The sequence below is a fragment of the Psychrobacter proteolyticus genome (assembly GCF_038155145.1).
Taxonomy (GTDB): domain Bacteria; phylum Pseudomonadota; class Gammaproteobacteria; order Pseudomonadales; family Moraxellaceae; genus Psychrobacter; species Psychrobacter proteolyticus_B.
Genome location: NZ_JBAKAY010000006.1, coordinates 115,344 through 173,014, shown reverse-complemented (window position 1 = coordinate 173,014; position 57,671 = coordinate 115,344). Strand labels below are relative to the sequence as shown.

Here is a 57,671-nt window from a genome sequence, read left to right as displayed (position 1 = left end):
ATCAACCAGTGAGGCAAGTATGAATAGCGTAGAGAAACGGGCAATCCTCGGAGTCGGTGGCATCTTTGCCTTACGTATGATTGGCTTGTTTATGATTGTGCCGGTATTTTCTGTATACGGTGACAATTATGCACACGCGACGCCGTTTTTGATTGGGTTGGCCGTTGGTATTTATGGCTTAGGGCAGGCCATCTTTCAGATACCGATGAGTTTGGCTGCTGATAAATTTCCGCGTAAGCCTATTATCTTTCTAGGGTTGATACTGTTCGCTGTCGGCGGCATGATTGCAGCAAATGCGACAGATATTTATGAAGTGATCATTGGTCGGGCGCTGGCAGGTAGTGGCGCGGTCTCTGCTGTGCTTATGGCACTATTGGCAGATGTGACTCGTGAGGAAATGCGTACCAAAGCGATGGCCACGATGGGTCTGACGATTGCGACCTCTATTATGCTCGCCTTTGCTTTTGGTCCATTATTAGTCGGCTCGCTCGGTATCTCTGGGCTGTTTTGGCTGACTTCAGGGTTTGCTATATTGGCGATGCTGCTATTGGTAGTTGTACCGACGCCTATGCGCGTGCTCAAGCACAACCTAGATAACAAAACCATCGGTCAGCAGTTGGCTACTGTCCTTAAAATTGGTGATCTTAATCGCTTACACATCGGTATCTTTGCACTACATCTGACCATGACGTCGATATTTGTGATATTGCCGCACCAGCTCAGAGACGTACTTGGCTTGTCAGTACGTCAGCAAGGCATGGTGTATTTGCCGCTATTGTTTATTGGTTTTGCCATCGCGATACCTTTTATTATCATCGCTGAAAAGAAACGCAAAATGCGTCAGGTCTTTTTGGGTGCGATTGCATTGATGACCGCCGCTTTAGCCATACTCGCGCTTGGTAGTCAGGTCGGTGTTGGTATTATATTGGGCTTGCTGCTGTACTTTATGGGCTTTAACCTGCTTGAGGCGACGATTCCCTCATGGATATCTAAGCGTGCACCAGTCGCCAATAAAGCGACCGCGATGGGGCTTAACTCTTCTAGTCAGTTCTTTGGTGCATTTGTAGGTGGGGCAATGGGTGGTCTGTTATTAAGCCAGCCTAATTTGTTGGCGTGGGGCATACTGGCTATTATTATGGGTGCGGCATTGCTTATTATTATTCCCATTTCTCAGCCACCTTACCTATCGAGCACGACGGTTACTATTCCCAAAGACATCAATATTCAAGACTGGTCACGACAAATGCTGGCAGTAGATGGTGTTGATGAGTTGGTCGTAATGGCAAAAGAGCAAGTCGCTTATTTAAAGTTAGATAAGACACAGTTGACGGACGATTCACGTCAGCAGCTATCGAGTTTGGCGCAAAGTCCGCTAGATATATAGCAGCTTTATACTTGTAGTTGTATACGGAAGTGAAGCCAAATAGCAAAAATTGCACAGACAGCAATCTCATAAATCACCAATATCAATCAGTGGAAACTAACTATTTATCTCTATTTAAAAGGAATTAATATGAGTAAATTTAAGATGTTGTCTGCTAGTGTCATCGAGGGTAAAAAGAAGGCGCATCGCTCAATAGCTAAGTTAACAGTAGGTCTTGGTTTATCAGCCATGCTATTAACTTCTGGTTGTGCTACGCAAAATATTCAGGCCTATCAGAACACCACCCCAACACTCGACATGCACGAGTTTTTTTCGGGTCAAATCGATGGTTGGGGTATGTTCCAAGGTCGAAATGGTGAAGTCAAAAAACGCTTTTATGTCGATATTGATGCGACCCACGAAGGAGATGATGTCATTGTCCTAAACGAGAAGTTCTCGTGGGCAGATGGCACGAAATCGCAGCGTATATGGCGTCTGACTGAGCAGACAGATGGCAGCTGGAAAGGTGTGGCAGGTGATGTCATTGGCGAGGCAACAGGGAAAGTGGTTGGCAATACGTTGCACTGGAATTACTTATTAGAGTTACCTGTTGAGGACAAAACCTACAAAGTAACGTTCGATGATTGGATGTATCTTATCAATGAGGATTTCATGCTCAATCGCTCAGTGATGAAAAAGTTTGGCGTAGAGCTGGGTAGCGTGACGTTGAGTATGCATCGTAAGCCTTCCGATGCTAACTAGAAATCTCTAAACCATTTGATAATAAGTAAGGTGCTATGCAATATCGACAAAGGTGAAAGGTGTTCTTCAGCGTCTTAAAATGGCAAAATAGCAGCATATTTATCTATTACCTGTTATTTATTGGACTCTACAATATTGACTAGTATATCAAGATAGAGTATCTAAGCGACATAGACTGACGTGCACCATAGGTAGCCTATAGATATTTCGATAAAAATTGGTTAAAGTAAAATTATACAATTGATAGTGCCAACTGATGCTATCAGATAACGATTAAAACAGTTTATTAAATTATTCATAAGTAAAAGGACGGTATCATGCGCGGAGTCAATAAAGTTATCATCATCGGTAACCTCGGAGCAGATCCTGAGGCACGCCAATTCAGCAATGGCGGTAGCGTAACCAATATCTCGGTTGCGACATCAGAGCAGTGGACAGACAAACAAAGCGGTGAAAAAAGAGAAGCGACAGAGTGGCATCGTATCGCACTTTTTAACCGTCTAGGTGAAATCGCAGCGCAATACCTGCGCAAAGGCAGCAAAGTCTATATCGAAGGTAGTTTGCGTACACGTAAATACCAAGACCAAAGTGGTCAAGACCGTTATATTACTGAGATTCGTGCTGAACAAATGCAGATGCTTGATGGTCAAACTGGCGGTGGTCAAGGTGGAGATAGCTTTGGTGGTCAAAACCAAGGTCAAAGTGGCGGCTATAATAATCAAGGTGGCCAAAACAACCAGAACAACTTTGGTCAGCAAGCAAATAATCAAATGGCACATCAAGGCGGTTACAACCAACCAGCAGCTCAAGGTGGGCAGAATAGCTTTAACAATCAAGCGCCTGCTCAGCAAAACCAGTTCAATCAACCAGCACAGAAACCTGCACAATCTAAGCCTACAGCAATGCCAGATGGCCCTGTAGATGATGATATTCCGTTCTGATGATGATAAGACATAGAATGTAAAGGTGTATTGATATTTATTATCTTATAACTCTTTGATAGCAAGCATTAAAAAAGCCCTGCAACTGCAGGGCTTTTTTAATGCTTGCTATAGTTGATTCAATTTAAAAGAGATACAAGGCAACTGAGTGCAGATGTAACTGTGATATCTCAAGCGAGGTTAACGCTGTAGCTCTTTTATAAAGGATTAACTATATCCAAAAATATAATTAAATTGATGCTTTTTAACATAGCTAAACTAATTTGTTATTAAAAATGTTTTTAATTTATTTAATACGCTCTTAATACCTAAAAGATTAAACTTAAGTTTAATTAGTACTGGTTTAATACTATTAATTATTACATTAGCTAGTATGCTTACTACCTTCTATACTCTATATTGACCGTTTATACCAAAAAATAATTACGATTAGTGACGTTTAGTTTTAAAAATTGCTATACTGAATCTATATGGCGTATAGTTAATATATATTGATCGTTTTTAAATAAAACAAATTATCAATGATAATAGCCAAAGTTTTACTTGTTTCCGGTTAATAAATCGAAAGCTATTTGAATAATAGGTATTTATATGAAACGGTTACCTTCTTCAAAAAGCAGCATAGGAACGACATAGCAAGTTACTGAGCTAATGCAAGATTACCCTTAAGATTAGCAGTATTTGAGAGTATAGTGTATTGACTTACTACTCTATTATTTTAACAGTAGATTTTTGTCGAAATATTATTGTGAAATTCTAGCAGTAGTCAAAGTACTAGATTTTTTTTATTATTAGAAAATGCTTTCAAAGCTATAATAGCAATATATAAAGAATGATGACTTGTGTGTTTAGATTTATCTAAAACTAATTTTATTTAAAATGGATACAATGAGCATCTATCGCTATATATTTTCTATTTATAATGGATTGTTTGGGCTGTTATTAGAAATTAAATACTCTTTAGAATTAATTCTATTTTATACATAGATTTAATGGCTAATGAACGATTTGTTCTCCGCATTTTTTCACGAAAAACAATACCTCAATAGAGGTCACACTCTTATTTTATAGTTGGATTTATTATGAGCAAAAATAACGCAATTGATTTAGAAAATTTGAACGTAGATGAGTTACGTGCTATCACTGAAAACGCTCAACAACTTATCGCTAAAAAACAGCATCAACGTTTGTATGATGCCTATATGCAGTTCGAGCAAATTGCAGAAGATAGCAATGCAACGATCGAAGAGATACTGAAAGCTGGTGAAAAGTTAGAGAAAAAACGCAGTATTAAATATCGCAATACTGATGATCATAGTGAAACTTGGACTGGACGTGGCCGTAAGCCAACGTGGTTGGTTGAAGCGCTAGCAGCAGGTCGTGATATCGAAGATTTTGCTATTTAATTAGCTGTTTTCTTATAAAATGCCTTTCTGTGAGCCAGCTTGAAATTGCTATTGATAATGGTGTATTCACAACCATTTAGCGATAGATAGAGCTGCTTTCGAGAAAATAAAAGCCAGTATCTTTACTGCCAGTATTTTGGCAAAAAGATACTGGCTTTTTTTCTGTCATCTATATGCCATTGTTTGTTATGATAATGACGTTTTTGTCTTATATAAGAGTTGTACGACTGTGGCCCAAGTATCTGAGTTTTCTCATAAACGTCCCCGTAAGCTCTGGTGGCTAGTGGGGTTTGTGTTGTTTGCGCTATTTGCTGTTTTGCAAATGCCAGCAGCATGGTTACTTGAGAAATACGCGCCAGATACGCCTTATGTCCAGCATGTATCTGGCAATGTATGGCAAGGTGCTGCTATTTGGCAGTTGCCTATGTCATCGACGTCGCTCACAGGTATGGCAGAATGGTCATGGCAGCCTTGGCAGTTACTCATAGGTAAGCTAGGTGCGGACGTCAATATTAACTCATCACAGACACGTCTGAATGGGCAAGTTAAACTTGGTCTGAACTCATGGCAAGTTGACGAGATGAGTGGGAAAATTGCACCTGAGACGCTAGCGAGTATAGTCAGCTGGCAGCTGCCAAATACCCCTATTCAGGTAAATAATGTATCGCTAACGCGCCAGTCTGATAAAAGTGAGGCATCTAGTAGTGAGCCTGCTAAAGACGCTGGCGGATTTAGTGCCGCGGATGGTCAATTGACTTGGGTTGGTGGTGAGGTAGGCTATCCTAGTGGTGGCAAAGTTTTTTATATTACGATGCCTGCTCTAAGAGCCGAGCTTAGTACAGAGCAAAAAAACGATAGAGATTTGCTGCATATTAATTTATTAAACAATCAAGATAAGCGTTTGGGAGATCTGTATCTCGACAGCGATAATATGCTCGATGTCAGTTTGACGCAGCGCTTGCTAGAGAACATGCCTGAGTATAAAGGACAAGCTCCTCAAGATACGCCAGTTGTCAGTGTGCGCCAGCCATTGCTAGCTGGTTTGGGGGCGAACTAAATGCTTAATATCGCCGCAAGCCTAAAACCTGTTATCAATACTCTCAATCGCTTTTCAGCTTGGCTATTATTGTTAGCCATTGCTTGGCTATGCTGGACAGCCGCCCGTCTTTTATGGCTACTGCTAGCAGCGCCTTTAGCACCTGCATTGCCTTTAGCAACTCTACAGAATAGTGCTAAGTCCACTAACGATTATAGTGGCTTATTTGCAATCTTTGCAGAGCCTGATCCTATTACCGCCGCCGTGCAACCACCTCCTAACATTGAGCTCAAAGGCGTACTACTAGCCATACCTGAGAGCATGTCTTCCGCCTTATTGAATGTCAATGGCGAAGTCAAAAATTACCGCATCGGTGATGGACTAAAAGACAGCGATTATACGCTCGTGGCTGTTGATTGGAATTCAGTCATTATCGCTGATGCTAACGATAAAGAAACCGTTATTAAAATGCCAGAGGCAATGCCATTAGACCAAAGTGATATGCTAGCAAGCGGAATAAGTAACCAGCGTTTGCCAAACAATAGTATGTTGCCTACAGCGCCCCAGTCAGTACAAAACGCTGTTCCTGAGGCAGAAGGGGCAACTGGCGCAGACACTTCAAGTAATCCACAGTCGGCTATCGAAGAAGCGGTTACGGCCTTGCAAGAAAACCCTGCCAGTTATCTAAGTAGAATGGGAGTGATGGCATCAGGTGAAAGTTACCAAGTTACAGCGGCGATGCCTGCTGGCCTACGTAATCGTTTAGGGTTAGAGCCGGGCGATAAGGTACTGACCGTCAACGGACAGAGCGTAGGCAATAACCCAGCGCAAGATGCTGGTGTACTTCAGCAAGTACAGCAAGCAGGTGAAGCGCAGATAGAGGTTCAACGTGGTGAGCAAGTTATTACGATTCGCCAGCAGTTCTAGCAAGGTAGGTTTTTAGCAAAATTGCTCCTTAAACACTCAGCACATAGTAAGCAATATCACTGTAGGTAATCATCAATATGGTAAGTTTTCAGAATTTTTCAGCCACGCCTTTGTACTGTAGCCTGCAGCGTTTGATGCGCCTGTGTCGTCCACTTTGTCTGGCAGTGCCATTATGGACTGCTGGTGTTGGTCTTGCCAATGCTGAGAGCTGGAAAGTTAATCTACAAGATGCTGATATCAAAGCATTTATCAATGAGGTCGCGACCATCACCGATCAAAACTTTGTGCTTGATCCACGTATCAATGGTAATGTCACAGTCATCTCCAACAAAGCCTTGTCCCGTGATGAGATTTATCAGCTATTTCTGAGCGTGATGCAAGTGAATGGTATCGCTGCGATTGAATCGGGAACGACGACAAAACTGGTACCAGATAATATTGCTAAGCAATCTGGTGTGGCGGTTGATTTACGCGGTGATAGTGTTGGCGAGTCGCTCGCTACTCGAGTTATTTATTTGACCAACACCCAAGCTGCAGAAGTATTAGGTGTTATTCGCCCATTGATGCCGCAGTCGGCTCACGCGGCCGCTGTACCTGGTGTCAATGCGCTGGTTTTGTCCGATCGAGCAGACAGCCTTAACCAACTGACAGCCCTTATCCGTGATTTAGACAGTAATGTAAATGACAGTTTGCAAGTGATACCACTACGTCATGTCGATGCCGAACGTATGATGGAGTTGATTAGCGCCTTAGTCTCAAGTGCAGGTAGTGGGCAAGCACAAGGTGGCAACAATCAGCTAAAGGTGATTGCTGATACGTCAAGCGACAGACTGCTGGTCAAGGGCAGTCCTGAAATGATTGCTAAAGTCCAAGAAATGGTCAATCAACTGGATACTACGCCGACCAGACGTTTAAGTGGTTTACGTGTCTTTCGATTAAAGTATGCTAGTGCTGGTCATATCGCCGATATGTTACGCGGATTACTTGCTAATCAATCTATCAATAGTGCCGGTGCGACCTCGACACTAGAATCAGCGTCACTAAATGATGTAAGTAGCACAGGCGCCGCAATTAATAATACAGCTAGCGATAGCCTAGGTAGTAGTGCAGCTGCTGTGTCGACTAGCAGCACAAGTGGAACAAGCACAGGAGTGGGCGGTCGTCCGTTTAGTATTATCGCTGACGAAACTCAAAATGCCGTTATCGTCAACGCCGCACCTGAGCTAATGTTTGAGATTGAAGATGCGGTCAACCAATTAGACAGTCGTCGCGCACAAGTATTAATTCAAGCTGCTATTGTTGAAGTGTCAGGCGATGATGCCACCCAGCTAGGTGTTCAGTGGGCGCTAGGTAATGCCAACAGTGGCTATGGAGTGGTCAATTTTAACAATGTGGGGGCCAGCGCTACGACACTTGCGGCGGCGGCTTTAGCAGGGACAAATACGGCAGGTATTAGCGCTGCTGCCAGCTCTATCGCAGGTGCATTGATAGGTATTGGAGACAGTCGCAAAGACAGTCAGGGCAATACAGAGTTTTATGGCGCTATTTTACAGGCGCTTGACTCATCTACCAGTGCTAATCTATTGTCCATGCCATCGATTTTGACATTGGATAATGAAAAAGCCAGTATCTTAGTTGGTCAAAACGTACCTTTTGTCACGGGTTCTTTTACCACTAGTGGCAATAATTCAAACAACCCATTTCAGACAATTGATCGTCAAGACATTGGTATTAATCTGAATGTTATTCCTCATATTGGTGACAATGGCACCGTACGTTTAGAAGTGTCGCAAGAAGTCTCTTCAGTCGTACCAGGCAGTACGGGTAATGCCAGTGGGCTAATTACCAATAAAAGCCTTATTAATACGACCATTCTAGCGGATGATCAGCAGACGATTGCCTTGGGCGGCCTGATGCGTGACAACACCACTACACGTCAACAGAAAGTTCCTGGGTTGGGCAATGTGCCTGTTATCGGTAGACTCTTTCGTTCTGACAACGATAGCACCCAAAAGAGCAATTTGATTATCTTTTTACAGCCGACTATTTTACGTGATGGTGGCTCGGTAGCGAGTGTGACTGAACGCAAATTCAATCAAATGCGAGTGTTGCAGTTGGTCATTGATAAAAACGGTACGATCAAGCAATTACCATTGAGCGGCACTGAAGGTTGGAATGGTAATGTCAGTGCAGATTATGAGCTAATGCCGCTCAATCCCCTTATCCCTAAACGTGATCAAGCGCCAAAATCTACTTCGCAAGGTTTTACGAGAGTAGATAGTCCGAATAATGGTATGACGACCTATCCTCTTAATCGTTAAAATATTGGCCGTATATATAACGGTTAATATGATTCAACTGACATAAATTAATGTACGATGTGATAGATACTAGTTACATCGTACATTAGCTTGCGTATTCATAACACAGATAAACATAGACGCTTTTATATTTGGGTATATTAGTTACTAATAAAATAATGAGTTACGTATTATGTTTTCCGCTACAGTAAATCAGAAACTAAGATGACAGATTATAAAAATACGAAAAAATGGTTTTTGCTAAGTGTGGCTGCAACTGCGCTATTACTCATCCCTAGGCGCAGTAGTCGAAAGGACAATACGGAGACAGTAAATAATCATAATACCGTATCTGAGGGTAGTGATATTGACGATGCTCACGAGAATGTAATTAGTAAATAGAAGCTAGTAATTAAAAAATAGAAGCTCAATAATGCGTCTATAGCAATATTCTTATATAAAAATACTTGTATAGTAAAAATTGCTTAGTGTTTATTACTCAATTCTATGTTCTGAAAAGTCAGTTTTGGAGTTTATTAATGTGTGGCAACAAATCAGTGACCATGGCTGAGAGAACAGATGCTAGAGAAGTTTTAAAAAATGTCTATTCTCTTATAGATACGCATACACATTTTGATGCTCCAGTGTTCGACAATGATCGCAAACAACAGGTAGAGCAGGCTTATAGTCAAGGTATTCGTCACTTAGTGCTAGTAGGTTATTTATATCAGTATTTTGATCGAATGTATGATACTCAAGATTTCATTAATAAAATGTCGCAGTCGTCTGTGACAAAGGTGAATAGTAAAGATAAGTGCGATGTTGCAGCCCATATCGCGCTAGGTTTACATCCTTTTTATATTAAGCAGCATACCGACGACCATTTAACACAACTTGAGCAAATGGTGATAGAGCGTCGTCCATTAGCTATTGGTGAGATTGGATTAGACACCTTTACCGATGCAATGAAGCAGCCTGATGTATTTGTTAAACAAAAAAGGTTCTTTGCGGCGCAGTTGGATATAGCAGTGGCCCATCGACTTCCGGTAATGCTGCATATTCGTAAAGCGCATGCTGAAGCACTCGCAATATTAAAAGCGCATAAATACGATGCGCATAAATTAGGTGGTATTGCCCATAGCTTTAGTGGTGGCGAACAAGAGGCGAAGGCTTTTGTAAAATTAGGGTTTAAGCTCGGTGTTACTGGTCAGATAACCAATCCGAATGCCAAAAAACTGCGCCGTGCTATTCAAGTAGCAGTTGAGAGTCATGGCATCGAATGCTTGGTCATTGAGACGGATTGTCCAGATATGACACCTGTTATGTGTCAGACAACGGATGATCCTAATTCACAGAATAGGAATGTACCAGCCAATTTGCCGTGGGTATTAGCAAGCTTGAGTGAGCTATTAGAAATACCACATGATAAACTTGCTAAGCAATTGTGGCAAAATAGCTGTGATGCTCTGAAAGTAGACTGGGCTTGTTCAATGTAACTATACTATTTATAAGAAAAGCATAGCTGTAATTAGAAATTAAAAAGTATGAGCCGTATAAATGACAACCAAAACATTTGAAAAGAGAATTTGATCTGTTATGAGTGACACGCGACAATTTGAACAACCAAAATCCGTCGAAGACAGTCTTGCACAAGACGAATCGCGCCAACAAGATGAGCAGTACGATCGTCGTTTTCAAGGTACACGGACACTATATGGTACCTCTGCGGTTGATACTTTTTCGGCAGCTCATGTCTACATTATTGGTGTAGGAGGGGTTGGCTCTTGGGCAGCAGAGGCGTTGGCTCGGACAGCGGTGGGAACGATTACGTTGATTGATTTGGATGTATTGGTTGCGTCTAATGTCAATCGCCAACTGCCTGCATTGGATAGTACATTTGGTCAAAGTAAGATTGACGCAATGGCAGTCCGTATTAGAGAAATTAATCCCACAGTAACGTTAAATTTAGTCGATGACTTTTTGACAGTAGATAATGTCGCCACACTCTTACCAAGTCGTGAAGCAGTCAAATCTGCCAATACTCAGGGTAAACCGATTGTTATTTTAGACTGTGTAGACGATATGAATGCTAAATTAGCAATCGCTTTACACTGTCGTTTTAATAAACTAAAGTTGATCTGTGCGGGCGGTGCAGGTGGTAAGATAGATCCAAGTCAGATTAGAGTAAGTGATTTGCGTGACTGTTATCAAGATCCACTACTTGCCAAGTTACGCAGCAAGTTACGCCACGAGAAAGGCATTAACAGTGCTCTAAAAGAAAAATTTGGTATCAAATGTGTCTATTCGATAGAGCCGCCAATTGTAGATAAGAGCTGTCAGACAGGTGGTCTACAGTGCGGTGGTTATGGCTCAGCAGTAGTCGTTACGTCAGTAGTGGCGATGATTATGGTGAGTGAAGCATTACAATTATTAATAAGACAGACGAGTCGTAACTAATGCGTCTGATATTATTTAATGGAGTTTACCTTGTCTATGTCTAACTCGCCAAAGCAGAGCTACCCTGTCGCGGTAGATGAATCAGAGCGTATTAACAAGCTAAAAAAGTATCAGGTACTCAATGAAGATGATGAGCCTGCATTCGATCGGCTAGTCGCGCTGGCAAAGCTGTTCTTTGATGTACCAGTAGTTACGATTACCTTTATGGATGAGGAAACCCAATATCTAAAACCAGCTTGCACATTTGACAATGAACCTGACAGTATATGCACGACATCACGTGATATTGCTTTTTGCAACTATACAATATTGTCTGATGACGTGTTTATAGTGCCAGACACGTTGAAGGATAGTCGTTTTAGCCAAAACCCTATGGTCACAGGCTCTCCTTATTTAAGATTTTATGTTGGTGCACCTATTATCTTATATGAAGACAATAGAAGTTATCGTCTAGGTACTTTATGTCTCATGGATACGAAACCTAATCATAGTTTTAATGATCAACAATCAGAAATCTTAGCGGAATTTGCGAAAATGGCAGCTGACGCTTTACAGTTGCAGGATAAGCAACGTGATGCAAAGCATGCTAATGAAATGAAATCGAGCTTTTTGGCTAATATGAGTCATGAGATTCGTACACCGATGAATGGAATTATCGGTATGGTAGATATGTTAGGTGATACCGATCTTAGCGATGAACAGCGAGAATACGTTGATAATATTAAGGTTTCTAACGAGCATTTGATGGTCATCATTAATGGTATTTTGGACTTATCGAAAGTCGAGTCTGGAAAAATGACGATTAACTCTATTCCATTAAATTTATCTAGCTTATGTAATGAAGTCGTCAGTTTGTTTGCTATAAAGGCACGCCAAAGAGGCTTGACTTTAGATTATCATTATACTGAAACATTATCGCCCTACGTTAAAGGAGATTCTGTACGCCTCAAACAGATTATAGCCAACCTTGTTAATAACGCGATTAAGTTTACGCGTGAAGGTGGTCGAGTAAGTATCGATGTCAAACATATGGACAACTGCTACTGCCCAGATAACATTGACGAAGATGTTATCAGCACTGGTCTAAAAGACAAAGCAAGTAAAATAGAAGGCGATAAAACTGGCCAAAATATGACTTTGTGTATAGAAGTTAAAGATACAGGGGTCGGCATTAAACCAGAATCGTTAGAGGCTATATTTGATGCTTATGATCAAGCAAACAAATTTACCCATCGTCTTTATGGTGGTACTGGACTTGGACTTTCTGTTTGCAAATCTCTAGTCGACTTAATGGGTGGTCACATTCATGTGAGCAGTGAGGTAGGAGTTGGTACCACTTTTAGCGTATTGTTGCCGCTACCTACTATTGCAGAAGACAAATATGAGGTATGGCAAGACTCTAACGATATGACGATGATCGAACCTAGTCACGAGCGAGCTGGTCATATATTGTTGGTTGAAGATGATACTGTTAATGCGATTATTGCCAAAAAAGCACTAACCAACAGTGGTCATACCGTGACTCATGTTACTGATGGTCAGCAAGCAATTGAGGCTTTTGCTCTATTTCCTGAACGTTATGACGTGATATTAATGGATCATCACATGCCGATTTTGGATGGGGTACAAGCTACCATTAAGCTGCATGAATTATATGACCCTCAAGTATTGCCGCCCATTATTGCTCTAACTGCCAATGCAATGGACGGCGAGCGTGAGAAATATCTGAAAGTTGGTATGCAGGACTATTGCACCAAACCTTTTAAGCAAGAGCAGCTAAATGCCTTGGTACAGTATTGGCTGATACAGAAGCAATCATTGGAGGAAGAGTAACTTACTAGTTATTAGTATTAGCGCCCTTGATTAGCATCTTGATATAACCATGATGGATAAATATAAAAAAAAGCTTAACCGCCTATATGGTGGTTAAGCTTTTTTATTGATGATAAAAATATAGATAAATATCAACTACCAATCATGTTCGGAGCGATATTAGTTCACGCGAGTTTGGTAGTCGCCAGTACGCGTATCAACACGTACCACTTCACCTTGTTGCACAAATAATGGTACACGTACAACGGCACCTGTCTCTAATTTAGCAGGTTTGCCACCACCGCCTGAAGTATCGCCGCGTACGCCAGGATCTGTTTCTGTGATTTCTAACTCAACGAAGTTAGGCGGCGTGACTGAAAGAGGAGCACCATTAAATAACGTAATGGTACATAGAGCATTGCTGTTTTCTTTTAACCACTTGATTGAGTCACTCATTGCGTTTTTGTCCGCTTGAATCTGCTCAAAGCTCTCAGGATGCATAAAATGCCAAAACTCGCCATCGTTGTATAGATAGTTCATTTCAGTGTCCATCACATCAGCAGCTTCTAAGCTGTCACCTGATTTGAAAGTTTGTTCCAGTACTTTGCCACTACGAAGATTGCGCAACTTAACACGGTTAAAGGCTTGACCTTTACCAGGTTTGACAAACTCGTTTTCAAGAATGGCACAAGGGTTGCCATCAAGCATCACTTTTAGACCAGCTTTAAATTCATTAGTAGAAAAACTTGCCACAAGAAACTCCTAGGGGTTGTAAATATAATAGTAAGACATAGGGCTGACTGTACCAAAATTTTCTGTTATGCCAAGTATTTACGGATTAACGAGGATACTTTGATAGGCTAGACACTAAGGGCGTATAATATCGGATTTTGGGCACAGGTAATAGGCTGTCATGATAAACCATTTAATCACACAAAAAAACTGGCAAACGCAATTATCGGAAGCTATTACATCTGTTGATGAGCTATTGAGTATCCTACAGCTTGAATCAATGCGTGCAGAAGTTTACGTACCTAAGCATTTTGAACTGCGTGTGCCGCGTGGCTTTGTGGCAAAAATGGCTATTGGCGACCGTAATGATCCCCTGCTTAAACAAGTGTTGCCAGACCAGAAAGAGCAAATCAATGTCACAGGCTACGTAGCAGATCCGCTAAGCGAAAACACTCAAAACCCTGTGAAAGGCTTGCTCCATAAATATCAGTCGAGAGTATTGTTAACGATTACAGGCGCGTGCGCTATTCACTGCCGTTACTGCTTTCGTCAGCATTTTGACTATAGTGCTAATATGCCTACTGCTGATGCAAAAGAAAATATCATCAATTATATTAATGCAAATCCTGAGGTCAATGAGGTAATTTTAAGTGGTGGTGACCCACTAAATGTGACCAATCGACGTTTGTTTTCATGGTTAGATACTTTGGAATCTCTTCCGCAGATTACTACCATTCGACTGCATACGCGTTTGCCATTGGTGATACCCGCACGCTTGGACGCTGCATTGTTAGAGAGGTTATCTCAAAGTCGCTGTCATATTGTCATGGTCATTCACTGTAATCATGCCAATGAGCTAGATGCACCAACCGCTGAGTATTTGCAACGTGCTAGAGCAGCTGGAGTTACGCTATTAAACCAAGCCGTGTTGTTAAAAGGTGTCAACGATACTCTTGACGGGCAAGTGAAGCTTAGTCAGCGTTTGTTTGCTTCTGGCGTGCTACCATATTATTTACATGTGTTGGACAAGGTGGCTGGTGCAGCGCATTTCGATAGTAGTGAGCAAGCAGCGATTGAGCTTTATTGGTCATTGCTAGCATCATTGCCAGGTTATCTTGTCCCTAAGTTTGTCAGAGAGTTACCGAATAAACCTTTTAAAGTGCCGATTGATATTTACAGCAATAGCTAATATAGGGCACTATAACAATTTAGGAGAATTAGTAAACAAAGAATGGTTGTTGTGAGGTGTGTAAATAACACTTATTGAAAATAAAATTTAAGATTCTTACTTTTCCAAGATAATAAATGGATATATTATGGGAAAAGAATATAGACTATCGGCACGCAGATTAATAAAAGAGCATGTAAAGTTAAATATATGGTTCCAATAGTGCCCATATATTATTTAAGTGTATTTCTCAATCAAGGCCCACAATAGATAGATATCATCATTCTTCTATAGTCGATCTTAACAAGCATTCTTTATGCCCTGTATAAATTTACATTGCTGATTACCTGAAAGTGACCAATAGTGAAAGGATACTGATGATAAATTTGTCGATATTTAAAGATTATTTAAACTCTACAGCGCCACTACCTCTGTCATCAAATCGTTCAGTAAACGGTCAAGAGCGATACTTGCTCAAGTTATTGACAACGTTACCTTCGCAAACTCAGGAGCAGCAAGCAGAACATCTAGAAAGTGTACTAACAGTACTACGTGAAGCCAATATAGATGACCAACAACGCCTTAAACTTACGGCCACAGTAGTCGATGCTTCAGATCGATTGATAGCGACTCTGAGGCAGCATTATATATATGAGACAGGTGCGCTTAATCAGTCTCAAATGTCATGTGTTGCTCAAATACAATCACTACATTATTTGATTATCATGGTCTACGATAGAGTTATACGTCGTGAAGTTTTATCTTCAAATGATCCGTTGAAGTTTTCTTCTAGTAAAGGTTGGCAGCGCTATTTTAGTACTGAGAACAAGCCTTCTAGCACGCTCGCTATTGCGACGTATCAGTCACTATTAAGATACCAAAAACTATTAGGTGAAGAGGCGCTATGTTATCGAAAGCCATCAAATTACCTATGGTCTAGAATCAATCAGTTGTACTATTTAGCGCATAAGCAAAAAGTGACTGATATTGACCTGAGCATACATACTGCCACACATCAGGCAAATAATATTCATCAATTATATTGCCAAATCTGTTTACAACATTTATTGAACGTGCGTGCTATGAGACGCCCCACAATCTTACTGGTACAACGATTACTGCCTGAGTGGGCTAAGTATATGGTTGCAACAATGGAGCCAACCACTGAGACACGGGTTTTTGTTGATCTTCATAGTAATAGCCCACCCAGTTATTTAACTGCCAACTCTAATATTAATCCGTATGAAGATCGTCATGATTGTCTATTTATAGAGCTTACGCCGATGGTTCTATATTTCAATTCACGTAAGCGAGCTTTTATAGAAGAAGGTAGTGTAGGAGTGGAGTATAGTTTACTCAATACTATTTCAATGACCATTAGCTATCGTTACTTACAGCCGCCACTTACCTTGCCAACCAAATATAGTACCACCCAGCATGCGAAACTAATTACTAACTTCAGTGATATACACTATCATGCTAGTCATTCACAAAGCTTTGCTAACCTAATTTCTATAAAAGATCTGAGAGAAGAAGAGCGCCCTTTATACAATACATTCGACAAAAGACGCGTTTACGACAGTGCAACCATAGAGTTGTTTGATGATCATGACAATTTTTCACCATATCGCACATTGCACCTGTTACCGAAAGATAGTGAGCTAGATAAGGATTCTATTGATGAAGCTGTTCTCAATAAAGGTGGGCTCAGTGTAGAAAAAGCTGACCCTGACTTTTCTACAACGGCACCGAAGCCCTTACATATCATGAACTTGCTTCTAGTCTGCCGCTCTGATGACACGGTTCAACCTGACTGGTCAATAGGCGTGGTACGCTGGCTCAACCTAGATACCAAAAATCTAGAAGTAGAATGGCAGGTACTCGGACATAAGCTTGTAGCGTGTGGGTTACGTTTGGAAGGCAGCAAAACGAGAAGCCGCCATTTTTTACCAGCATTTATCCTTGGAAAAGATGAAAAGCTGAACACTACTGGCACGTTGATAGTGCCACCTTCTTATTTTCAAATCAATGATAGAGTCGTCATGCGTATCGGCAATAAACAAACCTCTTTACGATTAGGGCGTAGGCTGATGATGACTGATGAGTTTAGCCAATATGAGGTAGCGCAACTCTAGGCCTTACCTTTGTTCCCAAAACGCAGATAGATAGGTTGGTAGCAGCGAAGCCATACAGGTTTTTAATAAAAATATAGTGGACAACAAGGGGCATAAGTTAATCTGCAGCGGGCTGAATTATTGTCTATAATGACGGATGTTGTTACTCTGACTTCTATGATACCCCTAACAATAAAAAAACAACCTAAACCAAAAACTCAGTCAATACGATAAGATTTTCTGAACTTCATCCTAGTGCTTCTTTCATGTTAGGCTAGTCTGAAGGAAAGGTGTAAGGTATCAAGATAAAAATACGACTAAAAGGCTCCCTATGCGCTCTCAATCTCTTTTGAATTTATTGGTAATCAATGATGATCAGCTCTACGCTGAACGTCTTGTGCAGTTATTGAGTCCTTATTACGATAATGTAAATTTAGGGTTTTTGGACGATAAAGAAGAGCTATTGAAACTCTTACGCCAACCGTGGGATATCTTGGTATTTGGTAAGGCTTATGATATGAGCTTTACGGATGTAGTGAGCCTAGTACAAGAGCAAAGTATTGATCTGCCGATGATTTGTCTAGTGAACGAAGAGATAGCGACGACAGCTTGTAATGAGGAAGGACTACCTACTGTCATTAGTGGCACAATGGTCAAAGCGCTCACCATCGATCAAGAAATGCCTGTCGTCATGGCTATTTGTCTACAGCATAGTAGTTTGCGCAGTCGTCGTGAGCTAAAAACTTTACGTCAAGTACTGTCTGAAGCAGAACAGCGTGCTAATGTGCTGATTAAGAACTCCAAGAGCGCGGTTGCTTATATTGATGAAGGGATTCATATCTTTGCTAATGATCCCTATCTCCAATTATTCGGTTTCAAATCAATGAATGAAGCGGTAGGCGTGCCTATTATTGATTTGATTTCGGGTGGTGATAGTGTCAAAGGATTTAAACAGTTTTTACGTCAATTTGACAAAGGCAGTCGCCAAGACGTTGAGTTCAATTTTGAAAGTGTGCGGACAGATGGCAGCACTTTTGAAGCAAAGTTACAATTGGCATCGGCAACATTAGAAGGTGAGCCAGTCACTCAGATTATTATTCAACAAAATAATAATAATAGTGCAGAGGTCGCTAAACGCTTGGCTGCCGCTGAGCGCAAAGACAATTTAACAGGCCTTGATAATCGTCGCGGTTTTGAAGAGCAGATGGCAATAATACATCAGCAGGCAGTACAAGGGTTGTTGACAGCAGCACTGCTATATGTGCAGCTTGACAATGTAGGTAGAATAAGAAGTAGCTTAGGTCTACAAGGAATAGATACGACTGTCAAACAAGTTGCCTATACGTTAGATGAGCTAGTACCTGATGGTCATGTGAGCCGTTTTAGTGATACCGCGTTTACGATACTTGTCAAAAATAAGACTGCAAGTGAACTTGAAGAACTGGCTGTGCATATCGGTTCCTCTATTAAGGATATGTTTATCGAGGTAGATAAACGTACGACGAATACAACGGTTAGCACTGCTATTGTCAAAATTGAAAAGAACACAGCAGAGCCTACTGTCATACTAGAACGTGCTATGGATGCTATGAGTCAAATCATGGTAGAAACTTCTAATAGCGGTGGATCTTATCATATATATGATCCAAGCGAACATGCTAATAGTGACGATCATGCACTTGCCGAATCGTTGGTTGATGCCATTACTAACAACCGCTTCGAGCTATCATTCCAATCAATATACGATATCAACAACGATCGTAGCGACTTCTTTGAAGTGTATCTAAGGCTACCATTGTCCGATGCTGACAATACTGTATTGACCCCTGATCAGTTTATGGCAGTGGCTAAAACGCATCAATTATTAGAAAAAATCGATCGATGGGTACTTATCAATGCCTGTAAAAAAATTAATGACGTACGTAAAGTGCATCCTGAAGCCAGATTGTTAGTACAGTTAACCAGTGCTTCATTAGTTGATAAAAAATTGCCGATTGTTGCCAGTCAGTTGATAAAGGCAGTGGGCGGTACAGCTGGTGTATTAACACTACAGTTCAATGAAATAGATATCTCTGATCATTTAACCGTCGCCAAATCCCAATTTTCCGCGCTCAACGATGTCAATTGTCAAATCGGTGTTAATAACTTTGGCTCGTCTGCCAAATCTATCGAAATTGCCAATTTTGTCCAACCTGATATGGTACGCTTGGCACGCAGTTATATTCAAGACATTGGTTCAGCAGAAAATTTAGAGACGGTCAAGTCTATTATCATGCGCACTAATGATATCAAAGTCGACGTGCTCATGCCTTATATCGAAGATGCAGCAACGATGTCGGTCGCTTGGAGTGTGGGCGCACGCTATTTGCAGGGGTATTATTTAGAAGAGCCTAGTAGCACAATAAAGGTAGCGAGTTAAAGGGCCAATATGTCATATCGTTTATGTCATGGCGATAATATTCCTCAACCAAAGATTGCTAAAAATGACACTTATTAATAAATATCAAATGAGCAGTCTTTTGGCTGCTGTTCTGTTGCTTGCAGCTTGTGAGAAAACGCCACCTGACCACCGTGCTCCTGTGACTCTGCCCTTATATACTGACGGCGATGCAGACAACGGTTCGATAATTTATAAAGATGCTTGTGGTCAATGCCATCAACGTAATGCAGGTCTGAATAAGAAAGGCCCACAATTAATGAATATATATGGGGCGCCAGCTGCCGAGTTAAAAGACTATACCTACAGCAAAGGGCTAGAAGATTCAGGTTGGGTATGGGATGCAGAGACACTCGATCCATATATTGCAGATGCCCAAAAAACCATGCCAGACTCCAAAATGTTGTCTGATCCTATACCAGATGCCAAAGAGCGTGCCGATATTATTGCCTATCTATCAACGCTCCGCGCCGCTGCACCGACCGTTACAGATGATGTAAACTGACATCTGGTTTATCATCGTTATGACCTAAAAAATGAGCCAATAACCTACCATGACCCATGCAGCTAACGATAGATCATTATCCATCTCTCAGAGAACAGCGAATCCGCTTAGCCAGTCCATCCCTAGTACGGCTGATTTTCAACGCAATCAGCAGCAAATTGCACAGCTGTTAGCGCAATTAAATCAGATTGTATTGGACAAGCCGCAAGCAGTTAGGCTAGCGCTCAGTTGTATATTAGCGGGCGGTCATTTGTTGTTACAGGACTTGCCTGGTATGGGTAAAACGACTTTGGCACAGGGCTTGGCACAGCTGTTGGGTTTGAGCTTTAGCCGAGTGCAATTTACCAATGATATGTTGCCTGCTGATATTTTAGGTATGAGCATCTATGACCAAAGTAAACAGCAATTTGAGTTTCGTCCGGGCGCTATCTTTACTCAGTTATTACTTGCTGATGAAATCAACCGTTCCAGTCCTAAAACGCAGAGTGCGCTACTTGAAGCGATGGAGGAGCGACAAGTCACGCAAGATGGCCAGACTTATCCTTTGCCGCAGCCGTTCTTTGTCATTGCCACCCAAAATCCATTGCAACAAGCAGGTGTCTATCCGCTCCCTGAGTCGCAGCTCGATAGATTTTTATTATGTTTGTCACTGGGGTATCCATCGCCTGCCGCAGAACGTGAATTGCTAAAAGGTGAGGATCGTCGCGAGCTACTCAAAGATTTAGACACCGTGCTTGATACTGAGGCTGTGCTGCTGGCTCAGCAGGGTGTCAGGCAGGTTTATGTGGCAGATACAGTATTGGATTATTTGCAAAGGTTGGTTGCAAAAACTCGTGCAAGCCAAGAGTATCATGGCTTATCACCTCGCGGCGTATTGTCACTACAACGTGCTGCCCAAGCGCATGCCTATGTATCAGGATATATGGAAGTGACCCCTGAAGATATCCAAGCGGTGTTTGCTGCGGTCACTGATCATCGCCTCGGTCAGCGTTTCGTACCCGCTCATGTGACTGGTGGTCAGGCAACAAAAACCATCGCTCAACGTATCCTAGCAGAAGTGTCAGTCGTCGCTTAGCAGCTGATATGCTGTTTGACCGTATTGATTAACTGCATCGGTGAACCATAGTTCTACACATAGTCAACGCTATATAACTTAGAAAAATATCAAAGTCACTCAGTTCACTATTTACGGTATTTTTACCTGCTTTTCTTGTATTCAAATTGTCCTGAATCAACTGTATCGTTCTATTCGTGAGTTTGTTTGTCAGTCAGATATAAATATAAATACCGACAGCATTGTCAATCAGATGGTAATAATAGGGTAGTCATGAGCTTGTTACCAAAGGCCTTAACCACACCAATAAAATCAGCTCTGAGCCGCTGGTTTGCCGCGCGCGCGCCTAAAAGTGATAGTGCTACGCTTAATCTGCGTAATGTCTATATTTTCTTTAGTCGTGAAGGGATGCTATTCGCCGTATTGTTAGGGATTACCTTTATCGCGGGTATCAATTATGGCAACAATTTGGTGCTTGGTTTGTGCTTTTATCTGGTTAGTGTTTGGCTAATTAGTTTTCATGTTACTTTTGCTCATATATCTGGTCTGCAAATGCGTCTGCTAGAAATCACTATGACAGAAGCTGGCTTGCCTGTTTGGATTACGCTACAGTTGAATAGTGATAGTCGCCAACCACGGCGTCAGTTGTTATTTGAATTTGAGCAGATAACCAATAAGAAAACCAAAAATGGCATAAATGCGCAAAGTTCAGTGCTTATCACGCGATTACAAGGTGAGCAAGTCATTCGACTGCCTATTCAAACCAATACTCGTGGTCAGCTTGAACTGCCGCGGTTAAAAATAAAAACAGTTTATCCATTAGGTATCATGCGTGCATGGTCTTATGTCTACTTTGCGCGTACAGCGTGGGTATATCCAAAACCTGAAGTTTTTGACTGGCAAGCAAAATACGCAATCGCAAGCTTAGAGGACTTACCAACAGGTGGGCAGTATAGACAGGGTCAGGACGACTTTGAGCGATTAGACAACTATGTCGAGGGTGAGTCATTGGCCCGAGTCTCTTGGGGGCATGTAGCGCGGGGACAAGGCATGCTGACCAAGCACTTCGCTGATCCGGTCGGTCATGAGCAAACGCTTGATTATGCAGATATGCCAGCTGCACATCACGAGCAAAAACTTGCACAATTGGCTTATGGGGCATTGACGCTGGGTCAGCTAGGTGTACCGTTTCAAATGCGTCTACCTAGTGATGCTCCTGCTACTGCGGAGATGGGTAACGGAGAATCCTTTGCGCAAGCATGCTTGCTAAGGCTTGCGAAAGCACCATGACCAATTCTAAACGCTTATCTTCCACTAATGTTGATGCACTGTCCACAGAGTATTCTGCGGTCGATGCTACAAAAAGGGCCAGCTTTGAGCAGTTGGCTTTAGGTCAAAAAGTCTCAATTCGACCTGAGCGAAATGACGCTAAATGGTATCGTAAGTTATTTGCACTGCCAGCTTATTATTGGGTGTTAATTGCTCAAGTCGTTGTTGTGTTACCGCATGCCGCACATTTACCATTATGGCTGATAGGATTTTCCGCCGTCAGTATCGCCGCTCAATTGCCTCATATTAAAGCTAAATTCAAAAAACTATCGCACCTAAAGCGTATTTATCAAAGTGTACAAATGCTAGGCTTTCTGCTGGGGCTATTAGGTCTATGGCTAACCTACAATACAGCATTTGGGCTCGATATGGGTGTGGCATTTTTGGTGTTATGCCTAGTTAGTAAGCTATGGGAGCTGTATAAGCGCCGCGATGCCTATGTGGTGTTGAATTTATCATTGTTCGTGCTTGCAGCATTATTTTTGATGGACCAAGGTTTACTGACTACTTTAGAAGTGATCGTTGGCGCAGTCATTGTGTTGCTAGCATTTATTGCGCTTAATGATGATAGCAATGCTAACGGTGATGGACGCTTGCGGACATTGGGCGTGTTAGGGGTTGGCGCGTTGCCATTATTGGTGGTGCTATTTTTGTTTTTTCCGAGACTGCCACCACTGTGGTCGGTACAGCTCTCAGGTCAGCAGGCCGTTACAGGTGTCTCTGATAGCATGTCTCCTGGCGATTTTGCCAATTTAGGGCAGTCAACTGAGCTGGCCTTTCGCGTAGAGTTCGCTGATGAGCGTCCACCGCAACAGCAGTTGTATTGGCGTGGTTTAGTATTTAGTGATTTCGATGGTGTCACATGGCGTCCAGCTTCCCAAAAGGATCAATGGTCGTCGAGATTGCAAGCACCTGCATGGATTCAGAATGCCTTTGCTACTGTACCTGATGAATCAAGGGCGGCACCTGTCAATTACAAGGTTATCTTAGAACCCACTCAGCAAAACTGGCTATTTGGTCTTGATTATCCGTTCTCCCAGCAGCCAGATATCAATACTACCTCTGAATTTACCTTATCAAAGGATCAACCTGTTACGCAGCAACTTCGCTATGATGTGTTGCAGTTTGCACAGATGCGTATTGATCCGGTTCTAACAGAGGCATCAAGACGTGAGAACCTTGCCTTGCCTAACGAAGGTAACCCTCAATCGCGCGCGCTTGCTAAGCAATTATTTGAGCAGTCAGGTTCAGACCCTGTGCGCTACATCGCTGCTATCGAGCAATGGATCAATCGAACAGAGTTTCGCTATACGTTGTCGCCACCACGGCTCAATACCAATCGGATTGACGAGTTTTTATTTGAAACCAAAGCAGGGTTTTGTGAGCATTACTCGTCAAGCTTTACTTTTATGATGCGGGCAGCTGGTATTCCTGCACGAGTAGTAGCCGGCTATCAAGGCGGTGAGCCAAGTCGCAATGGTAACGTATGGGAAGTGCGGCAAATGGATGCGCATGCATGGACTGAGGTTTGGCTTGAGGGCCAAGGCTGGGTACGTGTAGATCCGACAGCCTTTGTAGCGCCTGAGCGAGTAGAGCAAGGCATGAATACGATGACCCAGCAGCAAGGGGCGGCTATGTTTGGCAATGGTGCCAGTGCACAAATCAGCTATCAGCAGTATCAAATGCTACAAACGCTACGCCGCCTATCAGACCAAGCGAGCTACTACTGGCAAAAAGACGTAGTCGGCTATGACCAAGACAAACAGGCCGACTCGCTACTCAAATGGTTCAATATCAGCTCAATCATGCAGCAAATCATTTGGTTAGCCACCAGTGCGGTTTCCGTTATGGCTATCTTAGTATTTGTCATTTGGTATCGCCGCCGCAAACGTTGGCACCCAGTAGACCTACCTCTTGCTCAGCTTTCAAAACGTGTTGCCAAGTATGATAAATTATTAGCCCGCAATGATAACGAAGGGCAACTAGCTTGGCTGGAACGTTTGGCATCAGCTATTGATAGCCGTCAGGGTGACAATGCTCACTCTGCTACGAGTCAGCTAACAGATAGTAGCGACCCAATCGTTATTCAGACAAAGCTTGTTGAAATCAGACAAAACTACCGTCAGTTACGCTATGGACGACTGAGTACATTTGATAGCAGTCATAGCGAGTATCAAGAACGACTCAAACAACTTAAAAAAGATGTACGCGCATTGTTATAGAGGTTTTTGATGACAGTGTTATTAAGTTGCTAAGGTGTTTTGAGCTAATTAAAAAACAGATAAGCGAATTAGTGAATAAGTAGAGAGGTGGTTATATGGCGATATATGTAGATTTTGTGCAAATAAAATTCAAAGGCCATAAGTGGTGTCATATGCTGGCGGATAGCTTGCAAGAGCTGCATGATTTTGCGGCATTTATTGATGTGGATGCACGCCTATTTCATCGTAACGCCAGCTATCCTCATTATGACATCACGGTTCAAATGCGTGAAATCGCTATAGCGCAAGGTGCTATTCCTGCTGATAGAAAAAAGATTATCGAGTGCGCAAAGAAATTAAAAGTAGAGTTGAATGACCAGATAGAGCAATCTAGTCATTCTTGATATCAGTATTTTCAAGTAAATAAGTAATGTTTCAACTGCCTGTTCACTTATTTACTCGAATGTATATTTATTCAACTATACCGAGCGCATTATTTTGCTATTGCTGCAGTACTGATAGCGTTAAGTGCTTTTGAGATATTAGCAATCTCGGTATCGCAACCTTTTATATTGTGGCGTGTCTTGAGGTAGTCAGGGTTGTTGTATGACAGCCATACTTTTTCATCAGCATCTTCGCTAATTAAGATTTTTTGCGGCAAATCAATGGCAACGGTTTGCTCACAGTTCATTAATGGCGTACCTGCTTTAGGGTTACCAAACATAACGACTTGCGTTGGTCTCAATGATAAGTCGACACTTTGTGCATTTTTCTGATGATCGACTCGCGCAAATACTTTCATACCCTTGCTTTCAATAACTGAGACCAGTTTGTCTGCAGTATCTTGAACGGAGTGATTGCTCTGTAAAGTTACCAAGCCTTTTTCAGCATTGATAGAGGTAGTAGTGTCTGTCATAGCACCGGTGCCATTGGTTTTATCCAGCAGCGTATCGATACTGGCACAAGAAGAAACGGCTACTGCTAGCGCAGCGATAGAGAAGATTTTAATCATAATGATACCTATAAGTTATCTGTAGTATGGTCAGTCCTAACTATAATGAGCAACATCGAATATTCATTGTGCGCAATCAGGTCTGTGATTGCAATACGTCTTAACAGAACGTTAAACCAAATGTTCTGCCAAATAATCTACGAGCAGTCTAATCTTTGGTGATAGATGACGGTTATGCGGATAAATGGCCCAAATGCTTTCTTCAGGCTCTCTATAGTCATCAAGTAAACTGACCAACTCGCCGGACGCTAAATACTTTTGTACATAATAATCAGGCAGCTGTACGATACCTAACCCTTTTAGCGCAGCATCGACCAGACTATAGCCGCTGTTATATTGCACCGCACCAGAGACACGCAGGTTCCTTTCTACACTTGCTTGTTGGTTGTCCGTCTTACTATTAGTATGACTATTCTCTTTTGTTTTAGTAGTCTCTATAAAATGCCAGTAGTCACGAGTACCCAATAGGCAATTATGTTGACTTAAATCACTTAGATGGTGCGGTATGCCATGTTTTTTTAGATAAGAGGGCGCAGCGCAAACAAAGTTAGTACGCAGGCTAAGTTTCTTTGCCATCATCGTCGAGTCATGCAATTTGCCAATACGAATGGCCAAATCATAACCCCCTTCAATCAAATCAATTTTCTGATTACTCAAAAAGGCAGTCACTTCGATATCGTGATACTGCATCATAAAATCATTGATAAGGGGTAATAATTGCTGCTCACCATAAGTAACGGGCGCTGTTAGTTTTATCCTGCCTTGAGGCTTTGATTGTAAGTTGCTTACGGCTTGCTCAGCGGCATCCAAGCCATCGAGTACACTGCGGCAATGCTGATAGAATACACGTCCTTCTTCAGTCAGTGAGACCTTGCGCGTGGTTCGATATAGCAGCTTTATACTTAAGCGTTTCTCTAACGCACTGATCTGACGGCTGACTTGTGCAGTCGAGATACCCAGCTCTTTTGCACCACGTGTAAAGCTCTCATATTCTGCGACATAGACAAACTCACTAATTCCTTCCCAGCGCATGATTATTACCAACATGTAAAAGATATTTGCAAATATAGCATATTGTTATCCGCTCAGAAATAAATATAATGGTTAGTATCAATGTAAACAGATGGTGTTTTACTGTCATCGATGCTTGCCTATGTAGGGCAGGCAAGATAAGCTCAGTCTATCTTTATTCGTTTTAACTGTGGATATAGTGAACGCCAAAATCCATAAAATGTGTTAGCAAGTTATTAGAATGGATTGCACTTATAACGCAACTGTCATGTCATCACCCATAAATAACAATCAATTAAAAAGAGAGATTTTTATGTCAGATAAATTTATTAAATCAAAAGCCGCCATCGCGTGGGGTCCAAAGCAGCCACTATCTATCGAAGAAGTGGACGTCATGCTACCGCGCAAAGGCGAAGTATTGGTAAAAATCGTCGCCAGTGGTGTCTGTCACACAGATGCTTTTACCTTATCTGGTGAAGACCCAGAAGGCGTGTTCCCTGCGATTTTGGGTCATGAAGGCGGCGGTATCGTTGAACAAGTTGGCGAAGGCGTGACCAGCGTTCAGGTTGGTGATCATGTCATTCCGTTATACACGGCAGAATGCGGCGTTTGTAAAATGTGCCGCTCAGGAAAAACCAATCTTTGCTCGGCAGTACGCGAGACTCAAGGCAAAGGCTTGATGCCAGATGGCACCACACGTTTCTATAAAGATGGCGAACCTATCTATCATTATATGGGTTGCTCGACTTTCTCTGAGTACACGGTTTTACCAGAGATTTCTTTGGCTAAAGTCAATAAAGAAGCGCCATTAGAAGAAGTTTGCTTGCTTGGTTGCGGTGTGACTACCGGCATGGGCGCGGTCATGAATACTGCAAAAGTCGAAGAGGGCGCTACAGTCGCTATCTTTGGACTGGGCGGTATCGGACTGTCAGCAGTGATTGGTGCTGCCATGGCAAAAGCCAGCCGTATCATTGCGATTGATATCAATGAAAGCAAGTTTGAGTTAGCCAAAAAGCTAGGGGCAACCGACTGTATCAACCCAAAAGATTATGACAAACCAATTCAAGAAGTGATCGTTGAGCTAACCGATGGCGGTGTTGATTATTCATTTGAATGTATCGGTAATGTCGATGTCATGCGTTCAGCGCTAGAGTGTTGCCACAAAGGTTGGGGCGAGTCGGTCATCATTGGTGTGGCCGGTGCTGGACAAGAAATCTCAACCCGTCCATTCCAGTTAGTGACTGGTCGAGTCTGGAAGGGTTCTGCATTTGGCGGTGTAAAAGGTCGCACAGAACTACCAGGTTATGTCGAGCGCTATCTAGCAGGTGAGATTCCTTTACAGGATTTCATCACTCATACGATGCCGATAGAAGACGTCAACGAAGCATTTGACTTGATGCATAAGGGCGAAAGTATCCGTACGGTTGTACACTTCTCAGAGTAGTTAATGACAGCAGTAACGACGTCATTGTCTTAGAAATGCTTTGTTAAAAATAAAAAGGCTGCTTCGATATTGAGGCAGCCTTTTTTTTAATGTTATTTGCACACACGGCTTTGTGATTGAAAGTATCAAGCACTTTTTTTGCTAATGATTTGATCCGCTAATGTCGATAAGTCTGATGCGGTCAAATCTGGAACTGGTACATTGGGCGCGTTTAGCATCGCATTATAAGGACGGGTCAAAAATGCACCGCGACAACCTGCCGCTTGTGCGCCTATGGTATCCCAGAGGTGACAGGCGACAAGGCATAAATCTGACGTATCAACGGCTAGCGTATCAGCCACCAATTGGTAAGTATCAGGTGCTGGCTTGAATTTGCCAACAGTCTCAATACTAAAGTGCTGCTCAAAGAATTGACTGAGTCCTGCTTTTTCTAATGGCGTTGGAGACACACTGCTTGCTGAATTGGTCAGCGTGACCAGTCGAAACCCTGCATCGCGCAAACGAGTCAGGGCTGGCGCTGCATCAGGATGCGCAGGCAACGCGCTCATTCTTTCTTTGAACTCATTGATATCGTCGTCTGTCAAAGTCACTTGTCTGATGTTAGCAACCATTTGCAATGCACCAACGCCGAGCTCGCCAAAAGGCGTATAGAGACCGGATAACGTCATGGTCTGCGAGTACAGTACTAGCTGAGCGAACCATTCTCGCAGCACTCTTTGCTTGCCAAAGACGCGCGTGAATAAAGGCGTTAGCGTGTCGATATCGAGCAGTGTTTCATTGACGTCAAACACAATAATCGAGGGAAAGCGTTCAGAAGACATAAAGTATCCTTTTATAGAATGACATTTTTATAACGTCAGGTGGTTTACTCAGTCATGTTGGCCAATTGCTCTAAAATACTGATGTAGTTCTCGACCCCTTGGGCACCGCTGACCAGATGACGCTCATTAAAGATAATCGCTGGTACACTATGGATGCCTTGCTGTTGCCAATGCTGCTCTTCTGCTCGTACTTCTTTCGCAAAGAACTGACCTTCCAACACTGCCAATGATTCACTACGATCAAGCCCAGTCTCTGCTGCAATATCGGCAAGCACATTGATATCTGAGATATCTCTGTTATTGGTGAAATGCGCAGCAAACAAAGCTTGCTTTAGCTCATGCATGCGGCCTTGCTGATCAGCGAAATGTAGCAGCTGATGCAAGTTAAAGGTGTTGTGCATACGTGTGTCATCATTGAAATTAAATTCAAAGCCAACTTCCTGTCCAGCTTCAGTCATTCTGACTCGGCTAGCATCTGACTCTTGCTTGGTAGAGCCGTACTTCTCGATGATGTGCTCACGTAGGTTTTGACCTTCGCTTGGCATATTTGGGTTTAGCTCAAACGGGTGCCAGTGGATAGTGTGAGCAGTATTGGTTTGCTCAAGCGCTGCTGCCAATTGACGATAGCCGATGACGCACCAAGGGCAGACGACGTCTGAGACGATATCTATTCGGAGTGGTTTTTCTGATGTACTCATATTTCCTCGCGGGTATTATTATTTATGTTTTATTTGAGATGTATAGATAGTGGCATATCAGTTGGAATCAAGCAGATATACCTAGTTATCAGACAACTATAACTAGTTACCATATATCAAGTCAGTTCATACTAAGAGAATGACTAAGTGATTACAATGTAGTCTGCGCAGTCGGTGTCGCCAATTCGGTAGCGTAATTGTAACCATTACCAATAAGAAAGTAGGCGTTTTTGCAATACGCTGACTCAGTCATAACAAAACCTACGAATACTTAACCAAGCAGGCATGGTCATAAAATAGCTTTTTATTTAAAGTGTTTTCGTTGGAATGATAATTGAAGAAAAATTCTAAGAAAGAATAAAAAATTAATATCAATAATGGAGTCACAGATGAAAAATATCACTGAAGCAATGAACTGGCGCTACAGCACAAAAGAGTTTGATACCGATAAGAAAATCTCAGCAGAAGATTTCCAAAGTCTAAAGGATATTTTGCGCCTCAGTCCTTCGAGTACCAATATTCAGCCTTGGCATTTTGTGATTGCTGATGATGAAGCTGGTAAAGCCCGAATCGCAAAAGGTACTGAGGGCATGTATGAGTTCAACGATGCCAAAGTAAAAAGTGCCTCGCACGTCATTGTATTCTGTAGCCGTGTCTATGCTGATGATGAGTTTTTGGATGACATCTTAGAAAAAGAAGATGCAGATGGTCGTTTCGCAGAGCCAAAATTTAAAGAGCAAATGCATCAGACGCGTAAAATGTTTTTAGACATTCGTCGTTATGAGCAAAAGGACGAGCCACATTGGTTGATAGAGCAATTGTATCTCAATATGGGTGCTCTACTACTAGGAGCGGCTACCCTAGGTATTGATGCGGTGCCGATGGAAGGGGCGGATTTGAAAGCACTCGATGAAGAGTTTGATTTACGTAGCAAGGGCTATACGGCTGTGGCGGTCGTGTCGCTTGGTTATCGTAGTAAAGATGATTTTAACGCTGAGTTACCAAAATCACGTTTTGATGAAGAAACAATTATTACGAAAGCATAGCCAGTTATTAGCTAAGCAAAGAACATTTTTAATAGACATATCTACTAAATATTATATGTAAAAAGTCTATTCAAGAGCCTCATAAACTGACTGTTTATGGGGCTTTTTTTATCGAGATTTACTTTGAAATAACGTTAAAAACTGAGGATAAAAAATATACCACCTATTAGCAGCGCTAACATTTCGATACTCCCGCAGATTAGAAACTACACTGGAATCCCTACAAAGTAAAAACAAAACAACTGTTTCCATACGTCATAATAAATTTATTGACGCTGTCATTCTGAAGCGTATTTCACCATTTTATTATGTTCATCTGCCAGCGAGAAGCCAGCATGTCTACTTTGACCTTAACAATCAATAAGCAAGATTATCAGCTCGAGAATCTTGACGCCCGTACGACACTGCTCGACGTCTGTCGTCAGCATTTACAAATTACTGGACCCAAAAAGGGCTGCGACCACGGTCAATGCGGGGCTTGTACCATGCTCATCAATGGACGACGGGTTAACTCTTGTCTGACACTCGCCGTTATGCATGATGGTGATGACATTACAACGATTGAAGGCATTGGAATGCCAGAGTCACTATCGGCATTGCAGCAAGCTTTTAAGGACAATGATGCATTTCAATGCGGGTATTGTACGCCTGGTCAGATTTGTTCAGCGACCGCATTGATAGAAGAAGTAAAGCAAAACTGGCCAAGCCATGTGAGCACCGACTTAAAAAATCCTGATGGTCGCCTTGTACAAGAGATTGCTGAGCGCATGAGCGGTAATATCTGCCGCTGCTCAGCTTATCCAAATATTATCAAAGCCATTTCACAAGTGCTTGAGAGTCAAGTACCAAAGCCTAGTAGTCAAACAGCGGACAACACAGTGCAAAACTCAAGCGTGACAGGTATCTGGTCACCGCCACCGAGCGAGGCGCAACTTGGCAAAACCTCAGCGAATACCAAGACAGCAACTGCTACAACAGGAGGCCGCTCATGAAACGCTTTGAATACAGTCGTGCTGATGCACCAGAGCAAGCGGCAATATCTGCCAGTACTGAGGATGCGTCTTTTATCGCAGGCGGTACCAACTTGTTAGACTTGATGAAATTGGAGATTGAGACGCCAATTAAATTGGTCGATATTACTCGTCTAGAGTTAGAAAAGGTCGAAACCACTGCCGACGGAGGTTTGCGTATCGGTACGCTTGTGACCAATAGTGATTTGGCAGCGCATCCTGAAGTTATTGCCAATTACCCAGTACTGTCCCGAGCGATTTTGGCAGGAGCGACTGGTCAGTTGCGTAATAAAGCAACGACTGGCGGTAACTTCTTACAACGCACACGTTGTTATTATTTTTACCAGACAGACAGCGCTTGCAATAAGCGTGAACCAGGCACAGGTTGTCCTGCTATCAATGGCGAGAATCGTACGCTGGCTATTCTAGGTACGAGCGATGCTTGTATTGCTCAGCATCCATCTGATATGGCAGTGGCGATGCGCTTGCTAGATGCCACTATCGAAACAGTTAAGGCGGACGGCTCGACTCGTACTATCAATGTGAAAGACTTTTATTGTTTACCAAAAGATACGCCGCATATCGAAAACGTATTAGAGGCAGGCGAGTTAATTACTCATGTTGTATTACCTGCGCCTATCAAGGGTATGCATACTTATGACAAAGTGCGAGATCGCGCCTCTTATGCCTTTGCGCTCGTATCCTGTGCAGCAGTGATAGACGCTGATGATAACGGCAATCTGAAAACGGTACGATTGGCATTTGGTGGTATCGGTACTGAGCCATGGCGTAATGAAGAAGTTGAGGCACTGTTAACGGATACCGATGGCAATAGTGACATTATCGCGCAAGCCGCTGATCTGTTATTGAATGATGCCAAAGGTAATGGTCAAAACGACTTTAAGATACCGTTGACGCGTCGCCTACTAAAACAAGTCATTCAGCGCGCACTAGCGGGCGAGGGAGCATAATCATGTCATTATTTGAATCAATCACTCAGTCAGAACCGACCAAAAAAATGACTATGGATGAGCCTGTTGAGTCTTTGTTTAGCACAACAGCGAGCAAACTAGTCGGTAAGCCAATTAACCGTGTTGACGGCTCGCTGAAGGTTAGCGGGCAAGCGCATTATAGTGCCGAAATCTATTTAGACAATAAAGCGTACGGTGTCTTAGTCGGCGCGACCATTGCCAAAGGACAAGTCGAAAATATTGATAGCAGTTCTTTAGACGGCATTCCTGATATTATCAAGGTCGTGACAGATCCTAAGCACTTCTTGCGTAATTCTCAGCAAGGTGGATTAAAAAAAGCCCCAAAGCAGGGAGCGACTGAGATTTTTTATCATGGTCAGCCTATTGCGGTGGTCATCGCTGAAACCTTTGAGGCAGCAACAGAAGGGGCAAATGCGCTTAAAGTCACTTATAAAGATGAGACTGACCAAGCAGCATTGAATTTTACTAAAGAGTTGTCTAACGCCCATGAAGTTGATGAGAAAAAAGGCTCTGACAAAAATTATGTCCAAGGCGATCCTGAGCAAGGATTGGCTGATGCTGAGGTAACGCTTGATCGCTTTTATCATACGCCAAGTCAAAACAGCTCGGCGATGGAGCCACATGCAACATTGGCACATTGGGAAGGTGAGAAACTCGTTCTTTATACGGCTAATCAAATGCTTGCGTCTTGTAAGCAACAAGTCATGGATGCGCTAAACTTAAACAAAGATCAAGTTCAATTAATTGCACACTATGTCGGTGGTGGGTTTGGTAGCAAGCTTGGTATTGCCCCCGAATCTATTGCCGCTGCTATTGCGTCAAAAGATCTTGGTCGTCCAGTATTGATTACCATGACGCGTCCACAGGTGATGGAAGCAACGGTCAGACGCTCGAACACTCGTCAGCGCATTGCAATTGGCTGTGATAAAAATGGCGTTATCGATACGTTAATTCACGATACTATTTCTAGTAATTTGCCAGACGAGGCATTCTTTGAGCCAACTGCTTTGTCTACGCACTATCTATACAGTGGTAAAAACCGCCGTGTAAACTATGAAATGGTTGACATGAACCAAGTATTGTCAGGCTCGATGCGCGCACCTGGCGAAGCGGTCGGTATGATTGCCGTTGAATGTGCGATGGATGAATTGGCTGCGCAATTGGACCTTGATCCTATAGAGCTGCGCCGCCGTAATGAACCAGAAAAAGACCCTAGTAAAGACATTCCATTTTCGACGCGCCAGCTGATTGCCTGTATGGAGCAAGGTGCTGAGCAGTTTGGTTGGAGTAAGCGAAACGCAAAGCCTGCCAGTCAATTAGAAGGCGACTGGTGGATAGGGACGGGCATGGCTGCTGCTGCACGTGGTAATCAGTTACAGTCTTCTGAAGCGCGCGCAACGCTGCAAATCGATAAGTCAAAAGCGCTTGGTGTTAAAGCGGTCATTGAGACAGATATGACAGATATCGGTACTGGGTCTTATACGGTGTTTTCTCAAGTAGCAGCAGATTTATTAGGACTACCTATCGACCATATCGAGATGAAGTTAGGCGATAGTGCTCTGCCGCCTGCATCAGGTTCAGGTGGTAGTTGGGGCGCTGCGAGTGCAGGTAGTGGCGTCTACCTCGCTTGTGAGCAGTTGCGTGAAATGCTAGCAGAAAAAGTCGGTCTATACCCTGATACGATTCAGTTAGATAATGGTCAAATTAAGCAAGTAGGTAAGCATAATCTGACTGTGGTAGAGGCAGCCAAAGAGAACGGTCAAGCGTTCACTGATAGCACTATTGATAAAATATCTGAAACGACCGGAGTCTCATTTTCAGAGAATGTATTAGAAGAACAGTCAGAATCAGAAAAATATGATTTTGACAATACAAAATCATATGCGCTTGCTGACGTGGTCGCAGGCTATGAGGAACACAAAGTCAGTGCCAAAGGACAGATAAAGCCAGGTAAAAATGGTAAGAAGTATCGTCAGTCCTCTTTTGGTGCAAACTTTGCTGAAGTGGCCGTGCATAAAGTCACGGGTGAAATTCGAGTGAAACGTATGACAGGCGCATTCGCCGCTGGTCGTATTCTTAACCATAAAACAGCGACTTCGCAATGCTATGGCGGCATGGTGTTTGGTATTGGCTCAGCGTTGATGGAAGAGGTCATCCACGATAAACGTGACGGTCGCCTATGCAACCATGACCTCGCTGAATATCATGTGCCAGTCAATGCCGACGTACCACAGCTAGATGTGATATTGGTTGAAGAGGATGATCCTTATACCAACCCGATGCATATCAAAGGTATTGGTGAGACAGCTATTGCTGGCGCTGCCGCTGCGATTGCTAACGCTGTATACAATGCCGTCGGCGTACGTGTTTATGATTTTCCGATTACTCTCGATAAGCTGCTTTACGAGATGCCAGAGTAATTTTTTAAGCCATATGTACGACAGGAACCCGCTTAATGAGCGGGTTTTTATAACTCAATCAGCAGTATATTTCGTCATTTTCAAGAAAATAACTACCAAATAAGAGGCGTTATGAATCAGGTCGCTGACATTCTTAAGCTGGCAATCAAAGCTAAGCAACAAGGTATTGATGCTGTATTGGCAACGGTCGTACGTACTGAAGGCTCGGCATATCGCCGTGCTGGCGCGATGATGATTATCTGTGAGGATGGTCGATCAGTTGGGATGATTAGTGGTGGTTGCTTGGAGCCGCACATCATCAAACGTGCCTTTTGGCTTACTCGTAACGGTGCCAATGTGCAAGTTTATCAGACGGGTGATGATATTCAATATGCTGACGAAGGCCAAGCGCAAGCGGGTGCGAGGGAAACTAAGTCTGATATATATGATGAGCCAGGTAGCGATTTAGATGATGATTTAAATAGCGGTTTAGATGAAGCGGACTTTGATGAGCTAAATTTCGGATTGGGCTGTAATGGGCGAGTGCATGTATTGTTTGAGCGACTAACGACAGCAACGCCATTGCTAGAGACCATCCGTAATGTTCGACGCACTCAGCAGCCGATTACTATAGCGACTTTAATTCGTGTTAATGACTATCAGCATCAAGATTCTATATCGCAAAACAGTGATAATTTGCGAACTGGGATGAGAGTTAATTTAGATGAATACTGCAATTTAGGAGGTATTTCTGCACAAGGGAAAACAACGTTTTCAAGCATACTTACCAATACTGTAGAAGAGTTAGCACAGTATAAGCTGTCTGATAAAAATGCCGAATATGTGACGGTGGAAAACGGCGAGGTAACAACAGAGTGGCTTGTACAACGCCTGCAACCACAATTGCGTCTATTGATTTGCGGCGCAGGTAACGACGTGATGCCACTGGTGACCATGGCTAAACTACAAGATTGGCATGTGACGGTCGTAGACAGTCGCGCGCAATATGCAACTCGTATGCGGTTTCCTCAAGCAGACGTTGTGATGTCACTATCTTTAGGTGACAGTGAGGCTTTGCTTAAGCTGAGCAATAACGCAGCAGTTGCTCTGATGTCACACAGCTTGAGTCAAGATCGCGCGCGGCTAGCGATACTGCTCGAGCATCCAGACAATTATACATACTTAGGACAGTTAGGGCCGCGATATCGTACCGAACGCTTGATTAATGAAATCAGCATGAACCTTAGCAATCCTGCTATGTTAGAAGCGGGCATTCATAAACTACATTACCCGATTGGTTATAAACTGGGTGGAGATGGCCCTGAGGCACTCGCGCTCGGTATCATGGCACAGATTAATGCGGTTATGTACAATCAAGACGCTCCAGTAAATAGTTCACAAAGTAATCTCTCAAATATCCCAGCGGTGAGTAGCAATACTAATGCCAATACTGTCCAGAGTGGTGTATGAGAAAGAGTATATTTACAGAGGGTACTGAACATACAGAAAGTACTGAACAGCAGAGTCAAAATCATGCGGTCATTATCTTGGCAAGTGGCCTTAGTCAGCGTCTTGGTCAACCTAAGCAGGTACTCGTTAAGAGTGGCGAGCCGTTGATTACTTATATGACTCGACTGGCAATAACCACCAATCCGCAAGTTATTGTCATTGTCATTCCTGATAACCATCTTTTGATTGCTAGTGCGATTACAGCGTTGGCCAATCAATATCCAATGGTTCAAATAGTGGTGAACTCACAAGCTGATACTGGTATGGCGCATAGTTTGAGTCTGGGTATTGAGACAATTGCTGCTATTGAATCGACTGTAATCGATCGAGTGGTTATCATGGGAGTCGATCAAATATTATTAGATGAGCCCCATTTAACGGCTTTGCTAGCGGGCAAGCAGACGGTAGTGGCCAGTCGCTATCACAATTGGCGACGTTTAGAAAAACATCAAAATCGAGATGAAAAGGTATCTGATATCATAGGGCTGCCTTTAGCAATTGACTATAAACTGCTTAGACAGTGGCAGTCAGAATTGATAGGAGATAAAGGGCTTCGTCACCTCATTAGAGGGTTGCCCACTGATCAAGTAGGTGAGGTCGATAATGACCAACTCAGCTACGATATTGATACGCCCGAGCAGCTAGCATTTGCCAAACAAAAAGGCTGGCTTGATAGCTAACCTGATTAATTTAATTGATTTTGAACAGTATTCCTTCTGAACAATAAAATGCGAGAGAATAAAATTATAAATACGATAGAAACCGAACGACTGTACCTACGACAGTGGCAAGCGAGCGACTTTGCGCCATTCGCTGAGATGAATGCTAACTCTAGAGTAATGGAATACTTTCCTAAGTTATTAACTACTTCGATGAGTAATGCTATCGCCAAAAAATGCCAGTCACTGATTAATGATAATGGTTGGGGTTTTTGGGCGGTCAGTCTAAAAGAGACAGATACTTTTATCGGTATGGTTGGGTTAAATAACGCGCATGCCGATATGCCGTTTTCTCCTGCTATCGAGATTGCTTGGCGCTTAGATAATGACTATTGGGGATTAGGGTATGCGACTGAAGCTGCCCGAGCATCTCTGAATTTTGCCTTTGTTGAGTTAGGGATTGAGGAAGTAGTTTCATTTACAGCAGTCATTAATAAGCGCTCACAATTGGTTATGGAGCGCCTTGGTATGACCAATACACAAGAAAACTTCTATCACCCTATGATTAATCCTAATCATCGGCTCGCTGAGCATGTGCTGTACAAAATTACGCGGCAGCAGTGGCAGGATACAGTGCTCACTTAATTGCATTGACGGCTGGCTTTTACTCTGTTTGGCTACTATTATCTCGCGAAAACGTCAAAATATGCCCTTTAAATGGTAAGTCTAGGTAAGTAGTGTTCTCAGGTTTTACATGCTTACTACTAAAGCCAAACTCAGTCATCTTGTTGGTTAGCTTGTTTTTGCGACCGCGACCAGGATCGACCACGATGACCTCGCAAGTCGGCATAGCATGACGGTCAATGAACTCAGCCAATATATCAATGTGTTGGTCTTCATAGAGTAAGTCACTACCGATAATCATATCAAACTTACCAAGATGGCTATTGTCCTCTGCCCAATCTAAACGCTCAAAATTAATCTCTTTGTTATTATTCAGCGTGGTATTCCTATCAAGGAAATACTCAACCGTTGGGTGGTAGTCAGTCGCTGTGATGTCCGCATGTCTATGATTCAGTAGCAAACTAGAGAGCGCCATACCGCAGCCAACTTCCAAGATACGTTTGCCTGCAATGTCATAGTCGAGCATATGATTGGCTAGCACCAAGCTTGATGGCCATATAACCCCAAACATCGGCCAAGAAGCAGAGCAGATGCCCAAATTTAACGCTTCGTCATCAGGGTCACTAAATTGTTGATTGTCACGTAGTGTGCAAATATGAATGTCGGTATTGCCAATTTCAATCGTTTGATAACGCACGCGCACAGTGGTCAGCGAAGTCATAAACTGTCCTAAAAAATAAGCAAGAATGCAAGTTTTGGCAGGGGTTGCCGATTTCGGTAGGGTACGACGTTGGAAAAGATAGTTAAAATATTGGAAGCGGTATAGATGTTTGAAAAGTTAGAGATTTGTGGCAACTTAAGTTGTGGTAACTTAAGTTGTGGCAAGAAAACACCTAAGCGTGTGAGGAGAGTATGACCTAAATTCTGACAAGTTATTGTTAATTCTGAGAGTATTGTTATTGCTGCGTAGAATTGGCTGATATCAAAGAGTGATAGAGATAAAGATGGTACGAAAATTTTCGTATAAGCATAAGTAGTGCGCTTAATTTGAGCTAAACGCATTGCTTATGCTCGCGTAAAAGATAAAGCTTGAGCCTTAAATCAGTCGATGCAACGGAATGAATTAAGCGAGTTAAATCAGTTAAGCAACCTCCTTAGTTAAGAAATTTCAATCCAGACGTTTTGAGTGCCCATACCAGCTCGACAAAAGCCCGACTATTGGTCAAAGGTTCGCCATCGATGATGAGAACGTAGCCTGCATTATCTATCCATAAAAACACAAAGCTGGTCTCAGGAATGAGTAGGTCAACCTGCTGAAAAAACGAGATTGCCTGACTCTCTACTGCCCATCCACGTTGCTTTTGGCGGAGCATAAAGCCTGAAAAATCAGCGGCGGCGACACTGAGCATGTCCGCTTCTTCTTGACTATAGCCAACTCGCGCTAAACAAAACCCTTCATCAGATCCAATCGCGGCTCGGCGTTTACCAGATAAGCTTGCCACGACATAAGGCAAAAACTGGTCTAATGGCAAGTTAGGCGCTGGTAAAAACAGCGTCAGCTTTTCAATCCAGCCTTGTTCTATAAAGCTCTGTAGCCATTGTTCAGAATAACGCTGAAGCCAGTCAGCAGCGAGCAGTGTCTGATCATAAGACAGCAAATCCTGTAATGCCAACTGCTCATTAGTTGGTTCGTTCTGTGAAAACGCCTCAAAAATACCAGCTGGCGTCAGGGTAAGATAGGTTTTATCAGCATTTAAGTAAGAGGACATAGTAACTACCATTATGATAAAAGTGATTAATAAGTGACAAATTAGGCTTTCATATCGTTGAGTTCAAATAATTTCGATACAAGGAAACCGAGCGTAAGTTATACATTAGTATGCTTAGCGAGGATGACGATGTAGCGGATTTATATGGATTTGACTATAGTTTGATCGAGATGTTGTTGGCAGTTGTCCCAACGCGCATCGAACTGCCAATCACTTCTACCCAAACGGAACCACACCAGCGAAAATGCGAGACGATCATTGCGTGCAGTACAATGGGCAAAAAACTCATTTTCGATTTGCTCGATCGTACCCCAGTCTTCGTCATCGCGCGCTTGCATCAGCTCAGTGGTGATGTCTTTAGCGATTTCTCGGGCATCATCGCTGCTGATACGTAGACGTTGCTTTTGCTCATTGAGAGAAGGGGATATCAGCACACTCCAACGAGTGGCCAACATACTATTGCGCTGGATGTATCTTTTTTTATCAATGCACTCGCGAAAGCCTTGTTGGACATGAGGATACAAACGATCTTTGATACGAGTAAATAGATTGTTTACATCATATGGGATATCAAACCAGCACCCATAAAAAAAGTCAGCCACTGCACCCTGTAGCGGTTCTTTCTCCGTCAACAGTAACGCTGCATTGATACGCTGCTCATGAAAATGACGGTTATTGGGTGCCAAAAATACTTTACGAGAGTAAAACCGAAATACTCGGTGTGCGACTCTTTCATTTTCTTTGATCAGGTCTGAATCAGACATAATAATACCCTCCTATCATCGCTATTATTACAACGGTGCTTGCTTCAGTGATAATGATGTCATACGACAAACGATGACTTCATCTCGCAAAATAGCGCTTGATATCAATACAATGGTTGAGCGACTAATCCAATAACGTTTGCATCAAATCAATCATAAACTCGGCATCTTCTTCGCTCATTGGCTCAAATCCTTGAGGCATGCCGAGCTCAGCCAAGGCTTCTTTACCATCTGCATCGTTGTGCAAATTGAGGATGGCTTCTAGGAAGATTTGCGCATCGGGAAAGTCTTCTTTAACAAGGAGTACATGACTGATATCAGCCAAGTCACTTTCGATAAGTACTGATAGCTGAGTCTTGGTCAAACGTGAAAAGCTATGAAATATCTCTGCCAAGAAAAATGCGACTTGGGCTTCACCTTTAATGACTTTTCGGGCAGCCGCTTGATAGGTCTCGGTCACATCCCAGTTGAGATCAGAGGCTTCTATATCGACGGCTTCTAGCAAGCGCAAACCAATCAGTTTGACATCTCGGTTGTCGGCCATCGCGACAGTAGCCCCTGCTTGAATGTCTTCCAAACGGCTGATAGTACTATTGGCAGAGGCTGCAATGATCATCTCGTCAGATTTACCGATAGGTCGGGCAATGGCTCGATAGCCTTGCTCGCGGATGAGAGTGGCTGCATCAAAAGGGTTGGCGTAAATGACTTGAATGTCACCAGCATCAATGACCTGCTCTTGCTCAGCGTGAGAGGCAGGGATATTGAGATGCATGTTTAAGTTGGCACGTTTTTGAATCAAGGTGTTGAACATGTGCCAGCCTGCAAAGCGATCAGGCGAGAAATCAGGGGCGATTAACATATTGTGTGTCGTCATGACTTAGCCTTCCTCATCTTGTTTCATTTGGGCATATTGAGTCATCGCCGCTTCAATTTTGCTGCGTGATGGTTTGCGTCGTACCGAGGTGTAACCGACGGTTTCGCCGCGACGCACGTTAGGCACCACAGTGGCATAGACCCAATAATGACTTCCGTCTTTGCATAAATTTTTGACATAGCCATGCCATTTTTGTCCAGACTTGGCAGTATTCCATAAGTCTTTATAGGCGGCTTTTGGCATATCAGGATGCCGCAAAATATAGTGCTGTTGGCCAATCAATTCATCTACATGATAGCCACTGATTTCGACGAAGGCATCGTTGACGTGAGTGATGATACCGTCGAGATTGGTACGCGAGACAATTAGCTTACCGTCTGGGTAGGGGCGTTCTATACCAGTATCATAGACAGTTCGTGAGGTGCCATCATGATAAGTCATCGTGATTTGCTCAGCAGGCATATCGGGTTTGTGTGCATCGGGGATTGGAGAACCCATGGTCATCTCCTTCGTTGATCGTTATATCGTCAATCCTCTATAAATTGGATACGGTGTCAGCCTTGCTTAGCCTACTACTTGTAGTACTTTCACTCGGCTTTCTTGTATCCAAATTATATTGAACCAACTATGTTTATAGTAATTAAAAAGCTAATAAATTCGATAAGCAGTCGCCAATCAAATGAGCTTTGCCAACGCTTCTGAAGCACGCTTAATATCTAGGAATATCAAGCCAAGCTTGGCGTTGGGTTTTGCCATGATGGTAAGTACCGCTTCATCGCCTGATGAGGTCATGATCACATAGCCTTTTTCGCCTTGAATCATGATGCGATCAATACCACCGCGTGCCAACTCGCGTCCTGCACGATCACCCAATGATAATAATGCTGCTGACATAGCACCCACGCGATCTTCATCCACGCCGGTTGGTAGAGCTGAAGCAATCATAAGACCATCGTTAGAGATTAGGGCAGATGCTTCAACATCTGCTGATGAACTGTTTAAGTCTTCCAATATCTGCTGAAATGAATCTGTACGCATATCGCTTTCTCTGTACTGTTTGTTAATTTTTATTTATGAACTATAGTTAGCCAAAAATAACCCTGTTTAAAAAAGGGTATTATAAATCCTTACTAATAATATTGATATAGTAAATCCCTATTTAAAGTGAGGTTATTGATATTTTTTTCTTCAATTTCATAAAACTTGCATATTGTTATTAAAAAAGCCCCAATCACTCAATGATTGGGGCTTTTTTAATTGTGATAAATAGAGATAGATTGATTATATTGTGTCGCGCCACTTACCTTGAACCATGATGCCTTGAATGGGATTTAGCCCCATCTGGTAGGCCAAGTCAGCAGGACGGGCGATATCCCACAGTGCTAAATCAGCATCACAGCCTACTTCGATTTTTCCTTTATTAGGTAGCCCTAACGCCTGTGCTGCATAGACGGTCGAGCCTGCTAATACTTCTTCAGGCGTGAGGTAAAATAGCGTACAGCCCATATTCATCGTCAATAAAAGCGACGTCAATGGTGAAGTGCCAGGATTACAGTCGGTTGAAATAGCTATAGGAACTTGGTGTTTGCGCAAAGCCTCAATCGGCGGCAACTTAGTGTCACGTAGCGTATAAAATGCCCCTGGCAATATCACGGCAACGGTATTGCTAGCCGCCATTTTTTTGATGTCTTCTTCTGACAAGTGCTCTAGATGGTCGCTCGATAGCCCTTTATATTCAGCAACTAAAGCACTACCGCCTATATCAGACAGCTGCTCAGAGTGCAGTTTGACTGGTAGATTTAATGAGCGAGCTACTTCAAACACTCGTCTGATTTGCTCAGTACTAAAAGCGATATTTTCACAGAAACCGTCGACTGCATCAACCAAACCTTCTGAATGCAGAATTGGCAGCCACTCGCAAACTTGCTCAATATAGTCATCTGCATGATTTTTATACTCAGGTGGCAAGGCATGAGCTGCTAGATAAGTGGTGCTCACATGAATGTCGTATTTTTCTCCCAGTTGACGAGCGACCGTGAGCATTTTGCGCTCAGTGTCTAAGTCTAAGCCATAACCAGACTTGATTTCGATACTGGTGACGCCTTCTTTCATAAGTGCGAGTAAACGTTTTTCGCTTTGTGCAAATAGCGATTCAATACTGGCAGCGCGGGTAGCACTGACAGTCGCAACAATACCACCACCTTGTGCAGCAATGTCTTGATAACTAACACCTTGCAATCGCGCTTCGAACTCATTGCTGCGGTTGCCGCCATAGACAATGTGCGTATGACAATCGATAAGCCCGGGGGTTATCCATTTACCATTTACATCCGTGATTTGGCTATCTTGATATTTAGGCAAATGAGCAGTGACTTGATCCTGTGTACCAATCCAAGCGATTTTGCCGTTTTTAATACCGATGGCCGCATTGTGTAGCTGACCATATGGGATGCTATCAGCATCTTCGTTTTCATAAATATTAAAACCATGCTGCGCTGAAAAGGTCGCAATATTGGCGTTAATAATGATGTGGTCAAATGATGTCATAGTAGACTCGTCTAGCATCTGTTCTGTAGAGTTTTTCAATACGGAGTTCTTTGATTTATTCATAATATGCTCCTGATTTTTGTGAAGTCGATGCTCTTTGTTGGCAAGATCTAAGCGCTAAGTAAGTGCTGCTCTACAATAGTCGCTAGTAAGCGAGCAGCAACTTTGCAGCTACGACTGTCAATATCAAAGGTAGGATTGATTTCAGCAATGTCTGCGATTTTTACTTTGCCTGATGCCATAATGGTTTTGACCATACGCTCAACAAAACCAAGATTAATGCCGTAAGCAGCTGGGGCACTCACACCGGGCACGACACCAGAGGGGAGGCAGTCCATATCGATGGTTAAATATACGATATCGACCTGATCTACAAAGCTCTTGACCCGCTCAGCAAGTGTATCCCAAGGCTGATAATGACACTCTTCATCACTGATGACCTGTACGTCCAATTGCTCAGCACGATCGAAAAGCGCCGCCGTATTAGAGAACCGACTGACGCCGATACAGCAATAATGAAAGGGCTGATTGTGTGCATCAAGATGCTCGGCAATCTGGCGAAACGGTGTACCAGAAGTTGCTACATCCGACTGACGAATATCAAGATGGGCATCAAAATTAATAATTCCGATAGTAGGTGCTGTGTTTGTGCTGATAGTTGCTTCGCTTGTATTTTCTAAGGCCTGCCATAATCCTAAAAAGCTACCATAAGCAATGGCATGACCACCGCCAAGCCCGATGGGTAGACCACCTTGCTTGACGATTGTACTCACTGCATCGGCATATTTGAGCTGAGCTTGCTCAAGAGAGCTGTCGGCAAAGCCATCATTATCATCACAATGAATGTCGCCAGCATCACCCAATAAGGTTGATAATTGTCCATCAAAACGTTGTTGCAATTCAGCGATGACTGGCAGCGTAGCAAAAGCTCGACGAATCAATGGCGGGGCAGCTCTAGCACCTACGCGGCCTTGATTGCGTCTGACGCCTTGATCACACGCAAAACCAACCAACCCAATATATTGAGCCTCATAAGGCTGAGCAAGCTGATACCAATAGCGGGCACGCGCAGTCTCGAATGGCTCTGCACGTCCTGTCCACTGGCTCATATCAGCAGGTGTATAGCTAATACGTGTGGTATTCGGTGTTGTTGTTCTCGCTATTGTCATCGCTGCTCTCCGCTTATTGATCTTTATTTAGACTCGTACCAATTGCTGCGTAGTGACTGCCAATGTTCGGCAAGCGTACCGTCTAATACCAACTGCTTGGCTGCTTCGATATCAGGGGCGAGGTAGCGATCTTTGTCATAGAAAGTCACTTTCTCACGTAGTTTTCGATGCGCCACAGTCAACGGCTCTGAAGTGTCTAATCCACGATGAAAATCGATCCCTTGACCAGCAGCTAATAGCTCAATGCCGATGATGGTAGCGGTGTTTTGCGCCATCTCGTATAGGCGGCGTGCGCAATAGGTGGCCATAGACACATGATCTTCTTGGTTAGCAGAAGTCGGGATGCTATCGACGCTACCAGGATGGGCGATAGATTTGTTCTCTGAAGCCAGTGCGGCGGCGGTCACATGAGCAATCATAAACCCTGAGTTTACCCCAGCATTATCAACCAAGAATGGCGGTAAGCCACCTGATAGCGTCGCATCGATTAGTAAAGCGACACGGCGCTCAGACATAGAGCCAATCTCAGCGATTGCCAAGGCTAAAATATCCGCGGCAAAAGCGACTGGCTCAGCATGGAAGTTACCACCTGATATAGCAACTGGCCCATCTTCGTTATTGAAAATAAGTGGGTTGTCTGTCACCGCATTAGATTCGATGAGTAGCGTTTTTCCTGCTTGGTTGATGATATCAAGGCAGGCACCCATGACCTGCGGCTGACAGCGTAGGCAGTAAGGGTCTTGCACTCTATCGTCTTGCTCACCGTCATGTGAGGCACGGATAGCACTGCCTTTGATGAGTTGACGATGTGCTTTGGCGATTTCGATTTGACCATGATGGCCACGTACTTCGTGAATACGTGCATCAAATGGTGAGTCTGATCCTTTGGCCGCATCAATCGACAGTGAGCCGACAATGGTCGCAGTCTCAAGCAAGTCACGCGCTAAGAAATAACCCCGTAACGCTAGCGCGGTTGAGACTTGCGTGCCATTAATGAGCGCAAGGCCTTCTTTGGCTGCAAGAGTAATAGGCTCAAGTCCATGCTGGGCTAGGGCGTCCGCAGCTGGTATTTTTTCGCCAGCGACAAACACGTCACCTTCACCCATCATCGCAAGTGTCATATGCGACAAAGGGGCTAAGTCACCAGATGCACCAACAGACCCTTTTGCTGGGATATTTGGCGTGATTTGATTATTGATTAAGCCAAGTAAACTATCAACTACCTCGCGGCGTACACCAGAGACACCTTGCGCCAGACTGGCAACTTTCATCACCATAATCAGTCGCACCACGCCGTCTGGCAACGCTTCACCAGTACCCACTGAGTGAGAAACGATTAGGTTACGCTGAAGTAGCTCAAGTTGGTCGTCACTGATACGCGTCTTTGCTAACAGGCCAAAACCAGTATTGATACCATAAGCGCTTTTGTCTCGTGCAATGATGGTACGTACATCTTCGTGCGAGGCATCTATCGCCTCATAAGCACTCTCAGGTAGTGTCAATATGACAGGCTGCTCGTAGATATCACGTAACATCTCAAAGCTAAGCTGGCGAGGATGTAGGGTTAGTTGTTTGACGTTGTTCATAGGGGTAATCCTAGTTGCATAGTTATCTGGCTATTTATTTTTATAAAGTAAAATGATTTCGAATTATTTAATCATTGGCAGATTTAAACCATAGTCTTTCGCTGTCTTGATCGCGAGCTCATAACCTGCATCGGCATGACGCATGACGCCTGAGCCGCAGTCATTGACTAACACGCGTGACAATCTTTTGGCTGCGGCGTCTGTACCGTCTGCGACAATAACCATACCTGAGTGCTGTGAGTAGCCCATGCCAACGCCGCCGCCATGATGCAGCGATACCCACGTCGCACCGCCTGCCACGTTCAGCATGCCGTTTAATAGTGCCCAATCAGATACGGCGTCTGAGCCATCTCTCATGCTCTCGGTTTCGCGGTTTGGACTGGCAACAGAGCCCGTATCCAAATGGTCACGACCAATGACGATAGGACCTTTTAGCTCACCGTTTTTGACCATTTCATTAAATGCCAAACCTGCTTTGTCACGTTCACCAAGCCCTAACCAACAGATACGAGCAGGCAAGCCTTGGAATTGAATGCGCTCTTTTGCCATATCTAACCAACGATGAATATGCTGGTTTTCAGGGAATAGCTCTTTAATTTTTTGATCAGTCTTATAGATATCTTCTGGATCACCTGATAACGCTACCCAGCGGAATGGGCCTTTGCCTTGGCAAAATAGCGGACGAATATAAGCAGGGACAAAGCCTGGGAAATTAAAGGCATCTTTGACCCCTTCATCAAAAGCGACCTGACGGATATTATTACCGTAATCGGTCGCGGGAATATCCATCGCTTGCAAGTCCAAAATCGCTTGTACATGTACCGCACAAGATTGAGCGGCTGCTTTAGTCAGTGCTGTGTGTTGCTCTGGATCTTCTTGGGCGGCTTTCCATTCCTCTACTGTCCAGCCGCTTGGTAGATAGCCATTAATCAAATCATGCGCTGAGGTTTGATCGGTGACCAAATCAGGCTTCATACCGCCCGCATTAGCACGCTTGACCATCTCAGGCAAGATATCTGCGGCATTGCCAAGTAGGGCGATAGAGACGGCTTCACCAGCGTCCGTATGTTGTTTGATTAACTCATAAGCGTGGTCAAGATCATTTGCTTGCTTATCGACATAACCAGTACGTAAGCGGAAATCGATGCTAGACTGCTGACACTCGATGTTTAACGAAGTTGCCCCTGCAAAGGTAGCAGCTAGTGGCTGCGCGCCGCCCATACCGCCCAGACCAGCGGTCAAAATCCAACGACCTGCCCAGCTACCATCATAATGCTGACGACCTGCTTCCACAAAAGTCTCATACGTACCTTGGACGATGCCTTGCGTACCGATATAAATCCAGCTACCTGCAGTCATTTGACCGTACATAAACAGGTCTTTGCGATCCAGCTCGTTAAAGTGCTCCCACGTTGCCCAGCGCGGTACAAGGTTAGAGTTGGCAATCAAGACGCGCGGTGCATTTTCATGTGTTTGAAACACGCCGACGGGTTTACCAGACTGTACTAGCAACGTCTCATCATCTTCTAACTCTTTTAATGACTCTAAGATTTGATCATAGCTTTCCCAGTTACGGGCTGCGCGCCCAATACCACCGTAGACAACCAGGCTTTTTGGGTTTTCTGCCACATCAGGATGCAGGTTGTTTTGCAGCATGCGATAAGGGGCTTCGGTCAGCCAGCTTTTGCAATGTAATTTGCTACCAGTAGGCGCAGCGATATCGCGAGACTCATCGCGGCGAGTCAGCTTAGTCTCTTTGTTGGTTCCGTTGTCAGTAGTCATGATCATATCCTTGTGATAGCGAATAGGGCGATAAAGTCATCAAAGTAAGTGTCTTACAGTCAGTCTATATATTCATTTACTAAGTATTTATCTACTACTAAGTATTCATCTAAATTCATAGAAATATCGAATCGATAAAACAAATTTTCTAGCACCGCTGTAAAGTTGTATATACAAATTATCAAAGATACTTTTTTCATGCAAGGTTTTTTTTCATGAGCTGATTATTTTTGTGATTAACTCAGCCGATTTAGATAACATCGAGTGAGTTGAAAAGCGCCCTAGTCAATACTGAACGCTCAGACATTTTGACTAAGGCTTGCACGGTGGTCTCGTGATATTATGTGGTCATTCCTATTAGCAAAACTGACGGTCAAAGGCGGATATGACAAAGACGATTCCGGCGTATCAACGCATAAAAAACGCCATACTAGACAATATTCATTCTGGTAAGTGGCAAGCGGGCAACGCGATTTCGACAGAAATGGCATTGGCTGAAGAGTTTGGTGTGTCACGAATGACGGTCAACCGTGCGCTAAAAGAGCTGAGCGAGGAACGGGTACTAGAGCGTCGGCAAGGGTCGGGCACGTTTGTCGCGCAGCAGCAGTTCAATCATACGTTTGTTGAGGTACGCAATATTGCACAAGATTTGAAGTCGGCCAATCGCGACTATGAAGCGAAGGTAGTCAGCAAGCGTGCCGTGACTGCTGCTATGCTCGATAATGAATTGCGTCGTAAGTTTGGTATTGATGAAGGGTCTGTGCCTGTTAACGCAAGCGTGCATACAAACGCTAGTGATGAAGCTGTCCTGTATGAAGTAAAAATCATTCACTTTGCCGATGGTCAGCCCATACAGTTTGAAGAACGCTGGGTCGATGCCAAAAAAGTGCCGAAGTTTATTGATCAGGATTTTAGTGTGGTCAATACCAGTGATTACTTGATTGCCAAAAGCCCTCTAGAGAGTGGTAGCTATACCATCCGAGCATTGGCTGCCCCTGATGAGATTGCTGAGTTTTTGCAAATTGCGCCGCAGTCACCAACGCTTGTGCTGCGTCGGCAGACCTATTCGGCTGGCCAAGTCGTTACCTTTGTAAAGATGTGGCATGCGGGTGATCGCTATCAGTTCTCAGGCGAGTTATAGCAGATATAGTCAAGCCTATATAAATCCGCTACATCTTCATCCTCGCTAAACATACTAATGTATAACTTGCATTCGGTTTGCTTGTATCGAAATTATATTGAACTGTCTATAGCTTACGTATGCTCACTGATTTTGTACGTTTTTCTGTCTAAAGTGAGATACTATATCCATAAGCTGTTATTTAACGAGATAGCAATTGACGTTAATTAAAGTCGCCAGAATATTTGAACAATCGTTAAAAATTAAAATATAATATAGAAACAGTATTGAAAAATAGCCCAAATAGCCTCAAATCGGGCAACCAAAGCCGAATATCATAGAAGAGCTTATATTGTTCTTCTGTATCGGCTTGTCCTATTTATTAGCACCGCATATTTTATTAGTGCTGTGTGTCTTGTTAGCATTATGCGTTTTTACTTTATTCATTCACTCTTATAAGGACGTCTTATGAAACGTCGTACTCTTTTAGCCCTTGCCGCCAGCACTATGTTCCTTGCCGCTTGTGGTCAATCTACTACCAACGAAGCCGATACCAGTGCAACTGACAGCGCTGCAACAGGCGGTTCTGATTTGCTACAACGTATCAACAACGGCGGCACGATCAATGTCGGTACAGAGGGTACTTATCCTCCGTTCACGTATCATGATGAGAGCGGCAAACTAACGGGTTATGATGTTGAAGTAACGCGTGCAGTCGCGGATAAACTGGGCGTAGACGTTGAGTTTAAAGAAACCCAATGGGATGCGATGCTGGCTGGTTTGGATTCAAAACGCTTTGATATGGTGGCTAACCAAGTTAGTTTGACCACGCCTGAGCGTAAAGCAAAGTATGACAAAGCAATGGCTTATAGCTGGTCAGGTGCGGTTGTATTGGCACCTACTGATGACAACCGCTATAGCTCGTGGGAAGGTTTAAAAGGCCTACGTACTGCGCAATCACTTAGCAGTAACTACGGTGAGCTTGCAGAGCGTTATGGTGCAGAGATCGTTCCTGTCGATGGTATGGCGCAAGCGATTCAATTGGTGAAGCAAGACCGTGCTGACTTTACGATGAATGACAATCTAGCGGTATTGGATTATCTCAAGAAATTCCCAGATTCTGACCTTGAGATTAAACTGACTGCACCTGCTAGTGAGTTACGTGGTTCAGGCCTAGTACTTATCAAAGGTGATGATGAAGTTGTAGCTAAATTAGATGAAGCAATGGCTGAATTGGCGGCTGAAGGCACGCTAACTAAGCTTAGCGAACAGTTCTTTGGTGCTGATATAAGTCAACAAAAATAATGTCAGTTTCTATCATGTCAGCTTCTGTAATGTCTACATCATGGTTCGCGGACTTATTGGCCGTATTGCCATTTATGAGTCCTGATCGAGCGCAGATTGTCATCTCGTCGTTTTGGCCAATGCTCAAAGGCGGTATCTATTATTCGATACCGCTGGCGTTGATCTCATTTGCGATTGGTATGGCCATTGCACTGACAGTGGCATTGATTCGTATCATTCCGCGTGCTACTTGGTTTCATGAAATCATCTATCGGCTCGCTCGCGTCTATGTGTCCGCCATTCGCGGTACACCGATGTTGGTTCAGCTGTTTATTATTTTTTATGGTCTGCCAAGTGTCGGGGTGAAGCTCGATCCCTTTCCCTCAGCGATTATTGCGTTCTCACTGAACATCGGTGCTTATGCATCGGAGACAGTGCGTGCTTCGATTTTGTCGATACCAAAAGGACAGTGGGAAGCAGGCTCGACGGTTGGTTTGACATATCTACAGACTTTTCGCCATGTGATTTTACCGCAGGCACTTCGAGTGTCGGTACCGCCGTTGTCTAATACCTTTATCAGTCTGGTAAAAGATACCTCACTTGCTTCATTGGTACTGGTCACTGAACTATTCAAACAAGCGCAGATTATCACAGCTCGTAACTATGAGTTTATGCTGGTCTACACAGAAGCGGCAATTATCTACTGGGGTATTTGTCTGTTCTTGACCTTTATTCAAGGCAAGCTTGAAACTAGGCTAGATCGTTATGTAGCAAAATAAGCTACGTAGTAAAATAAGTTATGGCTCAATAGACACGCCCTAGCACAACAGGAATTTTTATGATCAAAGTCACTAATATTCATAAAGCCTTTGGTGGCAATCAGGTGCTAAAAGGCATCGACTTGACCATTAATAAAGGTAAAGTGGTCGTAATATTAGGACCTTCAGGATCGGGTAAAACCACCTTTTTGCGTTGTTTAAATGCGTTAGAAATTCCTGATCAAGGTGTGATTGCTTTTGATGACGATAGCTTGAGCGTCGACTTTGCGACTAAGCCAAGCAAAAAAACGCTACTAGCCTTACAGCGCAAGTCAGGTATGGTGTTTCAGTCTTATAACTTGTTTCCACATAAGACAGCCATTGAAAACTTGATGCTTGGGCCTACAGTGGTACAAGGGCAGAGCAAAGCGCAAGCCCGTGAGCAGGCACTGGTACTACTTGAGAAAGTTGGACTGTCGGACAAAGCAGATCTCTATCCGTTCCAGTTATCTGGTGGTCAGCAGCAGCGTATTGGTATTGCCCGTGCGCTCGCTATTGAGCCGTCATTATTACTGTTTGATGAGCCAACCTCTGCGCTTGATCCAGAGTTGGTACAGGATGTGCTTGAGACGATGAAACAGCTCGCCTCTGAAGGTTGGACGATGGTCGTAGTGACTCACGAAATCAACTTTGCCCGCGACGTTGCCGATCATGTTGTACTGATTGAGGATGGTCATGTGGTCGAAGAAGGTAGTGCTAAGCAGTTGTTTGAAGACTCAAAGCATCCTCGTACGCAGGCATTTTTGCAACGTATAGAGCAGTAAAAACGTTTGTTTTTGCGTAAGTAATCAAACAAAAAAGCCCCAATCATGATGCTATGGTTGGGGCTTTTTTTATCGAAATAAATAGCACATATCTCAAATGAGTAGACAGTAAACTATACTTTTTGTCGTTGTTTTAACCAGCGAGGTACACGAGTGGCGGTACCATTTAACACAGCATTTAATAAAGCCGCCAGTAAGATAAGTGCCACACCCAAATACTGAATCCAAGACAAGGATTGATGTAGTAATAGCATCGCAAGCGCAATCGCAGTCAATGGCTCAAAAATCGTAAATACCGATGCACGAGTGGCGGGCAGTTTCTCTAATGCCTTCATATATAGCCCAAATGGCACGACGGTTCCCAATAATGACAATCCCAAAACATAGCCCCAAGTCATCAAGGGCAGACTCACTAGCTGCTCATAAGTGTTATAGGTCTCAGGCAAGAGCAGTAGTACGCCAGCACTAATGATAATGGAAGTGAAAAACACCAGAGGGGCAGGGTGAGCATAATGCATCGCGCGCTTGCCCAATACGCCATATAACGAATAACACATCCCTGCTGATAGACCGAGTAAAATGCCCCAGTTAACTTTTGCTTGTTCACCTAACATGGTTAAGCCTACGCCAAACACCGCCATCAATGCCAGTAACACTGATTTGCGAGTAATGGACTCACTCAGTAAGAATTTTGAGAACAATAAGCTAAATACGGGTGCGGTATAGAGTAAGGCAACGGCAGGGCCAGCACCAACGTAGCTTACCGCAAAAAAGTAGCAGACCGACATGCCAAGGACACCTATCAACGACTGTATCGCCAGTCCAAGCCACTGTTTTGGCTGTAATTTGATAAGGTGTGGCCACAGTTTTGGTAGCATGGCTAAGATGATAAAGGCCGCCGTGACAATGCGTAATATCGTTACCTGCCAACCACTAAATCCAATTTGGTTTAGGTAAGTCGAGAATATACCCAACGTGCCCCAACAAATAGCAGCCGTGATGATTTGAATGGTGCCTAGCCATGATTGATGCGAATGGGTCGTCATTCCGTTGTCGATGTTTGCCATACTGTTTTCTTCTTACGCTCTAAGTGACACAAGGTTTTTTAAGATTGCTACTGATACAATCTCTCCAAGCAATACTGAAATAAGAAAAGACAACCTGATTAAAGGCTGTCTTTTGTTTGTTCTTTTCAGTCTATCACTAAAAGATAATAAATAACTACTAGGTCGTGTGCTAAATTCAATCAATAGTTATTCAAATGGCTAGCGTTTGATAAATAACCTAAACAATATAGAATAATTGGCTCGTATCATATTCGTGTTCGCATCACTTTTTTATTTCTATAGTCTTTATTAATCAATCAATAAAAAGAATGTTTGCTCTCGGAGAGCATTTCGCTGAATAAAGCACACTTTTTCCACTTGGGTTCTTGGTAAATGATCCGTATCAGCCCCGCAATTTTTTGAGCGCTGTTTTATCCACTGAATCTGCTCTTTTTTAAGATCAGCCGCCATATCTTCACCGTACAGGCGTCTGACTTCATTTCGCGTTACTCTGTAGCTTTCATTCAATGCTTTATCAGACGTGTTATATATCTGATCAATCAGAGCAGCTTGTGATGCTAATGGCAGATAAGTCGCGTTTTCTTTGTAGGTGGCACTATAAGTATCGACTGTCCATTTACTTCTTATAGATATCTCATGGTTTGATGTATTTATAAACCCGTCAAAATCTTCGCCCTCAAAGGTATAACCCTGAAATCGACACGGGGTCACGCCATCTTTACATAAGCTATGCTTGGTTTCTGCAGAGTAGTATTTAACAGCATAGGGCGACTTACTAGGTTCTTGTGTTGTCTGCAATAGCCGTCCTAAATCGGGAGCGACTAGCAGCATATTGTTGCAAGTAACGCTTCCTTCTGCGCAGCTCTCATAAAGGTTAAGACGTTGACCTTGGATGTCCATGCCCATGGTAAAGTTTGCCTGTACAGGAGCTACAGCCGAACTGACAGACGTCATTAGCGTTAAGATCAAAAGCAACGCAATACGTCCGAGTAAGCTGAATTTATTTAGGCTTGAGGCAGACATGGAGACGGACATATAGGTTTATACCTGTAGCAAGAAATTACTCAGCAATCGCTTAGCACCTTCAGTGGCAAACGACTCAGGGTGAAACTGTACGCCTTGAATTGGGTACTCTTTGTGCGCCAGTCCCATAATCTCATCCCCTGTCAGCGCTGATTCAGCAAAGCTCAATTCAGCACGGCTATCATTAGCGACCACAGATGTGATCGTCAGACAGCTTGGGATGGTATCGGCTTTGACCACCAGTGAGTGATAGCGCATGATTTCAAGCTCTTGCGGTAAACCTTGATAGATACCTGAATTATCATGGCGAATTGATGAGACTTTGCCATGCATCGGCACACTAGCGCGTACCACGTCACCGCCAAACACATGAGCAATGCCTTGCATACCCAAGCAAACGCCTAGTAGCGGCACAGTTTTGCCCAGTGTCTCAATGACCTCGCTACAGATACCAAAGTAAGCGGGATCATCAGGGGAGCCAGGGCCAGGTGAAATGATAATTCTATCAAGATTCATTGCTTGCACATCTGCTAAGGTGATTTCGTTATTGCGTTTAACGATGACGCTGGCTTTTTCATTACTGTCTAAGGTTTGCAAAATCTCACCCACATATTGGTAGAGATTGAAGGTAAACGAGTCGTAGTTATCGATAATTAAAACATTCATGGGTCATAAACTCTTTTGTAAAAATAGTGCTAGGTAAAATATGGTCAATTTATGCAGTACGTTTGGTATCCGTTATGATTGCATAAAGCTGTCTAACACGACTTTCATCGCCGACAGTTTACGCTGAATCTCTAAGTACTCATCAGCTGGGTTTGAGTCGTAAACATTACCGCCGCAAGTTTGGGCGTAGGCAGACTCGCCATTGATAAACAGACTGCGAATAGGAATGGCAAAGATACAATCACCATTGAAATTGAACGAGCCTAATGCACCGCCATAAGCACCGCGACCATCTGGCTCTAGCTCATTAATCACTTTAATGGCTTCTACTTTAGGTGCGCCTGATAGAGTACCAGCAGGGAAGTTACTGGCAAGGGCACTAAACATGTCTTCGTTAGGATGCAGGATACCAACGATCTCAGAAGAAATGTGCTGTACGTGAGAGAAGCGTTTGATATCCATCAAGCTACGGACTTTTACCGTACCAAATCGTGCCACACGGCCAATATCATTACGATGTAAGTCGACCAGCATATTGTGCTCGGCAATCTCTTTGTCATCGTTGAGCAATGCGCGGGCAAGCTTACGGTCTTCGATCACATCGGCGCCGCGTTTAGCCGTTCCTGCGAGCGGATAGGTTTCCATTTCACCTTGACGCAAGCGGAATAGCAGCTCAGGCGAGGCACCAATGATGCATTGCTGGGCAAATTTCATAAAATACATATGCGGCGATGGATTGACGGCACGCAGCTTTTCATAAATCGGCATCTTGTCACCGGCAATACGATATTTAGATTTAAACCCAACCTCGCACTGAAAAATACGCCCAGCAATGATGTCTTCTTTTACTTGCATGACGACATTGGCATGCTCTTCTTGGCTCATGCCATCACCTAAAAATTCAACTTTAGGCGCTTCATAACTAGGCGTTGGCTCATCAAGCAGAGCCTTGATTTGTTCGATGCGATTATTCTGCTGAGCGGTTGGATAATAAAAATAGAAAATCTCCCCAGTCATCTTATCTAGCGTCAATCCATCTAAATACACGCCAAACTTAAATGGTTCAAAGTCTTCGCTGGCTTTTGCATTGAGGCTAGGCTCAAAGAAATTCACGCAGTCATAACCCAAATACCCGACCAGACCACCGCTTTGATCACGGGCAATAACATGCTGCGGCGTTATATCACGCAGTAGCTGATAAGGGTTGTCAGTTTGATAACAACTTGTCTCAGCAGTTTTATTATCGGTAATCGCAAGCGTGTTGCGGTCTAATGCGGCGATAGTCGTCACAGGGTCAAAGCCGATCGCATGATGGCGCGAGATATGGCTGTCTTCACCCAATGATTCGAGCAAATAGCAGGTATCAAACGCACTTTCGATACGTTTGAATAATGCAAAAAAATCGATATCTTGCGTCAGTTTGATACGTTGTGGTTTGCTCGGGATATCGATAGGAGCAGGTTTGGTCTGTGTGCGAGTACTAGAGGTCATAACAAAGTCCGAAATGGTTCAAATAAGTGTTGATTAATAAGGTGTTGATTAATAATTGTGAGAGTAGCCAGTAAAAAGCTAGATAGTATGGTCAAAATAGTTAAGAGTGGTCTCTATGAGTGGCCAGTAACGCGCTGACATCATGGCTTTGCTTGGCCTTGGCACCGCGAGAGACAGTGGCGATACCAACACCTAATTGCTCAGAGATATCACGCTGGGTGATGCCGCGATCTAGCAAATCAAAAATCCGAATACGATTGGCAATGTCATGCTGTTCTTTATCGGTCAGCAAGGCACTTAGCAGCTTTTTGATATCTGCGCTATCAGTACAGTTGGTCAAATGTTTCACTAAGCTTTGATAAGGATCGGTAGTCATAATAGGTAATCTTAGCCAAAGAAAATAGATAGGTCGCTTGTTGAGCGATTTTTCGCTGAGAACTATCTTGTTTCAGTATTCTAGTACAGTAGTACAAGAAAAACAAGTGATGAGCTAAGTTAATAGCAGACTGCTATAGACGTGATGAATATCTATGCCTGACCACATATAGCCTTAATACATAGCTAGAATTATATTGAATGATTATTTTATGGCCAGTATTAAAGCATTTTTGTACTCTCTCAGCATTTTAAAAGCTAAAATTGAGAATTTATTACATTAATTATTGCCAAAGTGTTAATACTTCGTTATTATGCCTCTCTTTATTTAAACGCAAATCATTATCATTAACATTAATCATGTTATTCGCACGATAAGTTAAGTATTTTAATGTATTTCATCTTCTGGTAGGCACTATTTTAAGGGTTGTTTGACGACAGCCTTTAAAAATAATTCTAAACATTCTAATTTCTGACAGTAAACAAAGTGAGTAAATGTGTTATGCGCGAAGTAAAGTTATCTAGTCAATTGACAGTATTGTCTATCGGTGTCGCCGCTGTATTGTGGACGCAAGCTGCCAGTGCCGCAACGGCAGCAGATATGCCAAACACGACATTACAGACTATCACTGTAACAGCGAATAGCTCAGTGCATGACGCTGTACAAGAAGACTCTGTCTATATAGATGACTACACCCCAGCTGCACAAGCCAGCCACTTGAATGATTTTCTGGACGTTGTACCAGGGGTAAGCGTGGGCGGTACCTCATCAGTCAACCAACGTATTCGTGTACGTGGTCTTG

General features: G+C 43.3%; 52 protein-coding genes (1 of these 52 only partly in view). 32 read left to right on the top strand and 20 right to left on the bottom strand.

The features are described from left to right. Window positions 1-19: 19 nt before the first annotated feature. From V6252_RS09365 to V6252_RS09315, 11 genes are all read left to right on the top strand, one after another. Complete coding sequence (locus V6252_RS09365; protein ID WP_341610204.1) at window positions 20-1,384, top strand: MFS transporter; 1,365 nt, start codon at window positions 20-22, stop codon at window positions 1,382-1,384. Between the two features lie 129 nt (window positions 1,385-1,513). Further along, the gene (locus tag V6252_RS09360) at window positions 1,514-2,125 is read left to right on the top strand and encodes a DUF3833 domain-containing protein (RefSeq protein WP_341610203.1); all 612 of its coding nucleotides are present in this window, start codon (window positions 1,514-1,516) and stop codon (window positions 2,123-2,125) included. A 317-nt stretch (window positions 2,126-2,442) separates the two neighbouring features. Further along, window positions 2,443-3,066, top strand: a complete 624-nt coding sequence (gene ssb / locus V6252_RS09355; RefSeq protein ID WP_101204383.1) for a single-stranded DNA-binding protein — start codon at window positions 2,443-2,445, stop codon at window positions 3,064-3,066. A gap of 1,082 nt (window positions 3,067-4,148) precedes the next feature. Continuing rightward, a complete protein-coding gene (locus V6252_RS09350) occupies window positions 4,149-4,472 on the top strand; it encodes an H-NS family nucleoid-associated regulatory protein (RefSeq protein ID WP_101204384.1) in 324 nt (107 codons plus the stop codon). 229 nt (window positions 4,473-4,701) lie between these two features. Beyond that, a complete protein-coding gene (gene gspN / locus V6252_RS09345) occupies window positions 4,702-5,529 on the top strand; it encodes a type II secretion system protein N (protein ID WP_341610202.1) in 828 nt (275 codons plus the stop codon). Then, window positions 5,530-6,435 (top strand): type II secretion system protein N, encoded by a 906-nt coding sequence (locus V6252_RS09340; RefSeq protein WP_341610201.1) that lies wholly within the window; start codon window positions 5,530-5,532, stop codon window positions 6,433-6,435. A gap of 77 nt (window positions 6,436-6,512) precedes the next feature. Beyond that, a complete protein-coding gene (gene gspD, locus V6252_RS09335) occupies window positions 6,513-8,756 on the top strand; it encodes a type II secretion system secretin GspD (RefSeq protein ID WP_341610200.1) in 2,244 nt (747 codons plus the stop codon). A gap of 204 nt (window positions 8,757-8,960) precedes the next feature. Continuing rightward, a complete protein-coding gene (locus V6252_RS09330; protein ID WP_341610199.1) occupies window positions 8,961-9,137 on the top strand; it encodes a hypothetical protein in 177 nt (58 codons plus the stop codon). A gap of 161 nt (window positions 9,138-9,298) precedes the next feature. Beyond that, a complete protein-coding gene (locus tag V6252_RS09325) occupies window positions 9,299-10,231 on the top strand; it encodes a TatD family hydrolase (RefSeq protein WP_341610276.1) in 933 nt (310 codons plus the stop codon). A gap of 100 nt (window positions 10,232-10,331) precedes the next feature. Then, on the top strand, window positions 10,332-11,192 hold the full coding sequence (locus V6252_RS09320; RefSeq protein WP_341610198.1) for a tRNA threonylcarbamoyladenosine dehydratase: 861 nt from the start codon (window positions 10,332-10,334) through the stop codon (window positions 11,190-11,192). A gap of 18 nt (window positions 11,193-11,210) precedes the next feature. Then, window positions 11,211-13,025, top strand: a complete 1,815-nt coding sequence (locus tag V6252_RS09315; RefSeq protein ID WP_425355873.1) for an ATP-binding protein — start codon at window positions 11,211-11,213, stop codon at window positions 13,023-13,025. Window positions 13,026-13,184: 159 nt separating this feature from the next. On the opposite strand, the gene efp is transcribed toward V6252_RS09315, so the two are convergent. Further along, the gene (gene efp, locus V6252_RS09310; protein ID WP_057761310.1) at window positions 13,185-13,757 is read right to left on the bottom strand and encodes an elongation factor P; all 573 of its coding nucleotides are present in this window, start codon (window positions 13,755-13,757) and stop codon (window positions 13,185-13,187) included. A 160-nt stretch (window positions 13,758-13,917) separates the two neighbouring features. Here efp and epmB point away from each other — a divergent pair, with 160 nt between their 5' ends. From epmB to V6252_RS09270, 8 genes are all read left to right on the top strand, one after another. Next, complete coding sequence (gene epmB, locus V6252_RS09305) at window positions 13,918-14,925, top strand: EF-P beta-lysylation protein EpmB (protein ID WP_341610196.1); 1,008 nt, start codon at window positions 13,918-13,920, stop codon at window positions 14,923-14,925. A gap of 356 nt (window positions 14,926-15,281) precedes the next feature. Next, the gene (locus V6252_RS09300; protein ID WP_341610195.1) at window positions 15,282-17,039 is read left to right on the top strand and encodes a hypothetical protein; all 1,758 of its coding nucleotides are present in this window, start codon (window positions 15,282-15,284) and stop codon (window positions 17,037-17,039) included. A 310-nt stretch (window positions 17,040-17,349) separates the two neighbouring features. Further along, entirely contained in the window at window positions 17,350-19,437 is a 2,088-nt protein-coding gene (locus tag V6252_RS09295) for an EAL domain-containing protein (protein ID WP_341610194.1), read from the top strand. A gap of 64 nt (window positions 19,438-19,501) precedes the next feature. Further along, window positions 19,502-19,960, top strand: coding sequence for a c-type cytochrome (locus V6252_RS09290; protein ID WP_341610193.1), 459 nt, complete (start codon window positions 19,502-19,504; stop codon window positions 19,958-19,960). A 49-nt stretch (window positions 19,961-20,009) separates the two neighbouring features. Continuing rightward, on the top strand, window positions 20,010-21,035 hold the full coding sequence (locus V6252_RS09285) for a MoxR family ATPase (RefSeq protein ID WP_341610192.1): 1,026 nt from the start codon (window positions 20,010-20,012) through the stop codon (window positions 21,033-21,035). A gap of 252 nt (window positions 21,036-21,287) precedes the next feature. Further along, window positions 21,288-22,304, top strand: coding sequence for a DUF58 domain-containing protein (locus tag V6252_RS09280; RefSeq protein WP_341610191.1), 1,017 nt, complete (start codon window positions 21,288-21,290; stop codon window positions 22,302-22,304). After that, complete coding sequence (locus tag V6252_RS09275; RefSeq protein ID WP_341610190.1) at window positions 22,301-24,565, top strand: DUF3488 and transglutaminase-like domain-containing protein; 2,265 nt, start codon at window positions 22,301-22,303, stop codon at window positions 24,563-24,565. Before V6252_RS09280 ends, V6252_RS09275 begins: the two co-directional genes overlap by 4 nt. A 95-nt stretch (window positions 24,566-24,660) precedes the next feature. Beyond that, window positions 24,661-24,948 (top strand): DUF4031 domain-containing protein, encoded by a 288-nt coding sequence (locus tag V6252_RS09270; RefSeq protein WP_057761296.1) that lies wholly within the window; start codon window positions 24,661-24,663, stop codon window positions 24,946-24,948. An 89-nt stretch (window positions 24,949-25,037) separates the two neighbouring features. Here the strand turns inward: V6252_RS09270 and V6252_RS09265 are convergent, their stop codons facing one another. Continuing rightward, window positions 25,038-25,556 carry a DUF302 domain-containing protein gene (locus V6252_RS09265; protein ID WP_341610189.1) on the bottom strand — a complete coding sequence of 173 codons (519 nt, stop codon included), beginning with the start codon at window positions 25,554-25,556 and terminating at the stop codon, window positions 25,038-25,040. Between the two features lie 111 nt (window positions 25,557-25,667). Continuing rightward, on the bottom strand, window positions 25,668-26,588 hold the full coding sequence (locus V6252_RS09260) for a LysR family transcriptional regulator (protein WP_341610188.1): 921 nt from the start codon (window positions 26,586-26,588) through the stop codon (window positions 25,668-25,670). 292 nt (window positions 26,589-26,880) lie between these two features. Here V6252_RS09260 and V6252_RS09255 point away from each other — a divergent pair, with 292 nt between their 5' ends. Then, complete coding sequence (locus tag V6252_RS09255) at window positions 26,881-28,011, top strand: S-(hydroxymethyl)glutathione dehydrogenase/class III alcohol dehydrogenase (RefSeq protein ID WP_057761290.1); 1,131 nt, start codon at window positions 26,881-26,883, stop codon at window positions 28,009-28,011. A gap of 125 nt (window positions 28,012-28,136) precedes the next feature. Here the strand turns inward: V6252_RS09255 and V6252_RS09250 are convergent, their stop codons facing one another. Both V6252_RS09250 and V6252_RS09245 read right to left on the bottom strand, forming a co-directional pair. Continuing rightward, window positions 28,137-28,832 carry a haloacid dehalogenase type II gene (locus V6252_RS09250; RefSeq protein WP_341610187.1) on the bottom strand — a complete coding sequence of 232 codons (696 nt, stop codon included), beginning with the start codon at window positions 28,830-28,832 and terminating at the stop codon, window positions 28,137-28,139. 44 nt (window positions 28,833-28,876) lie between these two features. After that, the gene (locus V6252_RS09245; protein WP_341610186.1) at window positions 28,877-29,530 is read right to left on the bottom strand and encodes a DsbA family oxidoreductase; all 654 of its coding nucleotides are present in this window, start codon (window positions 29,528-29,530) and stop codon (window positions 28,877-28,879) included. Window positions 29,531-29,919: 389 nt separating this feature from the next. Between V6252_RS09245 and nfsB the strand changes: the two genes are divergently transcribed. From nfsB to V6252_RS09210, 7 genes are all read left to right on the top strand, one after another. Then, window positions 29,920-30,576: an oxygen-insensitive NAD(P)H nitroreductase gene (nfsB, locus tag V6252_RS09240; protein ID WP_296208523.1), complete on the top strand. Its 657-nt coding sequence runs from the start codon at window positions 29,920-29,922 to the stop codon at window positions 30,574-30,576. A gap of 335 nt (window positions 30,577-30,911) precedes the next feature. Beyond that, window positions 30,912-31,568: a 2Fe-2S iron-sulfur cluster-binding protein gene (locus tag V6252_RS09235; RefSeq protein WP_341610185.1), complete on the top strand. Its 657-nt coding sequence runs from the start codon at window positions 30,912-30,914 to the stop codon at window positions 31,566-31,568. Next, window positions 31,565-32,557, top strand: coding sequence for a xanthine dehydrogenase family protein subunit M (locus tag V6252_RS09230; RefSeq protein ID WP_341610184.1), 993 nt, complete (start codon window positions 31,565-31,567; stop codon window positions 32,555-32,557). The genes V6252_RS09235 and V6252_RS09230 overlap by 4 nt, the downstream gene beginning before the upstream one ends. Window positions 32,558-32,559: 2 nt before the next feature. Beyond that, on the top strand, window positions 32,560-34,998 hold the full coding sequence (locus V6252_RS09225; RefSeq protein ID WP_341610183.1) for a xanthine dehydrogenase family protein molybdopterin-binding subunit: 2,439 nt from the start codon (window positions 32,560-32,562) through the stop codon (window positions 34,996-34,998). 111 nt (window positions 34,999-35,109) lie between these two features. Then, on the top strand, window positions 35,110-36,447 hold the full coding sequence (locus V6252_RS09220) for an XdhC family protein (protein ID WP_341610182.1): 1,338 nt from the start codon (window positions 35,110-35,112) through the stop codon (window positions 36,445-36,447). Then, window positions 36,444-37,166, top strand: coding sequence for a nucleotidyltransferase family protein (locus V6252_RS09215; protein WP_341610181.1), 723 nt, complete (start codon window positions 36,444-36,446; stop codon window positions 37,164-37,166). The genes V6252_RS09220 and V6252_RS09215 overlap by 4 nt, the downstream gene beginning before the upstream one ends. A 48-nt stretch (window positions 37,167-37,214) precedes the next feature. After that, on the top strand, window positions 37,215-37,790 hold the full coding sequence (locus V6252_RS09210) for a GNAT family N-acetyltransferase (protein ID WP_341610180.1): 576 nt from the start codon (window positions 37,215-37,217) through the stop codon (window positions 37,788-37,790). 19 nt (window positions 37,791-37,809) lie between these two features. Here V6252_RS09210 and V6252_RS09205 read toward each other — a convergent pair whose 3' ends face one another. The 10 genes from V6252_RS09205 to hutU all read right to left on the bottom strand — a co-directional run bounded on the left by V6252_RS09205 (window position 37,810) and on the right by hutU (window position 48,260). Then, a complete protein-coding gene (locus V6252_RS09205) occupies window positions 37,810-38,490 on the bottom strand; it encodes a class I SAM-dependent methyltransferase (protein ID WP_165598497.1) in 681 nt (226 codons plus the stop codon). Between the two features lie 433 nt (window positions 38,491-38,923). Then, window positions 38,924-39,538: a hypothetical protein gene (locus tag V6252_RS09200; protein WP_341610179.1), complete on the bottom strand. Its 615-nt coding sequence runs from the start codon at window positions 39,536-39,538 to the stop codon at window positions 38,924-38,926. 140 nt (window positions 39,539-39,678) lie between these two features. Continuing rightward, a complete protein-coding gene (locus V6252_RS09195; RefSeq protein WP_341610178.1) occupies window positions 39,679-40,302 on the bottom strand; it encodes a hypothetical protein in 624 nt (207 codons plus the stop codon). A 124-nt stretch (window positions 40,303-40,426) separates the two neighbouring features. Next, window positions 40,427-41,176, bottom strand: a complete 750-nt coding sequence (locus tag V6252_RS09190; protein ID WP_341610177.1) for a PhnD/SsuA/transferrin family substrate-binding protein — start codon at window positions 41,174-41,176, stop codon at window positions 40,427-40,429. Window positions 41,177-41,179: 3 nt separating this feature from the next. Beyond that, the gene (locus V6252_RS09185) at window positions 41,180-41,674 is read right to left on the bottom strand and encodes a PAS domain-containing protein (RefSeq protein ID WP_341610176.1); all 495 of its coding nucleotides are present in this window, start codon (window positions 41,672-41,674) and stop codon (window positions 41,180-41,182) included. A 177-nt stretch (window positions 41,675-41,851) separates the two neighbouring features. Then, complete coding sequence (locus tag V6252_RS09180; protein ID WP_179797756.1) at window positions 41,852-42,214, bottom strand: roadblock/LC7 domain-containing protein; 363 nt, start codon at window positions 42,212-42,214, stop codon at window positions 41,852-41,854. Window positions 42,215-42,457: 243 nt separating this feature from the next. Next, a complete protein-coding gene (gene hutI / locus V6252_RS09175; RefSeq protein WP_341610275.1) occupies window positions 42,458-43,741 on the bottom strand; it encodes an imidazolonepropionase in 1,284 nt (427 codons plus the stop codon). A 92-nt stretch (window positions 43,742-43,833) separates the two neighbouring features. Further along, a complete protein-coding gene (gene hutG / locus V6252_RS09170; protein WP_341610175.1) occupies window positions 43,834-44,892 on the bottom strand; it encodes a formimidoylglutamase in 1,059 nt (352 codons plus the stop codon). 23 nt (window positions 44,893-44,915) lie between these two features. Further along, window positions 44,916-46,478, bottom strand: a complete 1,563-nt coding sequence (gene hutH / locus V6252_RS09165) for a histidine ammonia-lyase (RefSeq protein ID WP_341610174.1) — start codon at window positions 46,476-46,478, stop codon at window positions 44,916-44,918. A gap of 63 nt (window positions 46,479-46,541) precedes the next feature. Further along, a complete protein-coding gene (hutU, locus tag V6252_RS09160) occupies window positions 46,542-48,260 on the bottom strand; it encodes a urocanate hydratase (RefSeq protein ID WP_341610173.1) in 1,719 nt (572 codons plus the stop codon). Between the two features lie 385 nt (window positions 48,261-48,645). Here hutU and V6252_RS09155 point away from each other — a divergent pair, with 385 nt between their 5' ends. From V6252_RS09155 to V6252_RS09140, 4 genes are all read left to right on the top strand, one after another. Continuing rightward, window positions 48,646-49,401, top strand: coding sequence for a UTRA domain-containing protein (locus V6252_RS09155; protein WP_341610172.1), 756 nt, complete (start codon window positions 48,646-48,648; stop codon window positions 49,399-49,401). A gap of 447 nt (window positions 49,402-49,848) precedes the next feature. Beyond that, window positions 49,849-50,685 (top strand): amino acid ABC transporter substrate-binding protein, encoded by an 837-nt coding sequence (locus V6252_RS09150; RefSeq protein WP_057761253.1) that lies wholly within the window; start codon window positions 49,849-49,851, stop codon window positions 50,683-50,685. 14 nt (window positions 50,686-50,699) lie between these two features. Beyond that, window positions 50,700-51,443 (top strand): amino acid ABC transporter permease, encoded by a 744-nt coding sequence (locus V6252_RS09145; RefSeq protein ID WP_057762590.1) that lies wholly within the window; start codon window positions 50,700-50,702, stop codon window positions 51,441-51,443. Between the two features lie 59 nt (window positions 51,444-51,502). Continuing rightward, a complete protein-coding gene (locus tag V6252_RS09140) occupies window positions 51,503-52,246 on the top strand; it encodes an amino acid ABC transporter ATP-binding protein (RefSeq protein ID WP_057761251.1) in 744 nt (247 codons plus the stop codon). A 113-nt stretch (window positions 52,247-52,359) separates the two neighbouring features. Here the strand turns inward: V6252_RS09140 and V6252_RS09135 are convergent, their stop codons facing one another. The 5 genes from V6252_RS09135 to V6252_RS09115 form a co-directional block, all read right to left on the bottom strand. Beyond that, entirely contained in the window at window positions 52,360-53,313 is a 954-nt protein-coding gene (locus V6252_RS09135) for a DMT family transporter (protein ID WP_341610171.1), read from the bottom strand. Window positions 53,314-53,601: 288 nt separating this feature from the next. Then, complete coding sequence (locus V6252_RS09130) at window positions 53,602-54,348, bottom strand: lysozyme inhibitor LprI family protein (protein WP_341610170.1); 747 nt, start codon at window positions 54,346-54,348, stop codon at window positions 53,602-53,604. A gap of 6 nt (window positions 54,349-54,354) precedes the next feature. Further along, window positions 54,355-55,002, bottom strand: a complete 648-nt coding sequence (locus V6252_RS09125; protein ID WP_341610169.1) for an aminodeoxychorismate/anthranilate synthase component II — start codon at window positions 55,000-55,002, stop codon at window positions 54,355-54,357. 72 nt (window positions 55,003-55,074) lie between these two features. After that, a complete protein-coding gene (locus V6252_RS09120) occupies window positions 55,075-56,493 on the bottom strand; it encodes an anthranilate synthase component I family protein (protein WP_341610168.1) in 1,419 nt (472 codons plus the stop codon). Window positions 56,494-56,593: 100 nt separating this feature from the next. Then, window positions 56,594-56,869: a Trp family transcriptional regulator gene (locus tag V6252_RS09115; protein ID WP_341610167.1), complete on the bottom strand. Its 276-nt coding sequence runs from the start codon at window positions 56,867-56,869 to the stop codon at window positions 56,594-56,596. Between the two features lie 501 nt (window positions 56,870-57,370). Between V6252_RS09115 and V6252_RS09110 the strand changes: the two genes are divergently transcribed. Continuing rightward, on the top strand, window positions 57,371-57,671 hold the start of the coding sequence (locus V6252_RS09110) for a TonB-dependent receptor domain-containing protein (RefSeq protein WP_341610166.1). It continues 1,781 nt past the right edge of the window; only the first 301 of its 2,082 coding nucleotides appear in the window; its start codon is at window positions 57,371-57,373; its stop codon lies beyond the right edge, outside the window.

What these genes read in the sequence shown, in the direction of transcription:
- V6252_RS09365 (WP_341610204.1), top strand. Translation starts at nt 20, where the DNA reads ATGAATAGCGTAGAGAAACGGGCAATCCTCGGAGTCGGTGGCATCTTT.
- V6252_RS09360 (WP_341610203.1), top strand. Translation starts at nt 1,514, where the DNA reads ATGAGTAAATTTAAGATGTTGTCTGCTAGTGTCATCGAGGGTAAAAAG.
- ssb (WP_101204383.1), top strand. Translation starts at nt 2,443, where the DNA reads ATGCGCGGAGTCAATAAAGTTATCATCATCGGTAACCTCGGAGCAGAT.
- V6252_RS09350 (WP_101204384.1), top strand. Translation starts at nt 4,149, where the DNA reads ATGAGCAAAAATAACGCAATTGATTTAGAAAATTTGAACGTAGATGAG.
- V6252_RS09340 (WP_341610201.1), top strand. Translation starts at nt 5,530, where the DNA reads ATGCTTAATATCGCCGCAAGCCTAAAACCTGTTATCAATACTCTCAAT.
- gspD (WP_341610200.1), top strand. Translation starts at nt 6,513, where the DNA reads ATGGTAAGTTTTCAGAATTTTTCAGCCACGCCTTTGTACTGTAGCCTG.
- V6252_RS09330 (WP_341610199.1), top strand. Translation starts at nt 8,961, where the DNA reads ATGACAGATTATAAAAATACGAAAAAATGGTTTTTGCTAAGTGTGGCT.
- V6252_RS09325 (WP_341610276.1), top strand. Translation starts at nt 9,299, where the DNA reads ATGGCTGAGAGAACAGATGCTAGAGAAGTTTTAAAAAATGTCTATTCT.
- V6252_RS09320 (WP_341610198.1), top strand. Translation starts at nt 10,332, where the DNA reads ATGAGTGACACGCGACAATTTGAACAACCAAAATCCGTCGAAGACAGT.
- V6252_RS09315 (WP_425355873.1), top strand. Translation starts at nt 11,211, where the DNA reads ATGGAGTTTACCTTGTCTATGTCTAACTCGCCAAAGCAGAGCTACCCT.
- epmB (WP_341610196.1), top strand. Translation starts at nt 13,918, where the DNA reads ATGATAAACCATTTAATCACACAAAAAAACTGGCAAACGCAATTATCG.
- V6252_RS09300 (WP_341610195.1), top strand. Translation starts at nt 15,282, where the DNA reads ATGATAAATTTGTCGATATTTAAAGATTATTTAAACTCTACAGCGCCA.
- V6252_RS09295 (WP_341610194.1), top strand. Translation starts at nt 17,350, where the DNA reads ATGCGCTCTCAATCTCTTTTGAATTTATTGGTAATCAATGATGATCAG.
- V6252_RS09290 (WP_341610193.1), top strand. Translation starts at nt 19,502, where the DNA reads ATGACACTTATTAATAAATATCAAATGAGCAGTCTTTTGGCTGCTGTT.
- V6252_RS09285 (WP_341610192.1), top strand. Translation starts at nt 20,010, where the DNA reads ATGACCCATGCAGCTAACGATAGATCATTATCCATCTCTCAGAGAACA.
- V6252_RS09280 (WP_341610191.1), top strand. Translation starts at nt 21,288, where the DNA reads ATGAGCTTGTTACCAAAGGCCTTAACCACACCAATAAAATCAGCTCTG.
- V6252_RS09275 (WP_341610190.1), top strand. Translation starts at nt 22,301, where the DNA reads ATGACCAATTCTAAACGCTTATCTTCCACTAATGTTGATGCACTGTCC.
- V6252_RS09270 (WP_057761296.1), top strand. Translation starts at nt 24,661, where the DNA reads ATGGCGATATATGTAGATTTTGTGCAAATAAAATTCAAAGGCCATAAG.
- V6252_RS09265 (WP_341610189.1), bottom strand. Translation starts at nt 25,556, where the DNA reads ATGATTAAAATCTTCTCTATCGCTGCGCTAGCAGTAGCCGTTTCTTCT.
- V6252_RS09260 (WP_341610188.1), bottom strand. Translation starts at nt 26,588, where the DNA reads ATGCGCTGGGAAGGAATTAGTGAGTTTGTCTATGTCGCAGAATATGAG.
- V6252_RS09255 (WP_057761290.1), top strand. Translation starts at nt 26,881, where the DNA reads ATGTCAGATAAATTTATTAAATCAAAAGCCGCCATCGCGTGGGGTCCA.
- V6252_RS09250 (WP_341610187.1), bottom strand. Translation starts at nt 28,832, where the DNA reads ATGTCTTCTGAACGCTTTCCCTCGATTATTGTGTTTGACGTCAATGAA.
- V6252_RS09245 (WP_341610186.1), bottom strand. Translation starts at nt 29,530, where the DNA reads ATGAGTACATCAGAAAAACCACTCCGAATAGATATCGTCTCAGACGTC.
- nfsB (WP_296208523.1), top strand. Translation starts at nt 29,920, where the DNA reads ATGAAAAATATCACTGAAGCAATGAACTGGCGCTACAGCACAAAAGAG.
- V6252_RS09235 (WP_341610185.1), top strand. Translation starts at nt 30,912, where the DNA reads ATGTCTACTTTGACCTTAACAATCAATAAGCAAGATTATCAGCTCGAG.
- V6252_RS09230 (WP_341610184.1), top strand. Translation starts at nt 31,565, where the DNA reads ATGAAACGCTTTGAATACAGTCGTGCTGATGCACCAGAGCAAGCGGCA.
- V6252_RS09225 (WP_341610183.1), top strand. Translation starts at nt 32,560, where the DNA reads ATGTCATTATTTGAATCAATCACTCAGTCAGAACCGACCAAAAAAATG.
- V6252_RS09220 (WP_341610182.1), top strand. Translation starts at nt 35,110, where the DNA reads ATGAATCAGGTCGCTGACATTCTTAAGCTGGCAATCAAAGCTAAGCAA.
- V6252_RS09215 (WP_341610181.1), top strand. Translation starts at nt 36,444, where the DNA reads ATGAGAAAGAGTATATTTACAGAGGGTACTGAACATACAGAAAGTACT.
- V6252_RS09210 (WP_341610180.1), top strand. Translation starts at nt 37,215, where the DNA reads ATGCGAGAGAATAAAATTATAAATACGATAGAAACCGAACGACTGTAC.
- V6252_RS09205 (WP_165598497.1), bottom strand. Translation starts at nt 38,490, where the DNA reads ATGACTTCGCTGACCACTGTGCGCGTGCGTTATCAAACGATTGAAATT.
- V6252_RS09200 (WP_341610179.1), bottom strand. Translation starts at nt 39,538, where the DNA reads ATGTCCTCTTACTTAAATGCTGATAAAACCTATCTTACCCTGACGCCA.
- V6252_RS09195 (WP_341610178.1), bottom strand. Translation starts at nt 40,302, where the DNA reads ATGTCTGATTCAGACCTGATCAAAGAAAATGAAAGAGTCGCACACCGA.
- V6252_RS09190 (WP_341610177.1), bottom strand. Translation starts at nt 41,176, where the DNA reads ATGACGACACACAATATGTTAATCGCCCCTGATTTCTCGCCTGATCGC.
- V6252_RS09185 (WP_341610176.1), bottom strand. Translation starts at nt 41,674, where the DNA reads ATGGGTTCTCCAATCCCCGATGCACACAAACCCGATATGCCTGCTGAG.
- V6252_RS09180 (WP_179797756.1), bottom strand. Translation starts at nt 42,214, where the DNA reads ATGCGTACAGATTCATTTCAGCAGATATTGGAAGACTTAAACAGTTCA.
- hutI (WP_341610275.1), bottom strand. Translation starts at nt 43,741, where the DNA reads ATGCTAGACGAGTCTACTATGACATCATTTGACCACATCATTATTAAC.
- hutG (WP_341610175.1), bottom strand. Translation starts at nt 44,892, where the DNA reads ATGACAATAGCGAGAACAACAACACCGAATACCACACGTATTAGCTAT.
- hutH (WP_341610174.1), bottom strand. Translation starts at nt 46,478, where the DNA reads ATGAACAACGTCAAACAACTAACCCTACATCCTCGCCAGCTTAGCTTT.
- hutU (WP_341610173.1), bottom strand. Translation starts at nt 48,260, where the DNA reads ATGACTACTGACAACGGAACCAACAAAGAGACTAAGCTGACTCGCCGC.
- V6252_RS09155 (WP_341610172.1), top strand. Translation starts at nt 48,646, where the DNA reads ATGACAAAGACGATTCCGGCGTATCAACGCATAAAAAACGCCATACTA.
- V6252_RS09150 (WP_057761253.1), top strand. Translation starts at nt 49,849, where the DNA reads ATGAAACGTCGTACTCTTTTAGCCCTTGCCGCCAGCACTATGTTCCTT.
- V6252_RS09145 (WP_057762590.1), top strand. Translation starts at nt 50,700, where the DNA reads ATGTCAGCTTCTGTAATGTCTACATCATGGTTCGCGGACTTATTGGCC.
- V6252_RS09140 (WP_057761251.1), top strand. Translation starts at nt 51,503, where the DNA reads ATGATCAAAGTCACTAATATTCATAAAGCCTTTGGTGGCAATCAGGTG.
- V6252_RS09135 (WP_341610171.1), bottom strand. Translation starts at nt 53,313, where the DNA reads ATGGCAAACATCGACAACGGAATGACGACCCATTCGCATCAATCATGG.
- V6252_RS09130 (WP_341610170.1), bottom strand. Translation starts at nt 54,348, where the DNA reads ATGTCCGTCTCCATGTCTGCCTCAAGCCTAAATAAATTCAGCTTACTC.
- V6252_RS09125 (WP_341610169.1), bottom strand. Translation starts at nt 55,002, where the DNA reads ATGAATGTTTTAATTATCGATAACTACGACTCGTTTACCTTCAATCTC.
- V6252_RS09120 (WP_341610168.1), bottom strand. Translation starts at nt 56,493, where the DNA reads ATGACCTCTAGTACTCGCACACAGACCAAACCTGCTCCTATCGATATC.
- V6252_RS09115 (WP_341610167.1), bottom strand. Translation starts at nt 56,869, where the DNA reads ATGACTACCGATCCTTATCAAAGCTTAGTGAAACATTTGACCAACTGT.